The following is a 55229-nucleotide window of genomic DNA, read 5'->3' as shown; positions in this document are numbered from 1 at the left end:
CTCCGGGGTGCTGGACCGGCACCCGGAGCTGAAGGTCATCGCCGCGCACGGGGGCGGCTATCTGCCCACCCACATCGGCCGCTCCGACCACGCCTGGTCGACCCGCTCCGACGCGGGCACGGGCTGCGCCCACCTGCCCAGCAGCTACCTCAAGCGCTTGTACTTCGACTCGCTGGTCCACGACCCGCAGGTACTGCGGGCGCTGATCGGCGCGGTCGGCCCGGACCGTGTGCTGCTCGGCTCCGACTTCCCCTTCGACATGGGCACCGAGGACCCCGTCGGCGCACTGCGCGCCGCACGCCTGCCCGACGACGACTTCCACGCCGTGCGCGGTGGCAACGCGACAACCCTGCTGCGCCTCGCCTGACCCCCACACCGGAGGAAACCCACCATGAGCGCACGCCTGCTCACCCATCTGCGGCATGTCGACCTCGCCGTGCCCGACTACGACAAGCAGCTCGACTTCTACGCCGGCGTCTGGGGCCTGACCCAGGTCGCCGAGGACTCCGGCATCTCCTTCCTCGCCGCCGAGGGCAGCCCCGAGCAGTACGTGGTGCGGCTGCGCAAGGCCGAGGAGAAGCGCCTCGACCTCGTCTCGTACGGCGCCGGCTCCACCGAGGACGTGGACACCCTCGCCGAGCAACTCCTCGCGGGCGGCGCGCAGTTGATCTCCCAGCCGGGCAAGATCGACACACCCGGCGGCGGCTACGGCTTCCGCTTCTTCGACGTCGACGGCCGCACCATCGAGGTCTCCGCCGACGTCGAGGCCCGGCAGCACCGCAGGATCGAGGAGAAGGAGGCGATCCCGGTCCGCCTGTCGCACGTGGTGCTCAACTCCCCCGACCTGAACAGGACCCGTGAGTGGTACGAGACCCACCTCGGCTTCCGGCTCTCCGACACCCTCGGCACGCCGCACATGGGCGAGGTCATGCACTTCATGCGGATCTCCAACCAGCACCACTCCATGGCTATCGCCAAGGGCCCGCACACCTCCCTGCACCACGTCTCCTTCGAGATGCGCGGCCTGGACGAGTACATGCGCGGCTCCGGCCGCGTGATCCGCGCCGGCTTCAAGAAGGTCTGGGGGCCGGGCCGGCACTTGGCGGGCGACAACACGTTCACGTACTTCCTGGACCCGCACGGCAACACCGCCGAGTACACGACGGAACTGGAGCTGCTGGACGAGGACACCTGGCACCCCCACGTCTACGACTTCTCCCAGCCCGAGGTCACCGACCAGTGGGGCACCGCCAATCCCATGAACGAACTGGTCGCCAAGGAGTCCTTCAACGACGTCGACCGCGGCTGTTTCGTCGCCCCGCCGGTCTGACCCCCTCGAACCCTGGGGACGCGGTGGCCCTGTCAACCGCCCTGACGCCCTTGCCGCGTCCCCGGTTTCCACCGCTGTTCGAAGACCGCCGGAGCCTGGAGCCGTGCATGCGTTTCGCCACCTATGAACATCGACATCAGCGCCGGGTCGCCGTCGTGGAGGAGGACGGCACCCTCCACCCGGTGCCCGGGGCGCGCTCGCTCACGGAGCTGATCCGCTGCGGCGACGGACTCGACGCACTCCTTCGTGCCGGCGCCGCCACGCTCGACGTCCCGCCGGGCCCTCACGTGTCCGAGGTGCGGCTGCTGCCACCGCTTCAACCGCCCACCGTGCGGGACTTCGTCACCTTCGAGGAGCACGTCGAAGGGGTACGGCGGTCCGTGGACGGCGTCGGCGGGGTGCCCGAAGCCTGGTACGACGCCCCGACGTTCTACTTCACCAACCCGTACGCCGTCGTCGGCGCCCACGACGACGTCCCGGTGCCGCCGGGCAGCGAAGTCCTCGACTTCGAGTTGGAGGTCGCCGCCGTCATCGGCCGGGAAGGGCGGGACCTGACGCCAGAACAGGCACGGGACCACATCATCGGCTACACCGTCTTCAACGACTGGTCGGCCCGCGACCTGCAGTCCCGCGAGATGCAGGTCCGCCTCGGCCCGTGCAAGGGCAAGGACACGGCCGCCACCCTCGGCCCGTACCTGGTCACCGCCGACGATCTGGAGCCCTACCGCGACACCGACGGCTTTCTGCGCCTGGCGCTGACCGCCTCGGTGAACGGCGAGGTCGTCGGCAAGGACCTGCTGTCCAACATGAGCTGGACCTTCGAGGAGATGGCCGCCTACGCCTCACGCGGCACCGTCGTCCGCCCCGGCGACGTGCTCGGCTCCGGCACCTGCGGCAACGGCGGCTGCCTCGCCGAGCTGTGGGGCGTCCGGGGCGAGCAGTCCCCGCCCCCACTGAAGCCGGGAGACACCGTCACCCTCACCGTGGAGGGCATCGGCACGGTCTCCAACACCGTGGTCGCGGGCAGGGAGCCCGAGCCGCTGCCGACCGCCCGCCGCCGCACTCGGGAGCGGCCGTGAACGACCTGCACCCCAAAAGACTCCTCGGCAAGGTCGTCGTCGTGACCGGCGCCGCGCGCGGCCAGGGCGCCGCCGAGGCCGAGGTCCTGACCCGCGAGGGCGCCCGGGTCATCGCCACCGACGTGACCGAGGCCCCCGGCTGCCGCCGCCTCGACGTCACCGACGAGGAGCACTGGGCGGAGCTGGCCGCCGAACTGCGGGAGTCGTACGGCCAGGTGCACGGCCTGGTCAACAACGCGGGCATCACATGGCGCGCCCGCCTCGACGAAGTGACCCCCGACGACTTCGCCCGCGTCCACGCCGTCAACGTCACCGGCCCGCTCCTTGCCATCCAGCACCTGACGCCGCTGATGCCGCCCGGCTCGTCCATCGTCAACGTCGGTTCCACCGCCGCGCTCAGCGGCCACTACCCGGTCGCCTACACGACCAGCAAATGGGCACTGCGCGGCCTGTCGAAGACCGCGGCCACGGAGCTCGGCCCGCGCGGCATCCGCGTCAACACGATCCACCCCGGCTTCATCGAGACCGAGATGACCGCCTCCGCCGCCCCTGCCTTCCGCGAGGCGAACATCCGCGAGACCCCTCTCGGCCGCACCGGCACGGTGGACGAGGTCGCCCCGCTCGTGGTCTTCCTCCTGTCCGACGAGTCCTCCTTCATCACCGGCGCCGAGATCCCGGTCGACGGCGGACTCACCGCGCACGGCGGCGTCAAGTCCATCTCGGACGCTCTGGGTTCGGCTGCTGTGGATTCGGCTGCTTCGAGTCCGGAGGGGAATTGAAACGCTGGAAGGGGAGGATGGCCCTGATGTCGGGCACGACCCGCGGCCAGGGACGCGCGGCCACGCTGTGGTTCGCGGCCGAGGGCGCGATCGTCGTCGGCGGCGACCTGCGGCACGAGTCCGGGCTCAAGACCCAGCGTCTCGTCACGAAGGCGGGCGGCACGGCCCTCACCTCCGGCCCGCTCGACGCCACCGACGAGGACTCCGTCCGCGCCTGGGTCGAGGAGGTCGCGGACGCCTTCGGGGGCATCGACATCCTCTACGCCAACGCCAACGCCTTCCGTTTCGGTGCCGTCGACACCCAGCCGTACGAGTACTTCGGCTGCACGATGCGCGCCGAGCCGGACTCGGTATGGCCGGCCGCGCAGGTCGCCCGGCCCCACCTGGTGCGCAGTCGCGGCTGCATCGTCACCGTGGGGTCCACAGCGGACCTGATCGGTTCGCTCACCAACAAGCGGACCGCCTCCACCAGCTCTCGGCTTCGCTCGAGCCGGGAGGTGCCGTCTTCCTCACCTCCGACGAGGCGTCCTGCATCACCGGCGCCAACCTTGTCGTCCGACAGCGGCTGCTCGTCCGTAGTCCTGGGCTGAAAGGACCACTTCCGTGAACAAGGTAAGAGCGAATGCCGACGAGGCGGTCGCCGACATTCCCGACTGCGTATCTCTGGCTGTTGGCGGCTTCGGCCTCAGCGGCATCCCCGAAGTGGTGATCCGGGCCCTGCACGAGCAGGGCGCCACCGGCTTGCAGGTCGTGTCGAACAACTGCGGCGTGGACGGCCGTGGGCTGGGCGTGCTGCTCGCCGCCGGCCGGATCGCCCGCGTGACGGGCAGTTACGTGGGCGAGAACAAGGAGTTCGCCCGCCAGTACCTGTCGGGCGAGCTGGAGGTGGAGCTGGTGCCGCAGGGCACACTGGCCGAACGGCTGCGCGCCGGCGGCGCGGGCATCCCCGCCTTCTACACCCCGGCCGGTGTGGGCACCCAGGTCGCGAACGGCGGTCTGCCGTGGAGGTACGCGGCGGACGGCTCGGTCGCCGTGGCCTCCCCACCCAAGGAGACCCGCGACTTCCACGGCCGACCGCACATCCTGGAGCACGCCATCACCACCGACTTCGCCCTCGTCCGGGCCTGGCGGGGGGACCGGCACGGCAACCTGGTCTTCCGCCGCGCCGCGGCCAACTTCAACCCGCTCGCGGCGATGGCCGGCCGGATCACGATCGCCGAGGTCGAAGAGCTCGTGGAACCGGGCGAGCTGAGCCCCGACACCGTCCACCTCCCCGGCGTCTTCGTCCAGCGGATCGTGGAGCTCACCCCCGCTCAGGCCGCTGACAAACAGATCGAGAAGAGGACAGTACGAGCATGAGCACGACGATAGACACGCCCCGCGGCTGGACCCGCGACCAGATGGCCGCCCGCGCCGCCGCCGAACTCACCGACGGCTCCTACGTCAACCTCGGCATCGGCCTGCCCACACTCATCCCCGGCCACCTCCCGCCGGGCGTGCATGTGGTGCTGCACTCCGAGAACGGCATCCTCGGCACCGGCCGTTATCCGACCGCCGACGAGGTCGACCCGGATCTCATCAACGCGGGCAAGGAGACCGTCACCGTCCTGCCGGGGGCCTCCTTCTTCGACTCGGCCCTGTCCTTCGGCATGATCCGCGGCGGTCACATAGACACCGCGGTGCTGGGCGCCATGCAGGTGTCGGAACGCGGTGACCTGGCCAACTGGATGATCCCCGGAAAGATGGTCAAGGGCATGGGCGGGGCGATGGACCTGGTCCACGGCGCCCGCCGGGTCATCGTCCTGATGGAGCACACCGCCAAGGACGGCAGCCCGAAGATCCTGACCGAGTGCACCCTGCCGCTCACCGGCGAACGGTGCGTCCACCGCGTCATCACCGACCTCGGCGTCCTCGACATCACGCCCGACGGCCTCACCATCGTCGAGACCGCACCCGGCATCACCCTCGACGAGATCACCGCGAAGACGGCCGCGCCCCTGCGGGCCGACGCCGTCACCGCTGCCTGCTGAACGCGGTCGTCCACGACCCCGCTCGCAGGTTCGGGCAGCGGCCCGTCACCACGGCCCGAACGCGGCCAAGCCGGGAGGTCCTCCAGCCCGGGTGCCCCCTCTCCGGGCCGACGACGCTATTGCCGACAGTGTGCTCGTCCGCCTCGCCCTCCCCCGTGGCGCGCCAAGATACGCCCCTCGGCCGCAGGTCAGAATTTCCCACACGCGTGAGCGATGCGTGAGCGGACGGCGTGGGACGAGCCGTCACACGCTGGTTCTTCTCTCCGTACGCACCAGCGCTGATCAGGCAGAACAGCACTACGCGTGTCGCAGGTTCGAATCCTGCCGGGGGCACAGAGAAGCAGCAGGTCAGAGGCTCTGCCGTCCGAGTGGGCAGCAGGGCCTCTTGATCTCGCAGCACACACGAGGCGTGCGCCTCGGGACTCTGATGAGAGCCATCGGTCCTGTGAACATCACCCTCCACGTCGGCGGCCACCCACGAGCCCGGTCTCGTAGGCGACGATCACGAGTTGGGCTCGGTCGCGCGCACGCAGCTTGGCGAGTAGGCGCCCGATGTGGGTTTTGACCGTGGCCAAGCTCAGGTGGAGGTGCTGTGCGATCTCCGTGTTGGACAGACCTCGCGCGATCAGGCCAAGGACCTCCAGCTCCCGGTCGGTGACCCCGTCCAGCGAGCGGCTGGGCGGGCGGGCAGGTTCTGGGCGGCGGGCGAACTCCGCGATCAGGCGGCGGGTCACCGAGGGGGCGAGCAGCGCCTCCCCCGAGGCGACGACACCGATGGCGGTGAGGACCTCGGCCGGCGGGGTGTCCTTGAGGAGGAAGCCCGCGGCGCCGGCGCGCAGGGCGGCGTAGACGTACTCGTCCAGGTCGAAGGTGGTGAGGATGAGGACGCGGACGCCGGACAGGGCCGGATCCGAGCAGATCTGCCGGGTCGCCTCGATGCCGTCGCAGTCCGGCATGCGTACGTCCATCAGCACGACGTCCGGCCGTCCGCTGCGGGCGAGTTCGACGGCCTGCGCTCCGTTCGCAGCCTCGCCCACGGCCGTCATGCCGGGCGTGTGGTCGACGAGGACCCGGAAGCTGCCGCGCACCATCGCCTGGTCGTCGACGATCAGTACCCGGACGGGAGTCACGTCGGTCATGTTGTTTGGTTCCCTTCGACGGGCAGGCGGACGGATACCGCGAAGCCGCCCTCGGGCCGTGGCCCCGCCTCGAAGCTGCCGCCGTACATCATCGCCCGCTCCCTCATCCCCAAGAGGCCATGACCGCCCGGTAGTTCGCGGACGGTCCTGCCGGGTATGGACGGTGGTCCCTCGTCCGCGACATCGATGCGGACCTCTCGCGCATCCGCCTCTACGATGACCTGGCAGCGGGTCGGGGCAGCGTGCCGGACCACGTTGGTGAGGGACTCCTGGACGATCCGGTAGATGGTCAGCTGTGTCCCCTCGGCCAAGCCCTCCGTGGCGTGCACCGTCAAGTCGACGTCCACGCCCGCCCTGTGTGCCTCGGCGGCGAGCGAGCCGATCCGGTCGAGATCCGGTACGGGTCCCAAGGGCGCGCTCTCGGTACGCAGCACGCCGAGCGTACGGCGCATCTCGGCCAGCGCAGAACGGCTCGTCTCCTCGATGACCTTGAGGGCGGCCCGCGCCTCCTGCGGGTCGGCCTCCGCCACATGCCCGGCAACGCCTGCCTTGACGGCGATCAGGCTGAGGTTGTGCGAGACGATGTCGTGCAGCTCACGAGCGATCCGCAGACGCTCCTCGTCCAGTGCGCGTTCCGCCCGGCGCCGCTGTTCCCGGGCGCCCTCGGCCCGGCGGCCGCGCACGGTGAACCCCGCGCCCCAGGACCCGCCGATCACCAGGAGCACGAGCCCGGCCACCCCGACGGCGCCCTGCCAGTCTTCGGCGGGAGTGACCACCGCCTCGCCGAGGTAGACGGCACCGCACGCCACCGGCAGAGACACCGCGAGGGCGGGCACGGACCGGCGGGCGGGCTCGGCCAGTCCGACGAGGTAGGCCGCAAGCCCGGCGGCGGCGTATGGCTCACGGGGGATGTCGAGAAGCGATGCCGTAGCCAGGGTGGTCAGTACGGCCACGAGGACCGGGAGCGGCCAACGGCGGCGTACGGCGATCGGCAGGCCGACCGCGGCGGCGATCAGACAGCCGAGCCAAGGAGGCCCTGTGTAGGCGGGCTGGCCGTCGTCGGAAGTCATCCTGGCGAAGCCGACGTACACGGCGGTCAGGGCCAGGGCCGCGATGAGATCGAGGGCGTAGAGATGGCGCTGCCCCTTGGGCTTCATGGCCCGACCGTACCTGTACGCGTGCACTCAACCGGCCTGTCCCAGCAGCACCATCAGCCCGAGCGTCAGCAGGATCAGCGGCACCCAGCGCAGCACCGCCGACCGGCTGGGGCGGGGCGCTTCGCGCAGCAGCGCCAGGCCCAGCGGCACGAGTGCGGCGCACAGTCCGGCAAGGGCCACCAGCGACAGGGGGGCGGTCCCCTTGAGTACTCCGAGGGGCAGTGCCGCGGCGAGACCGAGTGCGGCAGCGCGGACCGGGCCGAGCACCCGGGTGCGCCAGGCGCCGAGGGCAAGGACCACCCACCCGGCGAGAATGGCGAAATTCAGCGTGGCGAAGACATGGAAGGCGCCGTAGCCGGCGGAGACCGCTTCGGTCGCGGCCCCGACTCCCTGGGAACGCACCAGCTGAAAGGCCAGATGGTCCACCCCCGCGTGGAAGGCGCGGGCGAACAGCCCGAACATCGCCAGGACCCCGCCCCACAGGCCCCAGCCGGCGCTCCGCGCCCCGATCCGTGCGGCCAGCACCGCCACAGCGGGCCAGAGCAGCAGGCTGCCTGCGGCAAAGAGGCCATATGCGGTGGCCATCAGGGTGGGGTGCCGGTCGTACGCCGCGAGTTGGTCGGGGAAGAAGAAGTGGAAGCGGGCTCGCAGCAGCGCGCCGGTCAGCATCAGGAGTGGGCCGAGCACCATGGCGGTGCCGCCCACCCAACGTCCGGGGAAGCCGGTGGCCTCCCAACGCTCCACAGGCAGCGCGCCACGCAGTCGGACACCGATCGTTGTGACCGGGGTGGTCATGGATGTCGTCGGGTTCGTCATGCGGACGACGATGCCCTCGCCGTCCCTGCGGGGCGTCGAACCAGGAGCTGAACTGCGGGGTCAGACCTGGGTATGACCCGTCGGGCCACCTGTACAGGCAGCGACTTTCGCTCAATGCATGAGCAGTTGACGCCTTGCCAGGAAGGCATCCCTACGGAACGCATTCAGCACACATGAGGCCGGGAAAGCCCGCGAACACTTGAGAACTACGGAGGGGTATTTCCCAAGGCCAGACACCCCGCAGCCAACGTTTCCGCAGGTCACAGCCCTACGCAAGGAAAACTCCTAAAGCGGGTGTCGCAGGTTCGAATCCTGCCGGGGGCACAACGCGTCACCACTCTGGCCTGGGGTTTCTTCCCCGGGGAGGGGCTTTATTCGGCCTCGGACTCCTCGTCCGGGGCCGTTTGCGTGAGCGGACGGGGAGTTGATCTCCGAAACTCCTCCCCGCGGTCTCGGTGTCGGGGTGCGTGATGGCGTTGGCCGCTCTCAGGACCACGCCGACGAACCCGTCCCCCAGCTGCAGGACGACGGCCCGCAGGAACCGCTCGTGGCGAAAGAACACGCCGACCGTTTCGGCCACTGCCGCGCGGACGAGTTCGTCGCGGGCAGGTCTGCCCATCGGCTGGTGTCGGCGAATACCCGCTGCTCCGCGCGCAGGTTCTGGTGCCGTCGCAGTTGACACCAGCGCCGAATGTGCAGGGCATCTGTCACCAGGACGTCGAGGAGCCGCACCCGTCGGCTGCGGTCGGGCGCGGCTCCTCGACGTGAAACGTTGCCGCCGCATGTGTCAGCGGCAACTGGTCTCGGTGTTCAGGCGGTGAAGGAGGTCTCGGCGGGGACCTGGGCCGCCGTTTCCGCGGAGGCTCCGCGCGGGGGCAGGCCGTAGCGCTTGCGGAAGTACGTGGAGAAGTCCTCGTCGAGACGGCGGATACCGTCGGACCGGTCGCGGCGTTCCTGCCGTGTCTGCGCCTCCATCGCCTCCTGGTAGTTGGTCGTGGGATCCGGCAGTAGGGTCTGCTGGATGCGCAGGCCCAGTCCCGTGGTCTTCAGGAGCAGGGCCCGGACCGGCGCGGGGGGCGGGGTCATGCCGTGGACCCGCCAGGTGGTCGGGTGCATCGTCGACGTGACCAGAGCGCGGGCCAGGCCGTGCAGTGGCCTGGGGAAGTTCCGGTAGGCGAACTGGTCGAGGATGGCGAGCGTGACCCAGCGGCCCTCCTCGTTCTCAGGCCAGGGCCGGTTCTCGAACTCGTCGACGAAGGCCGTCAGGGAGTCCCAGTCCTCAGGCATGTCCATGATCGTGTTGCCGTGCTCGTCGGTGAAGAGCTTGGACATCTCGAACCAGAAGCGGTGCGCGGCGATCTTCTGCTTCTCGGTGTACCCGGGCAGCCCCAGTTTGAGGTTGAAGCGATGCAGGGCTGCGGCGCTGAAGCAGAGGGTGTAGACGTAGTCGTCCATGTGGGCGAAGTTGCCCGGATAACGCTTGGCGTGGAAGGCGTGCAGCTTGTTGATGCCCTCCACCGACTTCTGCGTTTTGGGGTGGTGCGGGCCGTAGTGCCACCAGAGGAGATTGTTGCGGACAGTGTCCTCCACGCGCTGCGTGGCCCGCTCGAGCACCTTGCCGTCCCCCTTGTTCCACAGCGGCTGGGCCCCGTGCCGAGGGACGTAGAAGTGCGGGAACAGGTGGGTGTAGACCAGGTTCAGTGCGAAGTCCGTCAGGCCGTAGGTGCTCGTCAGGCGCCAGATCTCCACGTAGTCGGTCTCCGGGTCCAGCTGTTCGATCCGCTGGGCGATCCACCTGCGCGGCTGCTTCATGATCGTGTCCTTTCCGGGTCTTTCATTCCCGTGCACGCCACCCTTCCGGCAGCCAGTGCCGCGGGCATCGGTTGCCGGGGCCAAGGTCTGGGTGGGCCCCTGTACGCGGCGTACAGGAGCGCGCGAAGGGGCTGCGTGCGAGGCGCCCCGCTGGGCCTCGCACGGCGTTCGCCCCGGGTCGGTCAGAGGTAGACGGACTGGAGTTGCAGGTATCCGGCAAGCCCTTCGGGGCCGAACTCGCGGCCCATGCCGCTGGCCTTGATGCCGCCGAACGGTGCGGCGGGGTCGGGGAGGTAGTGGTTGACGCCGATGGTGCCGGTGTGGACGCGGCGGGCGACGGCCGCGCCACGCTCGGGGTCGGAGGTCCAGACGGTGCCACCGAGGCCGTAGTCGGAGTCGTTGGCGATGCTGACGGCGTGATCGACGTCGTCGTAGGCGATGACGGAGAGGACCGGGCCGAAGATCTCCTCGCGGGCGATGGTGGCGTTGTTGTCGACGTCGGCGAAGACGGTCGGCTGGACGAACCAGCCCTTGTCCCGGTCCGCGGGACGTCCGCCGCCGGTCGTGACGCGGCCGCCCTCGGCCTGGCCCTTGGCGATGTAGGACTCCACGCGGTCGCGGTGAAGCGCCGTGGCCATCGGGCCGATGCGGGTGGCCTCCGAGAGCGCGTCGCCGATCGTGAGGGACTCGACGAGCGCGGTGAAGGTGTCCACGACCTCGCTGTAACGGCTGCGCGGGGCGAGGACGCGGGTGCCGAGGAAGCAGGTCTGGCCGTTGTTGAGGAGGGTGGCGGAGAACAGGTCCTGGCCGATCTTCGCCAGGTCCAGGTCCGCGTCGTCCAGGACGATCGCCGCGGACTTGCCGCCGAGTTCCAGGGTGACCGGCCGCAGCAAACGTCCGCAGGTCTCGGCGATGGCGCGGCCGGCGGCAGTGGAGCCGGTGAAGGCCACCTTGTCCACACCGGGGTGGGCTACCAAGTAGGCGCCGACCTCCCGGCCCGCGGGGACGATGTTGAGGACGCCGGCCGGTACCCCGGCCTCCTCCGCGGCCTCGGCCAGCAGGAAGGCGTCGAGCACGGTCTCCGGGGACGGTTTGAGGACGAGTGTGCAGCCGGCCGCCATCGTGGGCGCGATCTTGAGCATGGACAGTGTCTGCGGGAAGTTCCACGGGGCGATGGCCGCCACCACCCCGATCGGGTTCTTGCGGACTTCCACGGATCCGCCGAGCAACGCCGTGCGCGTCTCGCTCGTCTCCAGGCCGCGCGCCAGCTGTGCGTAGTAGCGCAGGATCGCGACCGGGAAGTCGGCCTCCAACTGCCGTGAGACCACGACCGGCATGCCGTTCTGGCTGCTGACGCGCTCCACGAAGCCGTCTGCGCGCTGCTCCATCGCATGGGCCAGCCGCTCCATGGCCTCGGCACGCCGGGCCGGCTCCCAACTGGCCCAGCCGCCGGGCTCGTCGAACGCATGGCGTGCGGCGGCCACGGCCGCGTCGATGTCCGCCTCGGCGCCCTCGGGCACGTGGCCCAGCGGTTCCTCGGTGCTGGCGTTGACCGGCACGATCGTACGGTCCGTGCTGGGCGCGGCCCACGTCCCGCCGATGTAGAGAGTGTCGTAACGCAGGTCCATGATCTGTCTCTTCCGGTGTGAAGGGGTCCGCCCGTGCGGCCACAGTGCGGTGCGCAAAGACGCGGAGCCGTGGACCCATCGGGGAGGAGAAGCGCCAGGTGTACGGGGCGTGGAAGCGATGTTTCCGGCGCACACCTGGAGAACCTCACGATGAGGCGGTGCGACAGCGAGGGAATTGGGCCCGTCGTCCAAAGATGGGACGACTCGTTGTACGCCCGGTACAGAATTCCGCCGATCCTTCCCTCGCTTTGTTTCCAGGGGTTGACGCGCCTGTCGTATCGACGACCAATAGCCGTAACGGCACGTACTTTCGTGTCACGGACTCGCGGCCGTGTCCCGCCGACGACTCACGGCAAGGAGAAGCGCCATGTTCCTTACCGCACCCTCACCGCCTCAGGCGAAGGCGGGCGGCGAGCGGATGTGCGTATGCGTGTCGCGGGTCATGGGCGCCGCCGTCACCATCGACACCGGTATGCGGCCCGACCCTGAACGCCGTACGGAACGGGCGACGGCACTGTGACGCGGCAGGGCACCCGGCCTTCCCCGCAGCCGGCCCGCTACTCTGCCGCGGGCCGGGGCGTCGCGGGCGGCGAACACCGATGGGAGCGGTGCGAGGTGGTGCGGGGGTCGGCAGGCACGCTTCCGGACGAGGCGGTCTTCGCCGCGGGCAGCCTGCTGCGCACAGTCCAGCAGGTCCACGACAGGCTCTGGCAGGAGTTGGTGCCCGACGGGTTCACCTCGCCGCAGTTCGCCGTACTGCACCGGCTGCGGATGCGTCCGGGCATCGACCAGCGCACCCTGGGCGAGGCGCTGAGCCTGGACAAGGCCACCGTCGCGGAGCTGGTGGCCCGGATGGAACAGGCGGGCCTGGTCGCCCGCGAGCGCACTGTCGCCGATGCCCGCCGCAATGCCTTGCGGCTCACCGGCGAAGGACAAACCGCGTTCATGTATCTGGCCCCCTGGGTCGCCCAGGTACAGCTGCGGTTGACCGCGGACCTGAGGCCCGAGGAGACCGGCCGGCTGCTGCATCTGCTGCGAACGGTCGCCGGTGTCGCTCCCGCCGCCTGGACCTCCACAGCGTCCGGCGCGGTGCTGGTCGGTCTGCCCGCCGACCCCGCGCACATCCCCGGCCACCTGATCCGGGCCGCTCAGCAGCGGCACACCCGCTACTGGGCAGATGCCGTGGGGACTCGGCTGACCTCGCCTCAGTACGGCGTGCTCTACCGGCTCGCCCGCGAACCGGGCATCGACCAGACGACCCTCGCCGAACAAGTGGCCCTGGCCAAAGCGCCGGCTGGCGAGATCGTCAAGCGTCTGATCGCCCGCGGTGAGGTACGGCGCGAGCCGGACGCGCATGACGGCCGTCGCAAGCTGCTCACCTTGACGGACGACGGACTGCGAGTGCTGTACGAAGTGATGCCCGCCGTCCTGGACGTCCAGCGCAGGCTGACACAGGACCTCACAGACGACGAGCGCGCCGAACTGCTCGCACTGCTCCACCGGATGGGCGCAGCCTAGAGCGCTCCGCGCGAGGAGCATGCGGCCACTCCAAGCATTTAGTAACTGCACGAACTAGCACGAACTAAGAACCGCCAAGAATGGAGATGCAGACATGGCAACACGTCGGTTCGAAGCGCCCAATGACGCTGCTCTGGATGCCCTGTACGAGGACATCGCCCACAAGGATCTCCAGCCCTTGTGGGAATTGAGCGGGCTGCTCACCCCGACCCCGAAGGTGAAGGCCGTGCCCCACCGCTGGCGCGGCAGGGAACTGCGTGAGCTCGGCGAGCGGGCCGGAGAGCTGGTGCCGGTCGACCGGGGTGGCGACCGCCGGGTGCTGTCGCTGAGCAACCCGGGCCTGGGCGGTGTCCCCTACGCCACCTCCACGTTGTGGGGCGCCGTGCAGTACCTCGGCCCCGGCGAGACCGCTCCCGCACACCGCCACACACCGGCCGCGCTGCGGTTCGTACTGGAGGGCGAGGGTGTGTGGACCCTCGTGGACGGCGACCCACTGCACATGTCCGCCGGGGACCTGGTCCTCACGCCGAGTTGGACCTGGCACGAGCACCACAACCCCGGTGACACGTCGATGACGTGGTTCGACGCGCTGGACCTGCCGCTCGTCGAGGTGCTGGACGCGGTGTTCTTCGAGCCGGGCGAGGGGCGTACGGTCCCGTCCGCGACCGCCGCGCGCTCCGCCTCCGAGCGCCGGTTCGGCGGCGGTCCGGGCCTGCTTCCCGGCGGTTCCACCGCGCCGACCCCCGCACACTCCCCGCTGTTGCGCTACCAGTGGGCGGACACCGACCGTGCCCTCACCGACCAGCTGGCCGAAGCGGGTTCGAAGGCCGAGCGGACAGGTCACGCTTACGTCCGCTTCGCCGACCCCACCAACGGTCGGGACGTGATGCCCACCATGCGCTGCGAGATGCACCGCTACCTGCCCGGGCACACCGTCCCGGCCGAGCGGCGCACCGGCTCGGCGCTGGTCGCGGTCTTCCGCGGCGCGGGCGCCGTCGAGCTGGACGGCGTCCCGCACGCCCTCGCCCCGGGCGACCTCATCGCCATCCCGTCCTGGACCTCCGTACGCGTCCTCACCGACGAGCCCATGGACCTGTTCTCGGTCAGCGACGCCCCCGTTCTGGAGGCCCTGTCCCTGTTTCGAGCCGAGACCGACGCCGGCTGAGCCCACCCCTGTCCCGACCTGTCACCGACGTCTCACCAACCCAGCCAGGAGATTCTCATGCGCATCGCCCGCTTCGACGACGACCGTATCGGCATCGTCGTCCACGACCGCGTCCTCGACGTCACCGACCAGATCACCGCTCAGCTCGACGCGTCCCCGTACCGGGCCCCCTACAGCCTCACCCGCCGGCTGATCACCCACTTCACCACCGTACGGCCGCTTTTGGAGCAGCTGGTAGCCGAGCTCGGCCCGGACGCGGGCCGCCCGTTGGAGGACGTGCGGCTGCTGGCCCCGGTGGCCGACCCGACGAAGATCGTCGCGGCGCCGGTCAACTACCGCGACCACCAGTCCGAGATGAACGAGGCCTTCCACATCAGCTCCCTCGGCTTCTTCCTCAAGTCGCCGTCCTCGATCCTCGACCCCGGCGGCACGGTCCGCCTGCCCTACACCGACCGGCGTTTCGACCACGAGGCCGAGTTCGCGCTCATTGTCGGCCGCCGCGCCAGCCACATCACCCCGGAGCAGGCTCTGGACCATGTCTTTGGCTACACCGGCCTGATGGACATCACTATGCGCGGCGGCGAGGACCGCTCCACCCGTAAGTCCTTCGATACCTTCACCCCCATGGGGCCCTGGATCGTCACCCCGGACGAGCTCGGCTCGCCCGAGGACGTGGACCTGGAGCTGACCGTCAACGGTGAGCTCCGGCAGAAGGCCAACACCCAGGACCTGATCTGGTCCGCGGCGCGCTTCCTCGCCTACGCCTCCACCGTCACCGTGCTGGAACCCGGTGACGTGGTCACGACGGGCACCCCCGCCGGCGTCGCCCCGATCGAGGACTGCGACAGCGTCGAGCTGACCGTGGACCGCACCGGGCGCCTGTCCGTGGAGGTGTCCGCCGAGGGTGCGGTGCCCTGCCCGACCGGAGGAGCCGGTCGTGGTCCTGTGCCGCCGCCCGCCCCCGAGCGCAGCAAGTGACCTGCGCCTTCTGAGACCTACGGCCTGTGCCGTCAGAGACGTACGGCCCATGCCGTCCAAGACCTGCGGAGACACCATGACCACCCACACCGAGCGCACCGGGCTGCTCGTCATCGGCGGCGGCATCGGCGGAATGGCCACCGCGCTCGCCGCCGCCCGCGCCGGGCGGCCGGTCCGGCTGCTGGAACGCGCGCCTGCCTTCACCGAGATCGGCGCCGGCCTCCAGGTCGGCCCCAACGCCATCCGGGTCCTGATGAACCTGGGCCTGTACGAGCGCATCGAGGAGGTCGCAGTCTTCCCCAGCCGCGGCGTCTTCATGGACGCCCTCACCCGGAAGTACCTGACCTCGCTCGATTTCGGTCCCGCCTTCCGGGAGCGCTACCAGGCGCCGTATGCGGTGATGCACCGCAGCGATCTGCTCGACATCCTGCTCGACGCCTGCCGGTCCAGCGACCAGATCGTCCTGGAGAACGGCAAGGAGGTCGTCGACGTACGGCAACTCGACGGCGACATCGTGCGCGTCGAGTGCGCCGACGGAAGCGCCTACGAAGCGGATGCCGTCATTGGCGCCGATGGCCTCAACTCCCGTGTGCGGGGGCTGATCGCCGACGACGAGCCTGTGTGTTCCGGGTACGCCGCCTACCGCGGCACCATGCCCGTGGGCGACCTCGGCGCGGGGATCGACGGTGACAGCGTGGTGTTGTGGATCGGGCCCGGCATGCACATGATCCAGTACCCGATCCGGCGCGGCGAGCTGTACAACACAGTCGCCGTCTTCCACAGCGACTCCTTCCAGCAGGGCAAGGACGGCTGGGGCGGCCCCGAGGAACTGGACGCCCGCTTCGCCACCGCGTGCGACGAAGTGCGCCGCGGCGTGGCGCTTGTCGACCGCAGCCGGCACTGGAAGACCTACGACCGCGAACCCCTCGACCGCTGGACCACCGGCCGGGTGGCCCTCCTCGGCGACGCGGCCCACCCCATGCTCCAGTACCTCGGGCAGGGCGCTTGCCAGGCCCTGGAGGACGCCGAAGCCCTCGGCCGCGGGCTCGCCGAGCATGGTGACGACTTCACCAAGGTCTTCGCCGCGTACGAGCACGGGCGGATACCTCGGGCCACCCGATGCCAGACCACGGCCCGCACCTGGGGCGAGATCTGGCACACCGACGGCGTCGGCAGGACGTTGCGCAATCACATCCTCACCAGCCGCGCCGCCGACGACTACACCCACACGGACTGGCTCTACCTCCCGGCCTCCGTCTGATCCCCCTACGATGACCACACCAGGGCAGCAGCACGTTTGACCTGGGAAGAAGCGAGGAAATGCCGTGCGGAAGCCAGCTGCCGGTGACATCGCCGCCGCGATCGCGGCACTCAGTCCCGGGCCGCGCCCCAGGGCCGCATCGGCTCGTACGGCCCTGGGCACGGACGCCCTGGAGGAGGCCACTCGTGTCCTGGGCCCGGGGCCCGTGGCCTGGGCCGTCGAATGGGGCGCCCGCGCTCTGAAGACGGTCGTCCTGAAGGAGTCGGAGCGTACCGACCTGCCAGTCCAGGCAATCCACCGCAGCTGCGAGGCACTGCTGCTGGAGATCCTGGCCAGACTCGCCGGCCACGACTTCCAGCCCGATGTCACCGACACCTACCGGCAGATCGCGGCCTCCGCCGCCGAGCAGGCGGTTCCCTTCGACACGGTCGTCCGCAGCATGCGCGAATGCCAGCGGCTCTGGCTGGAGCAGCTGCTGGCCCGCATGGGGCCCACCCTGCCCGCCGAGGCTCTGGCCGCCGTACCACTGACGGTCGCCGAGGTCATGGACAGCACAACCACCTTGGTGGTCGGGGACTACCTGGCCGAACGCGAGCGCCTCGCCGAGGGTAGGGCGGCCTGGCAGCGGACCACGGTCCAGGCCATCCTCGACCGTCGCCCCCTCGACATCGACCGCGCCGAGCGGGACCTCGGCCTCACCCTCGGCCACCACCACACGGGCATCGTGCTGTGGCGGCCCGGTGGAGCCACCGGCCCACGGCTGAACCGCGTGGCCGCTCAGTTCGCCGACCGGCTGCCCGGCGCCACCCTGCTCACGGTCACCGCTGAGGGAGACCGGCTCTGGGCCTGGCTGAGTCGCGCCCTGCGCCCCGGAGACCGGGAGCGGGAGGCTCTGGCCTCCGTACGGCCCGCGCTCGCAGGCACCCGCGCGGTCATCGGGCCGTCAGCACGCGGTGCCGACGGATTTCGGCGCACCCACCTGCAGGCGCTCGACACCGCACGCGTCGTCGAAGCCACGCCCACACCCGACGACGTCACCGACTGGCACACCGTCAGCCTGCCGGCCACGGTCTCCGCAGATCTGGAACGCGTCCGGTGGTACGTCCAGGAGACGCTCGGCCCCCTCGCCAAGGACGACCCGACCGCCGCCGAGCACCGGGCCACCCTCCTCAGCTATCTGGAAACCGGCCAGAGCCTGATCCGCACCGCCGAGGAGCAGCACGTGCACCGCAACACGATCGTCTACCGGATGCACCGCATCGAGGAGCTGCTGCCCGCTCCCCTCAGCGAACAGCGCCTGCAGATCCACCTCGCGCTCCGCCTCGCCGTCCAGTACGGCGCCCGGGTGCTGCACCGCCCCTAGGCCGGCTGACGTCGAACAGCCCCTGCACCACACCGGGAACGACGAGGTGCCTGGCTGGCTGGGGCACACGCCGTGGATGTCGTCACTTCCGCTCTGAGGCGCAACTCCCCCGGCGCAGCGGGCCACCAGCGTCCTGGACCTGCACGACGCCACCGACATCGAGCAACTCGGCCCCGACCGCCCCCGTGGCCTGGCCTTCCTGCACCACCTCGTCGACACCGTCCGCCGCAACACCGAACGCGAAGGCATCGTCCGCCTGTACGCCGTACTCTCGGCGGAGAGCGTCACCGAGGGCCACCCCGCCCAGGACTACTTCCAGACCTCACCGGAAATCCCACCTGACGCACCGGCCGACGCGCTGAGCTGCCTACGTGCGTGCGCGATGCGTGAGCGGACTATCCAGTACGAGGCATCATGAGCCGGACGGAGTGCGAAGCTACGCGGTGTTGACCAGGTGAAATAGCGCCACCCGGCAGCGTCGGGCACCCCCCGGCAGGGATTCGATCCCACTCCTGAAGCGGGTGTCGCAGGTTCGAATCCTGCCGGGGGCACAGCGTCTGACCAGGCACGGAGCGTCAAACAGCCCCCTCGGAGTGATCTCCGAGGGGGCTGTTTTCGCGTATGCGGGGACGTAACGCTCGGCGACGTCCTGGTTACGGGGTTTTCTGTCCCCGCTTGTGTCCCCGCTGGCCTCCGTGCTCGCGTCGGGCTTGACCAGGTACAGGGCCTTCGACTCGGGCTCCAAAGGCTCCTCTGGCGCAGGGGAGTTGTCGGCCGTGTCCCCGCTCTTGCGGGGCACCAGCGCGACGGGGGCGTCGGCGGCCTCCTGCTCGAACTGGGGCAACAGCGAGGTGTAGGTGTCCGTGTGGCTCGCGATCACCCCAGCCGGAGAAGTGACCGCTCGCCTCTCGGCGGGAAGTACCGCCAAGGTCACCTGGATCAGCCTGGATGGCGCCGCCTGCCGTCTGGACGCACCCGACGAGGTTGACTGAGTCGGGCCCGTCAGCGCCCGACCGCAGTCTGGCTGGCCCTCCATTCAGGAGCCTCGGGCGTGTCCTGGAACTCCAGGAGGTGCTGTCCGGCGAGCCGCTGCAGGGCGTCGCGTACCTCTGCCGGTGTGACGTAGAAGAACTCCCGGCGGAGGTTGACCCGGTTGACGCGGCGGGACTCGAACTCCTGGTGCAGGCGGCGTTCCAGGCCGACGGCGTCCTCACTGAAGATCAGGGCGTGTACGTCGAAGCGGAAGGGGACGGACGCGTCCCCGAGTTCGATGACGCGATCCATGGGATCGAGGCGCCGGGTCATACCGATCTTGACCATACCTTCGCCGAACGCTCCGACGTTGGAGATGACGTAGACGTATCCGGCCCGGATGTTGGCTTCGCGGGCCTCGACCGCCTCCAGTTCGGCGCCCAACTCGGCGAGCTTTCCTTCGAGTTCCGCGATAGCGGCCGCATCGCCGGTGCCGGAGCGCAGACGGCGCAGGGCGCTCTCGTAGTGACTGCGTTCCTTCTCCAGCCGCTGACGCTCGCGCTCGATCTCACGCTGCAGGCGCTCCTCCTCACGCTGCTGGGCCCGTAGCTCCCGCTGCTCCTCCCGCTCGGCCTCCTTCCTCACCAGGTAGTCGGCCGTCAGCTCCAACTCCTGCACCCGCAGCCGGTGGTAATCATCGCCGATGCTGATCTGCATGGTGGCGCCGAGCCGGGCGATCGACTCCCGTGTCTTGCCGAGCCGGTCGATCAGCGAGTCGAGCCGGTGCGGCTTCATGCCGCGTACCGCGTTGTCCGCTTCGGCGTTGTACGCGCGCAGCATCAGCTTGGAGAAGTCACGGACCATCTTGCGGCCCTTGGCCGCTGAGCCGTCCACCATCCAGTACTGGTTCCCGAGCACGGCCCGGTCGTCCTTCGCCAACTGCTTGTAGCGCGCTTTGAGACCGTCGAGCCGGTCCTTGTAGGCGAGCGCGTCGGCGAGCGGATGACGGTACTCGTAGATGCCGGCTTCCTGCAGCATCCGCATCTCATCGGTGAGCACCAGATCCCGGCGCGCGGCCGTGAGACGCTGTTCGGCCTCCGCCGTCTGGCGAGCCATGTCGTCGGCTTGGCGGCGCACGTCGACCAGGGACTGCGCGGCGCTCTCGGCGGCGTGCTCTATCTTCTCGTCGAGGAGAGCGTCGATCCGTCCGATCTCCTGGAGCTTCTCCTCATGCGCGCGGCGCAGCCGCTGCTGCTCGGCGGCTATCTGCGCGCTGTCGGCTCCGATGAGACGACTCAATTGCTCCGTCAGGTGACGGTTGTCCTCCTGTAGTCCGCGTACCTGTGTTTCCATCAGCGCCAGCTCGCCCGCCAGACGCGCCGCCTCGGACTCCGCTTGCTTACGGCGTCGGCCGAACAGGCCCCCACCTGTGGCCGGGACCGTCGCCTGAGGACCGTAGGGGGACTGCTGGGGAACGGGTGCGCTCGGCTGCGGCGCGGACTCCTCCGGGATCCAGATCTGCCAGCCTGGGGGCGTGGGCCATGCGGGATCCGGTTCCCAGCCCGGTGGCGGGCTCCACCCCTCCGGCGGGGCGGGCCAGGTGGGCGGCGGGTTGAACCGGTAGGTCATGGGGCAACGACTCCTGTCGCGAGGGCGAGAGACGGCCGGCGTATCCCCGATGCCGTCCGGCAGCCAGCGGGCCGAGTCGAACGTACTCGGCCTTGTGGACCTTCGTCCTGCCATCTCCTGTTTTCGGCCCTCCTGGCAGCAGATCTGACGAGGTGGGTAAGCCGCAGGGAGCCGTTGGACTCCGGCCGCTGTCAGGGCGACCCTCCGCCGGCAGCGAAGTGCCCTTCGCCCTCGGGGGACCGGTCCGGCGCCCCCGGGCACGGCCGACCGCCCCTGACGCACCGGGTGAAGGTGAAGCGAGGATGGCCACCCCTCTGTCCGCGGACAAGTTCCTGTCCGTTCTCAAGAACGCACGACTTGGCGTTGTCGAACACGGATCCTGGCGCACCCACAACCGCGACCGGCACGGCAACTGGGGCCCCGTGAACGGGGTGATGATCCACCACACCGGCTCGTACTCCTCGGAGGACGACATGGTCGAGCGGATCTGCGCGGGCGAGCGCGAAGGGCTCAAGCCCCGCGGTCGTAAGAGGAGCGAGACGCCCAAGCCGGCGCCCTCGGCGCTTCGCCCGACTAGTTCCTACAAGCCGGGCCAGGCCAGTCTCGAGGACATCACCGCGTTCATCGAGCAGATCTGGGCGGCGGGATTGATGGTGTCGGTGCGCGCCAAGCGGTAGCCGACAGCGGCCAGGTCCGCTGTGGCCCGGGATGTTCCCTGCAGCCGTGTCCTGTGATGGTCGCTGCAGCTGTGGCCTGCAGAGGGGACTGCTGCACGGTTGGGTGACACCTGACCTGGCTTGCTGAGAGGCGGCCTGGAAGGCTGCGTAAACCCCGCTGTCACCCGATCCTGCAGCAGTCCCCTCATCCTCAAGGCATCTTCGACGCGCACTGACTCAGGTCGACGACGTCCTCGACGTACCGAGCGGGCTCGGTTTCAGGCGGCGTGCGGGGTGAAGGTGACGCGGGAGTCACCCTCGTCGATGGCCAGGTTCAAGGTACCGTCCAGGGCCTTGGCCAGGCGTCGCAGCAGCGGGAGAGTAGGCACGGTGTCGCCGCCCTCCATACGGGACACCTGAGGCTGCGTCATCCCGGCCCGCTCGGCCAGTTCGGCCTGGGACAGGCCGAGCTCGATCCGACGGTCGTAGACCGCCTGCCCGAGATCGCCGGCCAGCCGCGCGTCGACGTACTCCTGGTCGTACTCCACCGCCTCACCCGCAAGCTGCCGGGCCCGGCGCGTCCTCCACGTGCTGTGATTCATCAACTCTCCTTGCGCCGATCGTAGGTGTGCTCGGCCCGGCCGTGCTCGGCCTCGCAGACCTTCTGGGCCTGATGCGCACGCTCGACTTCCGCCGCCTCACGCATCCTCGTCTTACGGAACACCGTCAACAGAACGATCCGCTGCCCGGCGGCGAGCCAGTACGGGATGCGCACGGCCTCGCCGTCCAGCTCGAAGCGCAGCTCACGCAGCTTGCCGCCCAGGTGACGCGAGTACGGCTCACCAAGCGTCGTCGGCTCGTCCAAGAGACGGTCCGTCTTGTCCTCCACCCGCCGGTAGAGGCGGAACGGAAGCAATTCCAGCCAGTCCCGCACCTCGGGTTCGATCTCGATCTCCCACCGCTCCGCCATGCAATCAACGGTATATACCTCCAATTACATAGTGCAAGCCTCCACGAGCCTCCGCGTCTTATGCCTCCCCTGTCCACGCCGCGCGCGCCCGCGACCTGTGGCACGAGGTCGCCCCCCTGCAGTCGGCCCGGAACGGATTCAGCACACATGAGGCCGGGAAACCCTGGGAACATGCAAGAACCACCGAGACCTGCTTCTCCAGGTCAAACGCGGTCATGGCGGAGTTTCCCCAGGTCACGACCTTGATCAGAGAAAACTCCTAAAGCGGGTGTCGCAGGTTCGAATCCTGCCGGGGGCACAACGCATTACCACTCTGACCTGGTGTTTCTTCCTCAGAGAGGGCTCCCACTCGGCCTCGGACTCCTTGTCCGAGGCCGTTTGCGTGAGCGGACGGAGTTTGATCCCCCGAGGACTTCCTCGTCGGCCGTTCCGTGGTCTTCTCCACCGAGGCCTGCGCGGCCGGGGCGACAGCCTGCACGGCCGTCTCAGTCCCGCGCCGCTCCGGCCAGGGACAGGTCCCAGTACGCGGCGTACCGGCCGGCGTGCCTCAGCAACTCCTCGTGGCTGCCCTGTTCGACCACCCGCCCGGCGTCCAGGAATGCGACGCGGTCGGCCCGGCGCACGGTCGCCATGCGGTGCGCCACCAGCACCACGGTCCGGCCCGCCATCAGCTCCTCGATGCCGGCGTGCACGGCCGCCTCGTTCACCGGGTCCAGGGCCGAAGTGACCTCGTCGAGCAGCACGATCGGCGCGTCCTTCAGCAGCGCGCGGGCGATGGAGACGCGCTGCCGCTCGCCGCCCGACAGCAGCGCCCCGCCCTCGCCCACGTCCGTCGACCAGCCGCCGGGCAGCCGCTCGATCACCTCGTCGAGACGGGCCGCGGCGGCCGCGGCCCGTACCTCGGCGTCGGTGGCGTCCGGGCGGCCGAGGCGCACGTTCTCCTCGATCGTGCCGTCGAAGAGGTAGACGTCCTGGAACACGATGGCGATCCGCGCCATCAGCGCCGCGGTGTCCATCTCCCGTACGTCCACGCCGCCGATCCGCACCGAGCCCGCGTCGACGTCGTAGAAGCGGGCGAGCAGCTGCAGCAGCGTCGTCTTGCCCGCGCCCGACGGCCCGACGACGGCGAGCCGCCGGCCCTCGGGTACGGACAGCGTCACCCCGTCGGCGACCGGGCGGTCACCGTGCCGGAAGGTGACCGCGTCGAACACGATGTCGTGACCAGCCGGTTCGCGCGGCACGCGAGGCTCCGGCAGCGGCTTGGCGTTGAGGACATCGTCGAGGCGGGTGAGCTCGGCGCGGGCGGCACGGATGCCACCACTCATCTCGGCGAGGGACAGCAGCGGGTCGGCGCAACGGGCGGCGAGCACCAGGACTGCGAGCAGCTCGGCCGCGCCGATGTCCCCGCCGAGGGCGAGGTACGCGCCGAGTGCGAGCAGCGCGGTGAACACCGCCTGCACGGTGACCGCAAGACCCAGCACACCCGGCAGCGCCGAAAGGGTGGAGCGACGCGAGGCGCGGCGCAGTTCCTTCAGGGAGTCGTCCAGCAAATCGAATCGCTCGCCGGTGCGGCCGCCGGCGCGCAGCACCGGCTGGGCCTGGAGGTACTCGATGACGCGGCCGGTGGCCGCGCGCTCGCGTTCCACGCGCTTCGCGTCGGTCGCCGTCGTCGCGCGGGCCGAACGCACCTGGACCGCAGCCACCAACGGCACAGCAGCCAGACCGGCAAGCCCCAGCTGCCAGTTGAAGGCAAGCATCACGGCGACGATCGTCAGCGGCGTCACACAGGCGGAGACGAACGGCGCCAGCAGGTGCGCGATCACGCCCATCGCCTGCAACACGCCCTGGCTGGCGAGGACGGACACCTCGCCGGTGCGGCCGGGTTGATACCAGCCGATGGGCAACCGGGCGAGGTGTTCGCCGAGGCGCTCGTACATGCCGTGCAGCATCGTCGTGCCCACGCGGAAACCGGAGCGGTCGCTGACGTACCGCAGCACCGCATAGACCGCGACCGCCGCGCCGAAGGCGGCCAGCCAGGGCCGGGCGTCCTCGGGTGTGCTGCCGAAGAGCGCGCGCAGCACGGGCACCAGCAGGGCGTACGACAGTCCCTCGGCGAGGGCCGTCGCCGTCATCAGGGCGACGGTGCGGCGCACCGGCCCGGCGTACTCGTGGCCGAGCACACGCAGCAGTGTGCTGATCATCGGGCCTCTTCCCCTTCCGTGGCACCGGCTTCCATGGCACCGGCTTCCGTGGCACCGGCTTCCGTGGCACCGGCGTGGATCTTCCAGAATTCGGCGAATGCGCCGTTTAGCGCGAGGAGTTCCGCGGTCGTGCCCCGCTCCACGATCTCGCCGTCGCGCAGCATCACGACGGTGTCGGCGTCGGCGATCGTCTCCAGGCGGTGGGCGATGACCAGCGTCGTCCGCTTCTCCCGGGTCTGCGCCAGCGCCTCGCGCACCGCCAGCTCGGTCTGCGGATCGGCGAAGGCGGTGGCCTCATCGAGGACCAGGACGGGGGCGTTCGCGAGCAGGGCGCGGGCGATCGAGACGCGCTGCGCCTCGCCGCCGGAGAGGCGGGCGTCCTCGCCGATAACCGAGTCGTAGCCGCGGGGCAGTTCGACTACGCGGTCGTGAATGCTCGCCCGGCGGGCGGCGCGGACGACGGCGTCGCGGTCGGCGTGCGGGACGGCGAGGGCGATGTTGTCCGCGACCGAGGCGCGCAGCAGCCGGACGTCCTGGAAGACGAAGGACACCCGCCGGTACAGCTCCTGGCTGCCCACCTCACGCAGGTCGACGCCGCCGAGGAGTACGGAGCCGTGCGTCGGGTCGTAGAACCGCGGCAGCAGCTGCACCAGCGTGGACTTGCCGCTGCCGGACGGCCCGACCACGGCTGTGATCGTCCCCGGCTCCAGCACCAGGTCGATCCCGCGAAGCACCTCGCGCCCGGCCTCGGCACCCTCGTACCCGAAGCGGACGTCCCGCAGCTCCACCCGGTGTCCCTCGGGCGCCACCGGCCGTACGGGCTCGGGCAGCGACGGCTCAGCAAGTACGTCCTGGATGCGGCCGACGGCGCGCCGCGCGGCCTGCAGGTCGTCGAAGCCGTGCCCGAGCGCGGCCACGGGCGCGGTCAGCCCGAGGCCGAGGAGCAGGAAAGGCAGCAGGTCCGCCGGGGCGAGCCCGCCCCCGGTGATCCGGTACGCGCCGCCGACCAGCACCGCCAGCAGCACGAACGGCGGCGACAGCGCCACCTGCATCCCGGCGGCGACCCCGGAAAGACCGCGCACCATCCGGTAGAAGCTCCGGGTGAAGTCGTCCACCGCGGTACGGAACGTGCCGTGCGCCCGCTCCGACCCGCCGAACGCCTTCACCACCGCGATGCCCTGCACGAACTCGACCACCGACGCCGAGATCCGCCCCATCGCGGCATCGAACTCCTTCTGCTCGCGCAGTCGCGTGGGGGTCATCATCAGCGGCACCAGCGCGACCGCCAGCAGCACGGGGATCAGCGTGATCAGCGTCAGCCGCCAGTCCACGGTGAGGAGGTAGCCGAGCGAGACCAGCGGCACCACGAAGGCGGAGACCAGCTCGCCCGGCGTGTGGGCGATGAGCGGGTGCACGGCGCTGACGTCCTCACCCACCAGCTTCGCCAGCTCCCCGTTGCGCCGCCGCGCCAGCCAGCCGATCGGCACCCGCCCGAGCCGCGCGGCGAGTTGCCGGCGCAGCGACAGCTGCACCCGGGTGTCGAGGAGGTGTCCCACGCCGGACGAGGCGGCCGTGAACAGCAGCCGTACGAGCAGCCCTGCCGCGCCCGCGATCACGACGTCGCGCACGTGCCCGTCGTCGGCCGGCCCCGGCGCCAGCAGCGTACGGCCGAGCTCGACGACCGCGAGGAGCGGCGCCAGGCCGGCGACGGCGCCGATGACCTGCAGGACGACGACGACGGCGAAGCCGCCCGCGTACGGGCGCAACAGACGGGCCACGCCCGGTGGTGGCGGCGCGGTGGTTCCGGTGGAAGTCATGCGCTTACCTTCGCCGCGGCTGCGGCCCGCTGGATTGAAGAAATGTTCCGTACGGGCGGGCCCGTAGCATGGACACATGTCAACTGCCGTGCGCCAGCGCGTCGCTGCCCCCGTGTGGCAGGTCACGCGCCCGGCCCGGCCCAGCCGCGTACCCGGCGTCGTCCTGGCGGGGCTGCGCGACCGCGGCCCGGCTCCGGTCGACCACCGGCTCGACCCGCACCCCGTGCTGACGCTGGCGCTGGCCTGCGGCGAGGCGGCGCTCGGCATCGACGAGTCGACGGGGCGGCAGCACCGCGGCAGCCTTGTCACCGGGCTCGGGTTCGGCGTCGGCGGTGCGGCGCGGGTGCGGGCGGCGAACGTCGAGTGGATGCAGGTGCGCCTGTCCCCCGCCATCGCGCGCGCCGTGCTGGGCGTGGGCCCTGCTGAGCTGGAGAGCTCCGTGGTGGCCCTGGACGACCTGTGGGGAGAGCGGCGGGCGGCCCGGCTGCGCGAGCGGCTGGCCCAGGCCGCCTCGTGGGAGGAACGCTTCGCGCTCGTCGAAGCGTCCCTCGCCCGGCTGTCCGCCGCGGGGCCCGCCATTGACCCGGAGCTCGCCTGGGCCTGGGACCGTGTCGTTGCCGGGCACGGCCAGGTGCGGGTCGAGGGGCTGGCCGACGAGCTGGGCTGGAGCCGCAAGCGCCTGTGGTCCCGCTTCCACGCGCAGCTCGGCCTGCCGCCCAAGCGAGCCGTGAAGCTCGTCCGCTTCGACTGGGCCGCCACCCGCCTGGCCGGGGGCGAAGCGGCGGCCAGGGTCGCGGCCGACTGCGGCTACGCCGACCAGTCGCATCTGCACCGGGACGTCGTGGCGTTCACCGGTGTGACCCCCGCAACCGTGGCCGGCCAGTCGCTCATCGCGACGGCCGACATGGCGTGGGTGGACCACGTGCCGCGCCTCTCGGCACGAGGGGGCAATGCCCCAGCCGCCCGTGTCGACGGGCCGCACCGGCCACCGCCGCCGACCGGCGGAGATGCCCGAGGTGGACGAGTTCCGGGGACGGTGGAGCACGAGCCACCAGAAGCAGGACCAGCGATCACACCGGGTAGTGCTGCCCTGCAAGGACAGCACCACCCGGCATGACCCCACACCTTTGATCATGAATTGCGTCCCACTCCTATAGCGGGTGTCGCAGGTTCGAATCCTGCCGGGGGCACAGAGAAACACCACCTGGTCAGAGGTCCTTCTGTCCGACGGACGGGACGGCTTTCGTCCTAGCAGCACACATATGGGATGGGCGAGCTAAAGGACGTCCGTTGTGCTGCACGCGAGGCGGGCCGCCGTCTCGGCTGGCACCGCACCCGAAGACCCACGTCGTCGATCCAAGGCTCTTCGGGTTCGACGACCGCGAGGTCCCCAAGGAAATCAGCGAGCCGGCCGCCGGTGATGCTGCTGACGCCATCGACGCAGCACTCCGCAGCCGCGAGTAGAAGCAAGTACGGTCAGCCGTCGGCGCCCCACCTTTGCTGAAGAGCCTGTGCAGCATGCCGGAAATCCGTCGAGACCGACCCTGTGGTGGCTCTACCCTTCCCGCATGGCGCATGGAAAGACCTCGTACGTTTGCCTGCCCTGCCGGGCCTCGTACAAGCAGCCCTATCCCGGCTACCACGACCACGACCGGGTCTGTCCACGCTGTGCCGAACCACTGATCCATGTCGGCTCCGCCTTCGCGGCACCCAAGAGGCGGGACACCGCCTCCTGGCGCATCCTCTCCGTGCTGCTGCACGCCGGTGTGCGCTTCCACAAGAGCTGCTGCGGCGGCCCCGGCTACCGCCCCCGCACCCTCAGCGAGGTGCGGGAGCGGATGACCTACGCCCGGGCCACCGGAGAACCGTTCGCTCAGGCGTTGGTCCGCCGCGACCTGCCCTAGCCCGACAGAGACCACACCAGTCCTTGCGCCTCCTGCGCCAAGCTGTCGACGGCGGCGTGACGGAGGCCGCAGCCGTACTCGGCGACCGACTCGCCGCCATCGACGAGGACGCCGAAGCCCTGAGCTGGTACCTACATGCCGCCCGGCAAGGCCATACCGGTTCCATGGTCGCCGCCGGGTGCTGGTACCGCGACGACCTGGGAACAGCGCCGGACCCGGTCCAGGCCGTGCGATGGTTCCTGGCCATGGTCGACAGCGGCAACGGAGACGGGATCCATGAGGCGATCCAGCTGGTGAAGCAGAGCATGACCGGAGAACAGATCCGCACCGCTGGTCAGCTGGCCAGCCGCTCCTCCGAAGCCGAAACGCTGATCCACATGGCCCGCGAGCACGGCTGTTGATCGCTCGCCAAGCCGCCTTCAGGGTCGCGGCCCGTCTCAGTTTCCGTCTCATACAGCGCCGTTCACGTGCAACGACCCGCGAAGGACGGCGATGCATGATCAGCTTGAGATGTGGAGACCATCATCGCCAGCGGCATAGCTGTCTTGGGGACGCTGCTTGGTTCGGGGCTCAGCTTGGCGTTCCAGCAGCGCACCGCCGACAGGAGCCACGAGTTCACCCGTCGCGAGAAGCTGCGACAGGAACGACTCGACGCCTACTCCGCCTACGCCGGCGCGTTGATCAACTACCGCCGCTGCCTCGTTCACCTCTGGTTCTGCGAGCATGAACAACCACCGCCGGAGGACCCCGACACAGTGCGAATCCGTGCCTACGACCTACGCTCCAGCGCCCAGGAGGCGCTGTTCCGAGTGCAGATGCTGACCGACGACGAGACGCTGAGCCGGACCGCGGAGGACGTGCTCGCAGACGTTACGGCGCTGTCCAAGACTGGGAGCAGAACCGAACTCGACGATGCCAGGGTACGGACCCGTGACGACATCAGCCGACTCGTCAGAGCAGCCAAGCAACACCTCTGAGGCGCTCGCAGACGTGCCAGTTCGTAGAGCTCCACACCCCGGTGAAAGTGGCTGAGCCCGCAAAGGCCCCGAACCGGCCGTCATCGACATCAAGCCCTGACCTCGAACAGCGCGAGTGTCTACGATCGCGCGGTGAGCTACGACATCTACTTCTTGAAATCGGCGCGACGGTCAGTCCTGGGATGAGGCCCTGGAGGCGATGGGGGACGCAGCCGAAGACAGCGGGCCGATCCCTGCCCAGTTCCTCGAAGCCTGGGACCGAATAGTTCCGCAGGCCCGGATCCTGCTGGGTGAAGTGGACATCACGGAGTACGAGCAGGAGTCGCGGGACCTGAGCCACTCGGACACCGGCATCGGCCTGTCCGTCTTCGGTGACGAGGTGAGCCTCACGGTGCCCTACTGGCATGCCGGGGACAGGGCTGCGGTCGTGCTCGGCAAGGTCTTCGCCCTTTCGGCCATCGTCGAGAAGGAGACCGGGCTGACTGCCTACGATCCCCAGGTGGAGCGTCCGCTGGCGGAGGCGTCGCCGCAAAGCGTGATCGGGCTGATGTCTCGAACCACTGAGGACTTGCGCAGCCGCTACGGTGGTTGATCACCCAGCTACGGAGGGGCCGGCCAAGTTCCGAGCCACCTGCGCGTGCCACAGCCGTGCCAGATACATGGGGTCGGCTGCGGTCAACAACGGTGGCTGGCGGACGTATCCGCACCTGCTGGCTCGGCCAGTGAATCCGCAGGTCATCGGCACGGAATCCCCGCCTCTCTCCTGAAGTGGTCGTCCACCCCTGTCACTGAGTCCACACCCGCTGGAACTCTTCGGCCGGGATGACTTCCAGCGGGTCGTCTTCAGGTCGATCGCCTGGTCCGTCAGGAAGCCGTGCTCGTCTTCCAGGTGCTCCCAGTTGTACCGGTGGGGTCGGCCGGCCGGGGTCAGCTCAGCTTGCTTGATGGCGATCAACTTGCCGTGGTCGGGTACGGCCTCGAAGTACCACAAGCCGCCCTCCTCGTCGGCGTGGCGAAAGTGGTGCCGCAGGTTGGCCCCCTCATCAAGAGATCGGAAGTACGCCGCGCTCCGCTTTGATGCGCTCCAGGTCAACCACAGGGTCATCGTGCCAGCGAGCGCGTGCGGTTGCACCGTTCTGACATCCACGGGTGACATCAACGCCCCCGGACACCAGCACCCCTAGACGGTCCTGCACGGCTGGCGTGGCTGGGTCAGGAGCCCTTCCGTCCAGCGGACGGGAGGGCTCCTACGCGTGCTGCACACATACAGGCTCAGCGATGTTCCTCGACGCCGCGCTCCTCGTCCTCGCCTCCGCCCCCCGTCATGATCTGCTCCGCGGGCTCGGGGGATCACCCGCGGGTCAGGCCCATCTCGCCCGCGCGCAGTCCGGCCTGGAAACGGGAGCCCGCGTTGAGGGCGAGGAGCAGTTCGGCGACCCGGCGGCGGTAGGTGCGCAGCGACATGCCGAGTTCCCGTGCGGCTGTCTCGTCGGTGGCGCCGGAGGCCAGGGCGCGCAGAACCCTTGCGCTTTGGGCGTCGATCCGGGGCCCTTCCGCGCTCAGGAAGGCCGCGAGGTCGGTGGCGCTCTCCCAGGCGGCTTCGAACAGCGCGTAGGCCCCGTCGACCAGCGCCGGTGTGGCGCTCATGGTGTAGGTGCGGTGTCCGTGGGTGGGCGGTGCGGATGTCATCGGGCTGGTGAGGATCATGGTTCGCCGGTCGATGAAGAAGGTTCCCCGGGACAGCGGGGTGGCGGTGATCCGGATCTGCATGCCGTGGGCGGCCATCTCGCGCAGGGCTTCCCGGTCGCGCTCGTCGGCGAGCACGGCGGGGCTGTACAGCTTGCGGGCCCGAACCGCCCCGTCACGACGCATCGTCAGGCGGGCGGCCTCACGGGCGCCGGGCCAGGTGTCGAGGTCGCGGGCGACGTTGACCCACTCCATGTCGTCCGACTCCGCCAAGGGCCTGATGCGCGCCCAGAGCTCAAGATCACTGCGGAGCGTCATGACCTGTGGCATGCGTCCATTGTGCCGGGTGGCAGCAACATGCCACGGGCTCGTCGGCTGTCGCCGGGCCTTGCAGGCTGGAGGTCATGAGCAACAGATTCCTCTTGGGCGGCGACCGTGACGTCAACAGGCTCGGCTTCGGCGCCATGCGCCTGCCCTCCAAGGACGGTATGGGCGGTCCCGCCCGCGACCCGGAGGCCGGCCGTGCCGTGCTGCGGCGTGCCGTCGAACTCGGGGTCGACCACATCGACACCGCCGACTTCTACGTCAGCCACGGCGGTACCGTGCGTGCGAACACCCTGATCCGCGAGGCCCTGTACCCCTACCCGTCCAACCTTGTCATCGCCACCAAGGTCGGGCCCGTCATCCGCCCCGATGGCCTCCACCACGGGACCTCGGACGACATGCGTGGGCTTGTCGAAGCAAACCTCGATGGCCTGGGCGTGGACCGGCTCGATCTCGTGTACCTGCGCATCGGGGCGATGACACCCCCGCACGGCGAGTCGCTCGCCGAACGCTTCGAGGCGCTCGCCGCGCTGCGCGAGGAGGGCCTGATCCGGCACCTCGGCCTCAGCAACGTCGACACCGGCCATCTCGCGGAGGCTCGCGCCATCGCGCCCGTCGCCGCCGTACAGAACCATGCCGCCCAGCGTGACGAAGCGGACCTCCTCGCCGCCTGCCAGGAGTCCGCCATCGCTTTCGTGCCCTTCTTCCCTGTGGGCGGCGGTCGGGAACTCGACGACGAGCGTCTTGCCAAGGTGGCGGCCCGGCACCGCGCCACCGTCGCCCAGATCGGCCTCGCCCGGCTGCTGGCCTCCTCCCCGGTGGCCCTGGCCATCCCGGGCACGGGGTCCCTCTGCCACCTGGAGGACAACATGGCCGCCGCCGCGATCACCCTCACCGACGACGACCTCGCCGACCTCTCCTGACGTCGCACACGAAAGAAGCCCCTGCCATGAAGCTGCTGATCCTCGGTGCGACCGGTCCCACCGGTCGTCATGTGGTCGATCTGGCCCTGCGATCCGGCGACTCGGTCACGGCCTTCGTCCGTAACCCGGCGGCCCTGGGTAACCTGGCCGAGCGGGTCACGCCGGTCACCGGGGACGCCACCTCACACCGCGACCTCGCCACCGCGGCGGCCGGGCACGACGCGATCGTCTCCGCGCTCGGAAGGGGAAATTCGGTGCGTGCCGACGGCCTCTTCACGCGCGCCTCGGCGGCCGTGATCGGCGCGGCCGAGGAAGCGGGTGTCTCCCGCCTGGTGTGGCTGTCGTCGTTCGGTGTCGGCCAGACCTTCGACTGGTCGAGCACCACGCAGAAGCTGATCTACAGCACGCTGCTGCGGTCGATCTACGCCGACAAGGAGATCGCGGACGAGAACATCCGCTCCAGCGGGCTGGACTGGACCGTGGTCTACCCGACCAAGCTGACCCACAGCCCCGCCAAGGGCACCTACAGCGCGGACGACCGGCTGCCGATGAAGGGCAACCCGACGATCAGCCGCGCGGACGTCGCCGCCTTCCTGCACCAGGCAGCACACGGCAGAGAGTGGATCAACCGCGCCGCCGTCATCTCGGACTGAGTGTCCACACTCCGTGTATGACAGTCGTTATAGGCGGGTGTAGCCTCACGCCTCATGCTCTATAACGACTGTCATAGGAGGATGCCGTGACGATCATTACCGTGAACACCCCCAAGGGGCGCCTCGACCTCGAGCAGCGCCGCGAGCTGGCCGAGACGCTGACGGACGCGGTGCTGGTGCCCGAGGTGGGACAGTCCGCTCCGGCCGCCCGCGTCGGGTTCCAGGTGCACTTCGTCGAGCGCGAGCCGGACATGATGGCCATCGGTGGGCGGCTGCTTTCGGACGCCGGTCCGGAACTCGACGTGATGGTGATCGACATCGCGGTCATGGACGCCGCCTGGCAGCCGGACGTACGAGGCCAGGTCATCGAGCGCGTCCTGGCCGCACTGGCGGAGTCCTGCGGACTGGAGAAGCCGTCACCGACATGGTGGGTCAACTTCCGCGTGATCGACGAGGGCAGCTGGGGCTCGTCCGGGGGCGTGCTGTCCGTCCTCCCGCTCCTTGAGAGCGGAGTGTTCACCGAGGAGAGAGCCAAAGCCGTCCGTGCCGCGCTGGGCGTCTGAAGTCGACAGCGCCGGGCTTCCAGGCATGCGCGGGGCCCTGTCCCCGCCCGGTCAGCCCTTGATCGCGGCGAGGACGAGTGCCTGCAACTGCTCCGCGGTGCGGTCCAGGGGCTGAGTGCTGCGCTTGGCGCGGCACATGGCCACGGTCCCCTCGACGGCCGCGACGACGAGGGTGGCGAGCTGGGCCGCCTGCTCACGCTCGGCACCGTGCTCGCGCAGCGAGTCGGCCAGCAGGCTTTCCCAGGCACCGAAGACGTCAGCCGCGGCTACCAGGGCGGCCGGTGTCGAGTCAGTGGGTGGCTCCTCGATGGAGACGGCGAGAACCGGGCAGCCCGCTCGGAAGTCACTCTCGACGACGATCTTGCGCCACAGTGCGAGGAAGGCGCGCAGGCCGGCGACCGGCCCCGCCTCCAGCTCCCTGCGCAGCCTGCGCGCGACCCACTCGCCCGTATGGCGGACGGCCTCGGTGGCCAACTGCTGCTTGCCTTCGGGGAAGTAGTGGTATGTCGAGCCGAGCGGCGCCCTGGCGTGCTTGGCCATCTCGCGGATGCTCGTCGCGTTCAGACCGCGTCGACTGATCATGTCGGCCGCACCGGCCACGATCCGCTCGCGCGCCGCCGGACTTGACTTGGCCACGTACCCGATCCCTTCGACTCCACTGGCTATAACAGCCGTCATAGTCTAGCGTGACCGTCGCTTATAACGACCGTCATAAGCCTTGTCGTCGAACGAGACGAAGACGAACGCAACGAAGAGAGGTGTGCCCATGCCGATGATCCGGCCCACAGTCCCCGCCGCCGCCCTGACCGAACAGAGCCGCCAGAGCATCCAGCGCGACCTCGCCGCCGTACTGCTGCGCTGGGAGGGCGCACCCGACACGGCGTTCTTCCGCGCCCAGGCATGGAGCTACCTCGTAGAACTGCCGGAAGGCGCCCAGATCAGCGCCGAGGACGACGCGCCGCGCTTCCTGGTGGAGGTCACGGTCCCGCAAGGGGCGTTGTCCGAGCGCCGCAAGGCGGGCCTGGTCGAAGAGGCGACGAAGACCGTCCTGGCCGCCGCCGGTCTCGGCCAGGACGACGCCCTGCGGGTGTGGGTGCTCGTCCACGAACAGCCCGACGGCACCTGGGGCGCGGGCGGCTCCGTCATCCGCTACGCCGACCTGGTGGCCCTGGCGAAGGGACAGCAGGCCGATGCGTGAACTGACCTACGTCGCACGGCGCACCGTCGAGTGGCACGAGGCACCCGACCCGGAACTCCGGTCCGACAAGGAGGCGATCGTCGCACCGGTGGCCGCCACCCCCTGTGACGTGGACTCCTCGATCCTGGCCGGGCATGGCTTCATAGACCCGCCCTTCGCCCTCGGCCACGAGTGCGTCGCCCGGGTCGTGGAGACGGGCGACGCCGTCACCGCCGTAGCCCCCGGCGACCTCGTCGTCGTCCCCTGGTCAATCAACTGCGGTGCCTGCGACCACTGCCGGGCCGGACTGACCGCGCACTGCACCGCCGTCCCCTACATGGCCATGTACGGCGCACCGATCGGCGGCAATTGGGGCGGGCTCTTCTCCGACCTGGTCCGCGTGCCCTACGCCGACGCCATGCTCGTCCCGCTACCGGCCGGCCTCGACCCGGTCGCCATGGCCTCAGCCAGCGACAACTGGTCCCTGGCCTGGCGCCTGGTCGCCCCCCACCTCAAGGGCCGCCCCAGAGCACGCGTCCTGGTCGTCGCCCGCGGCAGCATCGGCCTGTACGTGTGCGACATCGCCCGCGCGCTCGGTGCCTCCGAAGTGCTCTACGTCGACCCGGACCCCGAACACCGCATCCTGGCTCGCGCTTTCGGGGCCGCCACCGCCGAAACCCTGGAACCGATCCCCCAGGGCTACGACATCGCCGTCGAGGCCACCGGCCGCGTCGACCAGCTCGCCCTGGCCGTCAAGTCCCTGAGTCCGGAAGGGATCTGCGAGTCGGCGGGCAACCATTTCCGCCCCGGCGAGCTGCCCCTGCTCGACATGTACCTCACCGGCGTCACCCTGCGCATCGCCCGCGACAACGTACGCGCCCACCTCCCCGACGCCCTCGAACTCGCCGCCTCCGGCAAGGTCGCCCCCGAGAAGGTGGTCTCCCACGTCATCGACTGGGAGGACCTGCCGACCGCGCTGCCGGAAAGGCACCTCAAGCCCGTCTTCGTCCGGGCAGATGACTGACGATCGCACTTGGCCCGCACCTCACCAGCCCACCACACCGAGAAACCCGATGCACACCTCCCTCACCGACCCGCCGTCCACCGGCAATGCCACCGAACCCACGCACGCGACAGCCGAGGAACTGGAACACCAGAAGGCGGCCATCACCCGACTCGGCCACGAACTGCGTGCCTTGGTGGAAGCCACCGTCCGCACCGCCGCCTCCCCCGACACCCTGCACCGCGTGGCAGACGGCGTCCGCCACGTCACCGGCCACCTGACGGGGCGACGACGGTCGCGAGGAGAGATCCCCGAGGCGGACGAGTTCCCCGCGGGAGCACGGATGTACAGCCCTGTCACCGGGGCCGGGAGCCCGCTGGCCCCGCCCGTGCAGGTGACGCCTACCGCCGACGGCCTGGTGGGCCACTGCTCGCTCGGCATCGCCCACGAAGGGCCGCCCGGCTACGGCCACGGCGGCATGAGCGCCATGCTGTTGGACGAACTCATGGGGCACGCCTGCGCGGCAGCCGGGACGCCCGGCCTGACGGTCTCTCTCCAGATGCGCTACCACCGCCCGGTCCCACTGGAAACGCCCCTGCGGATCTTCGCCCGCGTCACCGGCACGGACGACCGCAAGATCTTCGTGAGCGGGTCGATCGCCACCCAGACAGACCCTGACGCGAACCTCGTCACTTCCGACGGGGTCTTCATCGCTCCCGACCCTCACCGCGCTCGCACCCTGTTCCCGGGAATGCAAGCAGATCCGTGACCGGCCGCGAGCAGAGGGCGCATCCCCCGACCGTGTTTCGGCCCGGCCTTCGAGGCAAGGGGCCACCCCGCAGAAGCACTTGCATGAGCAGCTGGTCCCCCGCCAGAAGCTGTTTTCCCACTCCAGACACTCTACAGTCGACGTTTCCGCAGGTCACAGCCCCGCCCAGGGAAAACTCCCAAAGCGGGTGTCGCAGGTTCGAATCCGCCGGGGGCACAACGCACTACCGCTCCGACCTGGGATTCCTCCCCCAGGGAGGGGTTCTACTCGGCCTCGGGCTTCTCGTCCGGTGCGAAGTGGCCGCCGGTAAGGGTGTTGAAGAGCATCGGGGAGCCGTCGGCTCCATGCGCTGGACACCGCGGGCGAGGTCCAAGGACATGGCAGGCTGCCTCCGGGCGGTGGACGGCGGCCTCGTCCATCAAGCTGTCGGAGATCATTGCCCGCGGTACGCGGCGCGTGACGTCGTCGAGATGCGCCGTCGTGAGACGAACTCGGCGACGTCGCACGGGAGTTTCGTCGGCGCCCTGGGGCAGGGGCGAAGGGCCTGGGCCGCCTCGTGCTCATGGCGCGGCCACACGGGTGGTTCTGCGCGGAGCGCCCTCGCTGGTCAGACAATCCGGCGTGCCGACGAACAGATACCGGACATTTGCGCATTAACCTCTCGTCATCTTATGACGTGGCGGATCGCGTACGCGTCCGCTTCAACGCTCGGAGAAGACATGCGCAAGCCTCGCAAGACCGCTGTCGTGGTCGTCCTCGTCAGCGCCATCGGCTTCCTCGGCACCGGCACCGCCTACGCCGACGGACACGCACACGGACACAAGCACGGACACAAGCACGGACACAAGCAAGCCGGTAAAGAGACCAAGACGCTCGTCATCAACCAGAGCACCACATGCAGCACGACCGAAGAGAACGTCGACGTACAGGGCCAGTCCGGGTTCCAGAACGGCCTGGAGGGCAACCGGTCCAACGGCGCCGGCTCGCCTGGCACGCAGAAGACCAACCTCGGCTCAAGTCAGGGCTGCAACAACACCGTCGTCCTCGGCAAGTAGCTCACACACCAGGTCACAGGCCCTTCCGTTCGGTGAACGGGAGGGCCTCTGACCTGGTGGTACGCCTGCGTACGGCCCCCGAACAAGATCTTTTCAGGGAGACGTCAGCGGATCGAGACCGAAGACGTCGTGGAGCCGTACTTCGAGCGCCTTGAGGTCCTTGATGCCTTCGGCGAGTTCTTTCCAGCCCCGGGCCTCCTCCTTGGCCTGCTCGGCGCTCTGGCTCTCGACGGTGCCGAGCCGCGTCGAGTCGAGAATGTCGTCGCCGCCGTTGTTGACGTGCTTGAGGGCGGCCGACCAGGCGGCCTGGGTCTTGCGGTCGGGGATGGGAGGGTACTTCTGGGCCTCATGGACCCGGTCGAAGTACCAGGTGAAGTCAATGACCCAGTCGCCCTCGGCGTGCTGGGCGTAGACCTCCTCGGCCTCCCTGCGCACGCCGGTGATCTGCTCCTCACCTCCGGATTCGTACCAGTGGACGACACTGTTGGCGATCTGCGCGGGGTCGGTGAAGGACGCGTAGGCGGTCGGCGGGGCGGTCTCTGTCGGGGGCTGCAGTGGGTCGACGATCGACGAGGTGCTGTCCGTCGGCGTCGCCCGGTGGCCGGCGTCGCTTCGGGATCACCGGAGCAGGCGACCAGCGTCACTGCGGTGACCACGGAGAACACGGAGAACACCAAGGTGTGGACGCGTATGACGTGAGGCGTCGGCCGCTTCATCGCACGGTCCTGGTGATCAGCTCAGCAAGCAGACGGGCGCGGGGGATCATCTGCGTGATCTCGACGTACTCGGTGTCCGCATGGGCGCCACTGCCCACGGCGCCCAGGCCGTCCAGGGTCGGGCAGCCCGTCGCCGCGGTGTAGTTGCCGTCCGAGGCACCTCCGACGGCGGTTCCGCGCGGGGGCGCCTGGCCGAGTTCCACGGCGACACGGGAGGCGAGGGCGAACAGGTCGGCGCAGGACTCCGGTTCCATGGGCGGACGTTGAGCGCCGCCCAGGATCTCCAGCCGGGCTCCGGCCGTTCGGGGGGTGAGCTCTCGTACCAGCTCGTCGATCCGGTCCTGTGCCGCTGCGGTCGGCACGCGTACGTCCACCGACACCCTCGCCAGCGCCGGCACCGTGTTGCGTGCGCTGCCGGCCGAGAGCAGGGTGGGCGTGACGGTCGCGACGCCCAGGACGGGGTGGGCGGCGGCGTCCATCGCGGCCTCGACACCGGCGACGGCCAGCACTTGGTGAGCGGCCTCGACTGCGGCGTTGACACCCGTGTGCGGTTCCTGACCGGCGTGCGCGGCCCTGCCGTGCACCACGACCTCGTACCGTGAGGTGCCCTTGCGGGCGATCTTGAGCGCGCCCCTCTCGTCCGCGGCCGCCTCCAGCACGAAGGCGGCCGCGCACCCCCGTGCGGTCTCCTCGATCAGTTGCCGGGAGGTCGGGGAGCCGACCTCCTCGTCCCCGTTGACCAGCACGCACACTCCGTCCGGGGAGGGCAGCGAGGCCAGCGCGTGGATCATCTGCACCAGGCCCGCCTTCATGTCCAGGACCCCCGGGCCGCGGGCGATGCCGTCGGCCACCGACCACGGACGGGACCGGAGCGAACCGATGGGCCACACCGTGTCGTGATGTCCTGCCAGCAGCACGCGCGGCGTGCCGAAGATCCATCGCAGATGGGTCACCCCGTCGATCACGATCGTCTCCGGCTCCGCCCCCAGCAGCCTCGCGCCCAGGGTGCCGACCACCTCGGCACTGCGCGCCACCGCGGCGTGATCAGCCGAGAAGGACTCACACAGGACGAGTTCCTCCAGATCGGCGAGCATCACCGGCAGTTCGAGCGGGGCTTCCCTGGTCACCGGCCCCACCCCTTCGCAACTCTCCCTCGCCACAACACACTTCTCCCTCGGATCTCGTGAGTCGGTGGAGCGGCGGCGCGTTCCCCTCCGTCGCGCCGCCGCACGAACGACGCTAGGGCGGAGCGAGACATGACACCAGCGACTGGATTGCATGGGATCTATGCTCTGGAGGAATGTGTTGAGGGTTGAGAGGCGATGCTCAAGCCGGATGAAGGTTCTGGCGGCGGGAGGAACGTGTTCGAGACCGACGCGCTGCGGCTGCTCGTGACCGTGGCGGAGACCGGGTCGTTCACGCACGCGGCGATCCGGCTCAACTACACGCAGTCCGCGGTGTCCCGGCGGATTGCCACGCTGGAACAGCAGGCGGGTGGGCCGTTGTTCGAGCGGCTCCCGCGCGGTGTACGGCTCAATCCCGCCGGGCGCGCTCTGCACCGGCACGCTGTGGAGGTGCTCGACCGGCTGGCGCGGGCGGAGCGGGAACTGGCCGTGCTGCACGCGGGGTACGGCGGGCTGCTGCACGTGGGCGCGTTCGCCACTGCCAACATCTCACTGCTGCCCGCCGCCCTGCGGGCGCTCCAGGACGCCACGCCGGATGTCGACGTCATCGCCGTCGAAGGCCCGACCGGCACGCTGATGCGGCGGCTCGCGGACGGGGCACTGGACCTCGCCGTCGTCAGCGACTATCCGTACGGGCTTCCGTCGGCCGACGGGGTCACGACGACCGTGCTGTGCGAGGACGAGCTGTTCGTCGCCCTCCCGCGCGGGCACCGTCTGGCCACCGGCAAGGCGGTGGACCTGCGCGAGCTGCGCGACGAAGCATGGCTCCAGAGCGCGTACGGCGACCGCCCCACGATGCTCGCCGACGCCTGTGCCCGGGCGGGCTTCACTCCCAGGAAAATCATCCGTATCGCGGAGTGGGCCGGGAAGTTCGGCTACGCGGCCGCCGGCCTGGGAGTGGCGCTGGTCCCCTCACTGGCCTCTTGGGCAGTCCCCGACGAACTCGTCCTGTGCCGCCTCACCGACCCCGCCCTGCGCCGCACCCTGCACATCGCGCTGCCTGCCGCCCCGCTGCCGGCGGCACTGCAACTGCGAGACCTTCTGCGCGACGCCGCAGACTGAATCCTTGATACGAAAATACGAACTTACGCAGGTTGGCAATACGAACTTACCCAGGTCGGCCTGAGGCAAGTTCACTGGTCGGACCTCTGGTATTCACTCGTGGGTTCAATCGTTGCTCGAGAACTGGCCTTCGTTACATGGAAGTTGCGTTTGCCACGCGTGAACGCGCATCTCGTCCGCGACCTAGGAGTGCCTGTGGCCCTCGCACGCCGTTCGTTCCGAGTTGCCGTGAAGGCGTCGGTGATTGCCGTTGCCACGGCGGGACTTGTCACCCCCGGTGCTGTAGTCGACCCGTACGACAACACCGCGGCCGCCGCTTCGGCGACCGCCGTTCCTCGGCCCATCGCCGGCTGGCAGCACGATCGGCTCGCCTCCGGAGTGGATCTGTATCAAGGGAGGATCTCGGGCCGTCCCGGTGCGGACCACTGGACGGTCACGGTGCGCGCCGACGGCGCTCACCTCGCCACCGAGCAGGGCGCGGAGGCCCTGGCGGAGCGGCTGCGTGGCGCCGGGTTCAGTGCTCGTAGTGAGCGGGTCGAATGGCCGCGGGGTTCGGACCGCAGGGGGCTGGTCGGTGTGCGCGTCCGGGTCGGGGAGTACGCCGCCCGGGCCGAGGCCGACGCGCAGCGTCAAGCCCTCGCGGACGCCGGGTTCGACGCGGTCAGCGAGTGGACCGGCGCGGACGGTGTGCCCGGCACCGGTCTGGCCCAGGTCAAGGTGGTGATCATCGACCCGAAGCGCTACGGCGGTGCGCTGGACGCCACGTACGGCATGGGTGTCGCCGGCCGGGAGAAGGTGAGCGACATGGCCGTCCGCGACGACGCCCTGCTCGGCGTCAACGCGGGCTTCTTCGTCATGGAGGGCAAGGACGGCGTGCCGGGCGCCTCGGCCGGTATCGCCGCGTACGACGGGGAGTTGCAGAGCGCGGCGACCAACGGGCGGATCGCGGCAGTGCTGCGCGGCGACGGTCTGCGCCCGGAGTTCAAGAAGCTCCGCACGGAGATCGGCGTCCGCGCGGGTGGGGCGTCCGCGGTCGTCGATGGCGTCAATCGCGTGCCTGGCCTGGTGCGCAACTGCGGCGGGGTCGGAGGCGACTCCCCGACCGAGCGGCCTCAGCACGATGTGACCTGCACCGATCCCGACGAGATCGTCGAATTCACCGACGAGTTGGGCGCGAGCACCCCGGCCGGTGACGGCGTCGAGGCGGTACTCGACGCGAGCGGCCGGGTGCGGGAGGTGCGTCCGCGCGGCGGTGCCGTGCCGGACGGCGGCAGCGTCCTGGCCGGCGTCGGCGAAGGAGCCTCCTGGCTGCGTGCGCATGCGACGCCGGGCAGCCAACTGAAGGTACGGCAGCGGATCCTGGACGAGCGCAGCCGCGAACTCGAACTCGGCCCGCAGGACGACATCGTCAACGGCGGCCCCGAGCTGGTGCGCGACGGAAAGGTCGCGGTGAACTACGCAGCCGACGGCATCGAGCGGATCGGTGACCCGTCCTTCGCGTACACCTGGGGCATCAAGCGCAACCCGCGCATGCTCCTGGGCGTCGACCGGCAGGGCCGTGTGCTCCTGGTCACCGCGGACGGCCGCCAGCCCGGCTACAGCGACGGATTCGGCCTCAACGAAGGGGCGGAGCTGATGAAGTCGCTCGGTGCGGTGCGCGCCATGGCCCTCGACGGCGGTGGTTCCGTCACCACGGTGGTGAACGGCAAGGTGATCAACTCGCCGTCCGACGGCACCGAGCGGGCAGTGGGCGACGCGTTGCTGCTCACCCGCTGACGGCCGCGTCACCCAGGCTGTCAGGGCTTGTGTCGGACGGTGCAGGCGCAGGGCTGTGCTCGGGTAGGACGCCGGCCTTTCACGGGCGGTCGGCGCGTGATGCGGTAGGTACGCCTCGAGGCCCATCTCGCCCGCGGGCGACGCCTCTCGCGCCGGAGGCGGCACGCCTCAGGGGCCTGATCCGGGAAGTGGATCAGGCCCCTGGGGTTTCGCGTGCCCCGTACTCACCGAAGAGGCGCGTCCTAGAAGGCGCTGTTGTCGCAGCCCATGGTCGAGCCCACGTGGGTGTGCTGACCGCCCGAGTTGCCCTCGCCGTTGAGCGCGTTGCCCAGGACGCCGTTGAGGATGCCGACCTGGCCGAGGACGTCGACGTTCAGGTCGTGCGACTTGCAGTGCGAGCTCTGCATGACGCTCTTGCCGCCGTGCCCGTCCTTCCCGTTGGCGGTGGCGGTGCCGGCGCTCAGGATTCCGACGCTGCCGAGAGCGACGACCACGACGGCAGCCTTGTGAAGCTTGTGCATGTCATCTCCGGAAGTGAGGAGTGGTGTGTGCGATCCGCGACAGATCGACTTCCTACAGTTACGGGAGATTAGTATGAAAAATGACCATAGAAACCAGCGACGCGCCGTGATCTGCGATCCAGCGAGGAAGCACCCGGACAGCCCCAAGCCGGGCGCACACTGGAGGCACAGGACACATAGGACCGTGCGTCATGAGCCGAACCCGGAGGTGGGCCATGAGCACCCTCGAAGAGCACATCGATGTCGGAGTCCCGGTGGACAGGGCCTGGGACAGACTGCACCGGGTGGAGGACTATCCGCGCTTCGTCGCGGGAGTGCGGGGCGCCCGTCCGGAGGCGGAGGGGCGGGCGCATCTGGACGTCGAAGCCGGCGGACGGGCCCGGGAGTTCGCGGCCGAGGTCGCCGACCACGGCGACGAACGTGTGATGGAGTGGCACACCACGGGTGCCGCGGAGCTGACGGGTTCCTTCTCGCTGCAGCCGATCGACCAGAACCACACCAGGGTCCAGGCGCGACTGGAGTACGACCCCGGCACCATCAGGGAGACCTTCGGCGGGCCGAAGGGATTCGCGCAGGCGAATGCGATCGAGCGGCTCGTCCGCAGTGACCTGGAGTCCTTCAAGGAGTACGTGGAAAGGGAGCAGTGAGCGACAGAACAGCGGTGGACGCGGTGGGCGGTGATGGTGCCGTATGCCGTACGTCGCCGTGAGTGCGCTGAGTCATCCGGGACTGCTCAGGGACCGCAACGAGGACAGTCTCGTCGTCGGCCCGTGGACCCTGTGCGCCACGGTCACCGAGAATCCGCAGACCCTGGCCTTCCCCCTGGGCACCCCGCTCGTCGTCGCCGTCGCCGACGGACTCGGCGGGCATCCCGGCGGTGAAGTGGCCAGCGCCCTGGTGGCACGTCAGCTCGCGGCGGTCGGTGCGGCACTGAGCGACGAGGACGCCGTACGCAGCGCCCTGAGCGCCTGCAACCGCGCCGTGTACGAGGCGGCCGGCGGCGACGAGGGCGGCGAACTCGCCACCATGGGAACGACCGTGGCCGGCGCCGTCGTACAACCCGATGCGCTGCTCGTGTTCAACGTGGGCGACAGCCGCGTCTTCGCCGCCTCCCCCGACGGCCTGCGTCAGGTGAGCGTCGACGACAGCGGCCCACTCGAACCCGGGCAGCGCACCACCTCCCTCGTCACCCAGTGCCTGGGCGGCAGCCCGACCTACCGCGCCATCCGCCCCCACGTGACGTCCCTGCCCCTGTCCCCCGGCGATCGCTACCTCATCTGCACGGACGGCCTGACCGACCCGGTCCCGACCGACGTCCTCGACAAGGTGATGCGGGAACACGACGACGGACGGGCCGCGTTCGAACTGTGGAAGACCGCGATCGAGGCCGGCGGCCCCGACAACATCACGCTGGCGGTCGTGCGGGTCGGGGAGGACGAGTAGACAGTTCACGCGCTTGCGCAGACCGCCCCATTGAGCCTGAAGGACGTCGGCGCGGAATTCGTGGCCCCCTTGCTCCCCGTGAACCCGACCGTCACCGAACCCGCCGCCGGGATGGTGGACGTGTATGACGCGGGCGACACCGTCACCGTGCCCGCGTTCTGGGTAGCCGTCCCGCCCCACATGTTGGTGACGGTCTGCCCGTCGGCGAAGGTGAAGGCCAGGTTCCACCCGCTCAGGGGCGTCGTGCCGGTGTTGCGGATCACGATCTCGCCCTGGAAGCCGCCCGGCCACTCGTTCACCGCCCGGTAGCCCACCGAGCAGCCCACTCCCGCCGCCTCGTCCGTCGTGACGCTCACCGTCGCCGAGCGTGCCGAGCGGTTGCCGGCGGCGTCGCGGGCGTGGACGGCGAAGATGTACGTCGTGTCGGGGGTGAGGCCGGTGAGGGTGGCGGTGTTCGTGGTGGAGGCGGCGGCCGTCTCCACAGAGGTCCCCGCGACCCGGACCACGTCGTACGCGGTGACGGCGACGTTGTCCGTGGCGGCGGGCCAGGTGAGGGTGGCCGATGTGGCGGTCACGGAGGACGCCGTCGGGGTGCCGGGGGCCGTCGGGGCCTGGGTGTCGGGCGCCGTGCCGCCGAAGATCGTGGCCTCCTTCGACGTCTGGACGATGCCGTTGGCGCCGTGGAAGATGCGCTGGCCCCAGGAGCTGAGCCGGGCCGGGTCGAAGTCGATCGCCAGGTCGAGGATCGGGTCGGTGTTGCCGCTCCAGGACCATGCCAGGTAGCCGAGGTCGAGTTGTTCGGCCGCCGCCATCATCGTGTCCTCGTCGGGGTCGCCGTACTGGTCGGGAGGACCGCCGAACTCGCCTATCAGGATGGGCAGTCGGGCCGTCACGAAGGCGTTCAGGTAGTCGGTGATCTCCTGTGCCGTGTCGAAGACGCTGTACATGTGGATGGAGAAGATCAGGTTGCCGGTGGGGTCGGCGTCGTACACGGTCTGGGCATTCGCCCGCATCACGCCCTGCCAGTCCTGGCCCCAGTTGGGCGCGTCCACCATGATCGTGTGCTCGAATCCGGCCGACCGCAGCTTCTGTACGGCGGCGACGGTCGGGGCGGTCCAGCCGGCGGGGTTCGTGTTGCCCCAGGGCTCGTTGCCGATGTTGATGATGACGTAGTTCTCCTGGCCGGCCAGGACGCCCTTCAGGCCGATCCAGTAGTCGGCCGCCGAGTCGAGCGTGGCGGCCGCGGCCTCCTCGCCGTAGCCGGTGGTGTCGTGCACCTCCAGGACGCAGATCAGCCGGTTGGCCTTGCAGTCGGCGACGACCGCGGCCACGTCCTCGGCGCTGTTGCGCGTCCAGCGGTGGCCGTTGGAGAGGACGACCCGGACGGTGTTGGCGCCGAACGCCTTGATGTCCGCCAGGGACTGCGTCTCGCCGGGGTACCAGGTGTGGGCGTGGTTCACCCCGCGCATGACGAAGTCGTTGCCGTTACCTTCGAGCAGACGGCCGTCGCTGATGTGGAGGCCGGTGGCCCGGGCGCCGGGCGGCTCCGCGTGGGCGGGGACCGTGCCGAGGGCCAACAGGCCCACGAGAAGGGCCAATAACACGGTGACGGGACTCTTTGCGCTCTTCGTGCTGCTTCTCGTAGTTCTCACTGCGACTCCAGAGGCTCCAGAGGAATGAATGAGCGTGAGCAACGTGAGCATCGACAGAAACGTGGGGCAGTGGGAGCGCTCCCATGAACCCACTAGGGCAGGGACACGTCAAGACATCGCGCAAGCGCTTTCTCGAACGCCCCCGCATTCAGGCCCAGCTGACCTAAGTTGGTGACCTGATCACCGCACCGATCACCCGCACTCCTGAGAAGGAGGGTCTGCCGTGTCGTCGGACCCCACGACCAAGCCGCACTCGGCCCGCTTCTGGAACTACTTCGTCGGCGGCAAGGACCACTACCCGGTCGACCGGGAGATCGGCGACCACATCAAGGAGATCTTCCCCGGCCTCGTCGACGTGGCCGTCACGAGCCGGCACTTCCTGGGGCGTGCCGTCCGCCACCTCGCCGGTGAGCAGGGCATACGGCAGTTCCTGGACATCGGCACCGGGCTGCCGACCGCCGACAACACGCACGAGGTGGCCCAGCGCGTGGCACCGGACGCCCGGATCGTGTACGTCGACAACGACCCGATCGTGCTGACCCACGCCAACGCCCTGCTCACGAGCACACCCGAGGGCAGGACCGCGTATCTGGACGCCGACCTGTACGCCCCGAAGGCCGTCCTGGGGGCTGCCGCCGGCACGCTCGACTTCTCTCAGCCGGTCGCCCTGATGATCCTCAACACCCTCGGCCACGTCGCCGAGTACGAGCACGCGCGCGGGCTGGTGCGTGAGCTCATGGCGGGCCTGCCGACGGGCAGCTACCTGGTGATCAGCGACAGCACCTCCACCAGCGAGGGCATGATCGCCGCGTCGGAGGCGTACAACGCGAGCGGCGCGGTGCCGTACCACGTACGCAGCGTCGAGGAGATCGCCGGCTACTTCGACGGCCTCGAACTCGTGGAGCCCGGCATCATCCAGGTCACCGAGTGGCGCCCGGAGTACGGCGACCCGGTCACCGTCGACGCCTACTGCGGGGTGGGGCGCAAGCCGTAGCGCTCACGCGTCTGCCGCAACCCGGGCGCCAGCGCCGCCGTCACCCCGAGCGACACCAGCGCCATGACCGTCATCGCGGTTGCCGGAGAGGTCAGTTGGGCCACGGACCCCGCCAGCGCCGCGCTCACGCCCTGCATCGTGAGCATCCCGGCGGAGTGCAACCCCAGGGCGTGGCCTGCCAGTTCGTCCGGGGTGAGGGACATCAGCCGCTCCTGCTGCACCAAGCTCGCGCCGAAGCCAACCGACGCCACGGCCACCGCGACCGCCGCGAGCGGAACCGCCGGACGCAGCGCGAAGAAGGTGTACGGCAACGCCAGCAGCAACAGCAGCGGCACTCCGAGCCGCCCCCGCACTCTCCGCGGCAGCAGCCGGCCGACCGTTACGTCCCCGACGAACATCCCCAGCGCCGCACAGGCGAACAGGATGCCCGCGTCGGAGGGGGCGTAGGAGACGAACAGCGACTCGCAGCCGACGACCAGGCCGTTGGGGATCCAGAGGGCGAGAAAGACGTACCGGCGTGGGCGGGAGGACCACAGCAGGGCGTTCGTGCGCCAGGTCGCCGTCACCGAAGGGCGGCCCGACGAGCGGGGCGCCCTGGCCGTCAGGCCCAGCCGGACGCCGACCGCGGTCAGGGCGTACAGCGCCGCCGAGAGCAGCAGCGCCGCCCGTGGGGACAGCACCGTCAGCAGGACGCCGCCCGCCGCATAGCCGGTGATCTGCATGAGCCCGTTCATCATGTTGAAGACCGAACGCCCCAGCAGATAGCCGTCCTTGGCCAGGATCTCGTTCAGCAGCCCCCAACGGACTCCCCCGCCCAGCGACGCGATCAGCCCCTGCACGAGCACGACGACGAAGACCGCCCAGATCGGCAGCCCCGGCGCCGCCAGCACCGCCGTACCCACCGCGAAGGCGACCGAGATCCCCGCCAGCGTCGCCCGCGGCGGCAGCCGGTCCGCGCCCGACAGCAGCAGCGTCGCGCCGAGCACCTGCGCCAGCGACGGGCCGAACATGCTCACCGCCGACAGCAGCGGCGACTCGGTCGCCCGGTAGACGAGCGTGCCGAGCGCCAGCCCACCCACCGTCTTGGCGGCGGCATTCGCCGCGGAGGTGAGGAAGAGCGGAGTGAACTCCGGTGTCCGGAAAAGGGACTTGTAGCCGTTGGTCACGCCGTTGGTCACGCTGTTGGTCATGCGCGGAGTCTCCGGGGGCCTGAGCCGCGGGAGTTATTGTTTCGCGCAGACGCGAAAGGTGGCGTACATCCATGGGCTGGTGGCAGATCAACGCCGACACCCTCGCCCGCAGCCGCTTCGTCCTCTCACCGCTCGCCGAGACCTTCGCCAGCCTGAAGCTGCTGCACGCGGGCACGGCCGCGCACCCCGGCGAGCGGGCCTGGCTGCACGCCCATCTCCCCGCCTACCAGCAGCACTTGGACCCCGTCACCGCCCTCCTCGTCCGCTCGGGGCTCGGCCGCAGCTGGATCGCCGACTTCCTCACCCCCACCCCGCGCGACGGCGAGACCTTCGAGGAGGGCCTCGCCCGCGTCCGCGCGGCCCGCCCGGAGGACGCCCGCGCGCACTTGAAGGTCTCCCTCGCCGGTCCCCTCCCCACCGCCCTCGACCGCGACGACCTCCCCGACCGCGCGGCCGACCTCTTGTCCTACGTCTGGACCGAGACCGTACGGCCGTACTGGCCCCGGCGCCGGCGCATCCTGGAGGCCGACGTGATCGCCCGGCTCGCGCAGGTGAGCCGGGGCGGCTGGGCAGCCGTACTGGACGGACTGCGGCCCGGGACCCGCTGGCTCGGCGACAGCCGGTTCCAGGTCAACCTGCACGAATATCCGCCCCGCGAGATCTCCGGCGCGGAGCTGGTGTTCGTGCCGGTGACTCCGAAGGCGGGCTGGGTGTCCTGGGCGGAACCCGAGCGCCGATACGCGGTGATCTACCCGTGCACGGGCGCCCTGGCCGACGTATCGGACAGGCCCCCGCCCGCGAGCCTCGGCGCGCTGCTCGGCACCGCGCGAGCCGCGCTGCTCGTCCTGCTGGACTCCCCGCTGAGCACGACCCAGCTCGTCGCCCTGACCGGCCAGGGACTCGGCTCGGTCGGCCGCCATGTGAAGATCCTGCTGGACGCGGGGCTGGTGGAACGGCGCAGGGCGGGCCGATCGGTGCTGTACTCGCGGACGGCGGCGGGGCAGGTTCTCGTCGAGGCCCAGAACGGTGCCGACACCTGTCGCGGTTAGCATCCGCTCATGACTACTGACACCACCGGCAACTCCGTACTCGACATCGACATCGATGCGCTCCAGGGCGGTGCGGCGGACCTCGGCCAGTACAAGGGCAAGGCCGTCCTCATCGTGAACGTGGCCTCCAAGTGCGGGCTGACCCCGCAGTACGCGGGCCTGGAGCGGCTCCAGGAGCGTTACGCCGCGCAGGGCTTCACCGTGCTCGGCGTGCCCTGCAACCAGTTCATGGGCCAGGAGCCCGGCAGCTCCGAGGAGATCGCCGAGTTCTGCTCCGCGACGTACGGCGTGACCTTCCCGCTGACCGAGAAGGTCGAGGTCAACGGGGACGGCCGGCATGCGCTGTACGAGCGTCTGACCGGCTTCGCCGACGCCGAGGGGCACACCGGCGACATCCGCTGGAACTTCGAGAAGTTCCTGATCGGCCGGGACGGCGAGGTCGTCGCCCGCTTCTCACCGCAGACCGAGCCGGAGTCGGCGGAGGTCGTGGCGGCGGTGGAGACCCAGCTGGGCTAGCGGCTCCTTGACCTTGCCTATGGGGCAAGGGTGAGCGTCCTTGTCACCGGGCGGACGGCGCCCGGTGAGGAGGACGAGGACGAGGCAAGCAAATCCCGGGCCGCCCCGGTCAGATGACGTTGACGACGTCGAGGAAGCGGGTGGCGAGTTCGGTGTCGCCGGTGAGTGTCACGTCGCTGTCGCGCCAGGACGAGCGCTGGGTGCCCCAGTCGGGGAAGGTCAGTGCGGGGGCGGAGATGTACGCGGCGACCTTGCCGTCGGAGGGTGCCAGGCCGCCTGCCTCGTCGAACCACCAGGTCCCGCCACCGGGGCCGGTGAGGGTCAGGACGACGCGGGCATCGAGCCCGGCGACCGGCGCCTGCGCGACCTGATTGCTCAGCACGGCGATCATCCAGGTCAGGACCGCGCGCATCCTGTCCGCGTCGGTGGGCGGCGCGGGCCGGCCGAGCGCCGGGGCCATGTCGTGGCGCAGGTGAGTGTGATGGTCGAAGACGAGTGCGCAGGCCATCAGCAGACCCAGGGGGTAGCGACCGAGTTCAGCCAGCGGTACGCGCAGTCGGGCGGCGGGTGTCCGTCTGACCACGTCGAGGATCGTGGTGGCTCGCCGGCTGGCGCCCTCGTACTCGGCCATGACCTTGGCGCGGCTCCAGTTCCGCCGTCGGTCGACGGGGTCCTCGTTGGCCTGTTCCAGGCTGGCGGCGAAGGTCGTGCGCAGCCCGGAGGGTACGTAGAAGCTCCGTGCCGTCGCACCTATGTGGGCGACGACGTCGGCGATGCGCCATCCGGCCGCGGCGCTGGGCGCGGTCCATTCGTCGTCCGTGAGGCCGCTGGTGAAGTTCAGCATCTCGGCGCGTTCGGCGCGCAGGGCGGCCGCCATGCTCGGCAGGTCCGCCGGGGGCAGGCGATGGGTCATGTCGTCTTCTTCTCTGGTTGTGAGGCCGGGCGGCGGATGGCCTGCACTGCCGCGTCGTAGAGGTCGAACTCGTCGACCTGTCCGTCCAGGCGCATCCACTCTTCCATTGCTGCCTGGAGGCAGGTGATCGCCGCGGCCGCGATCGCGCGGGCTTGCAAGGCGCGGTGGTCGGAGTCGGGCAGTCGCGGCTCGATCAGCGGTGCGAACAGGTCCTGCCAGCGGGCCTGCTTCTCGGCGTGGCCGGCGCGCAGGGATTCGTTGCCGAACAGCAGGGTGACCAGCTCGAGCCGCCGTTCGGCGGTGGTCTCCATCTCCTCGAGCACCTGGAACGCCGCCCGCAGCGACGTCCACGGGTCCTCGTCGGCCGGGCGCTCGGCGAGCCGCGCGGCGATCAATTCGCCCTGCTCGGCAAGGCCGTTGAGGGCGAGGTCTTCCTTGCTGCGGAAGTAGTTGAACAGGGTCCGTTTGGAGACACCGGCCGCGGCGGCGATCTCGTCGAGTGTCGTGTCGTCGTACCCCTTGGCGGCGAACAGTTCGAGGGCGGTTTTGGCGAGGAGCGCGCGAACCATCGAGCGGGTCTGCTCACGAAGAGGTGCCGGTTTCTGAGCCATGCACCGATGGTACATCTCTTCGCGAGATGTAACAGCTTACACTCAGTGCAAAAGCATGCGTAGAGTGAAGCCATGAGCAAAATCGACTATCGCCGCCAGACCGTCATCGTCACCGGAGCCAGCTCCGGCCTCGGCGCGGAATTCGCACGGCAACTAGCCGCCCGCGGCGCGAACCTCGTCCTCGTCGCCCGCCGCGCGGACCGGCTCAAGGACCTGGCCGACGACCTCACCCGCACCCACGGCGTCACGGTGACCGTCATCGCCCGCGACCTCGGCCGGCCCGACGCCGGCCGCACCCTGCGCGCCGAACTCGAATCCCGCGGCATCCACGCCACCGGCCTCGTCAACAACGCCGGCTTCGCCACCCACAACGCCCTCACCGACGAGGACCCGGACCGCCTGCAGAGCATGATCGCGCTGAACGTCAGCGCGCTGGTCGACCTCAGCCGCGCCTACATCGGCCCGCTGACCTCCGCCGACACCGGAATCCTGATCAACGTCGCCAGCCTGCTGGGCTTCCAGCCGACCCCGTACCTGAGCGTCTACGGCGGCACCAAGGCCTTCGTCCTCAGCTTCACCGAATCGCTGTGGGAGGAGAGCCACGGCAGCGGCCTACGCGTCCTCGCCGTGTGCCCCGGCGCCACGAAGACCGAGTTCTACGACGTCGCCGGCAGCCAGTCGGCCGACTACGGCACGAAGCGAGCCACCCCGGACCACGTCGTCAGGACCGCCCTGGACACGCTCGACCGCCGCTCCGCGCCCCCGTCGGTGATCACCAACGGCCGCCGGCTCGCCCTCGCGAGCAAGGTCCTGCCGCGCCGCCTGATCGTCCGGTTCATGGGCCGGATGGCCCGCCGCTAGCCGGCACCGCTCCTCCGTCGCCCTCACCGGCCAGCCACAGTAAGGAAACAAGATCATGACCATCACGGAAGCCATCTCACAGCCCACGGACGCGGAGCGCTTCGGTCGTATCCTCGCTGTTCAGCGCGCTGCCTATCTCCGCGACGGAACTCCCTCGCTGGCGGCGCGGCGCAGCGATCTGCGCAGGTTCAAGGCGGCACTGATCGCCCGCCGCAGCGCCATCGAGGAGGCGATCAACACCGACTTCGGAAACCGCTCGCGACACGAGACCGCGATGATGGAGCTCGGGGGCGTCGTCCAGGGCATCGACTACCTGCAGCACAACCTCCGCCGCTTCATGCGCCCCACCGGCCGCCACACCGCCTGGCCCATGCGTTTCGGCACCAACCGCATCGAATACCAGCCGCTCGGCGTGGTCGGCGTCATCTCACCCTGGAACTATCCCGTCAACCTCTCCCTGATGCCGGTCATCACCGCGATCGCCGCCGGCAACCGCGTCATGCTCAAACCGTCGAAGTTCACCCCGGCGACGAACACCGTGCTCGCATCGATGCTGAGCGAGCTCTTCCCGCAGGAGCAGGTCACGATCGTCAGCGGCGACGGTTCCGCCTTCTCCTCCCTGCCCTTCGACCATCTCGTCTTCACCGGAAGCACCGAGGTCGGACGAGCCGTGATGAAGGCGGCGAGCGAGAACCTCGTCCCCGTCACGCTGGAGTTGGGCGGCAAGTCCCCAACCATCGTCGCCAAGGGACACGTAACCGACCGGACCGTGTCCGACATCGTCTTCGGCAAACTCCTCAGCGGCGGACAGACCTGCATAGCGCCCGACTACGCCCTGGTGCACGAATCCGAGATCGACACCTTCATCGACAGCTACGACCGACTCGTGAAGGCCGCCTACCCCGACGGCCCGAACAGCAGGGACTACACCTCGATCGTCAACGACAAGCAGTACGCGATCCTCACCGACCTGATCGAAGACGCCCGTAACCGCGGGGCACGGATCATCGAGGTCGGTCACCGGCCGGGCGAGGCCGCCCACCGCCCGCACACCCTCGCACCGACCGTCGTGCTCGGCGTCACCGACGAGATGCGGATCGCCCACGAGGAGATCTTCGGGCCCGTCCTCCCGGTCTTCCCGTACCGCGACATCGACGACGCCATCGACTACGTCAACGCACGCCCACGACCGCTCGCGCTGTACTACTTCGGCAGCAACGACACGGACCGACGCAAGGTCCTCGACCGCACGACCTCCGGCAACGTCACCGTCAACGGCACCATCATGCACGTCGGGCAGGACGACCTCCCCTTCGGCGGCGTCGGCGCCAGCGGCATGGGCCAGTACCACGGCATCGAGGGTTTCCGGACACTCAGCCACCCCAAGGGCATCTACGTCCAAGGCCGTTGGAACGCCGCCCGCCTCCTGTATGCCCCCTTCAGTAAGCGCACGGACGCTCTTCTCAACTTCTTCCTTCGGTAGCCGGCGGCTCCTGCCACCAAAGCCTGACCCGCCCAGCAGCTCCTTGACCTTGCCCTTGGGGCAAGGGTGAGCGTCCATGTCACCGGGCGGAAGGCGCCTGGTGACGGAGGATGACGTGGTGGACGACGAACTGCTCACCATCGGGGCGTTCGCCGCCAAGGCCCGCCTCTCGGCGAAGGCCCTGCGGCTGTACGACCGGCTCGGACTGCTGACCCCGGCCCATGTGGACGAGGCCAGTGGCTACCGCTACTACCGCGCCGACCAGGCCGAACGCGCCCGGCTCGTGGCCCTGTTGCGGCAGCTGGACATGCCGCTCGTCCGGATCGCCGAGATCGTCGAGGCGGCCGACGGGGACGAGGCCGCGCGACGGCTCGCCGCGTACTGGGCGGACGTAGAGGCGCGGGTCGCGGGGCAGCGGACGCTCGCCGAGTACCTCCGTGGACGACTGTCGGGGAGGAGCTCCGAGATGTACGGGAAGTTCGAGGTCGAGACGGTGGACGTACCGGCGCAGGTGGTGATCACCGAGACCAGGCACACGCTGGCGGACGAACTGCCGGCGTGGATCGGCGCCTCGCTGGGGCGCCTGGAGGCGGCCTCACGGGAGTGCGGGGGCATCACGGCGCCGCCGTTCGTCGTGTACCACTCCGAGGTGTCGATGGAGAGCGACGGGCCCGCCGAGTCCTGCGTCCCCGTCGCCGACGAGGCCGCGGCCCGGGCGTGGGCCGAGGCACAGGGGCGGACCTGGGAGACCAAGGTCCGGGTGGATCCCGCACAGCGGTTCGCCTACACCCGGATCACCAAGGCGCAGGTGGCCTACCCGCAGATCATCGCCGCGTTCGAGGCGGTGGAGGAGTGGATCGCGAACGAAGGGCTGGAACACGCGGGCCCCTGCCGTGAGGTGTACTTCGCCGACTGGGACGCGGCGGGTGCGGAGGATCCGGTGTGCGACATCGCATTTCCGGTCAAGGTGGACGCGAAGGATCGCTGAGGGCTCAGCGCCTCGCAGGGCCGAGCGGCCGGCCGGTGAACGCGTCCAGCAGGACTCGGTCGCCCACCGGCCGGTCCAGCTCCACCGTCTTCTCCTGGGCGTGCAGGCTGTCCTGGCACAGACCGTCGTCCGTCCCGACCATGTACCCCGACAGCACCACACTGCCGTCCGTCTCGAGTACGTCCACGGCGGGCCCGTCGTCGCAGGCTCCATGGAAGGCCACGACGGTCACCGACCGGCCGTCCCCGGCCACCTCGACCACCCCGCCGAGATCCCACAGATCACTGGAGACCCCCTCCGCGGCCGGACCGATGGGCGGCTTCGGGACCTTCGACGGGCCGACGGCGACCCGTTTGAGCGGGGTGTCGTAGCCCTCCAGCGTGAACAGCCACGCCGGGACGGTCGCCGGACCACGGCTGGTGGCCTGCGTCATCTCGCCCAGCTCCACCCGGGTCACGGTGAGGTGCGGTCCGTCGCCGCTGTTACCCTCCAGGGTCTCGTACGCCTCCCGCGCGCCTATCAGGTCCCGCGCGAGCGTCTCTCCGCTCTCCCACTTCACGTTGCCGCCCTTGTGAGTCTTGGGCAGTTCGGCGCTCAGGTCGAGGTTCTGGGTGGCGTAGGCCTCTTTGTCCTCCGCGTCGTGCCAGCCGCCCTCGGGCGGCTGGACCGGGCCTTGCATCGGGTAGTAGCCCTTGCCGTACGCCTCGGCGGCGGCGGACCCGTCCCAGGCCTCGGCGACCCGCCCGGCGCGCTCCTTCGTGTCCGGTGCCGGGTCCGCTGCCGGGCTGTGGCCACCGGCCCCACCGGCCGCCTCACTGCCGCAACCGACGACGGCGAACAGGACGAGCGCGATGGTCCGTGTCAGGTGTGTCCGCATGGGTCCCCCAGGGCATGACGAGCGATACACACCTGTGACGCCCGGCCCCCGGCCCGCGT

General features: G+C 69.8%; 57 protein-coding genes and 1 pseudogene (1 of these 58 only partly in view). 37 read left to right on the top strand and 21 right to left on the bottom strand.

The genetic code is table 11. The features are described from left to right. From AB0I98_RS08905 to AB0I98_RS08875, 7 genes are all read left to right on the top strand, one after another. A protein-coding gene (locus AB0I98_RS08905; RefSeq protein ID WP_362937443.1) for an amidohydrolase family protein crosses the window boundary here: on the top strand, nt 1–367 show its 3' end. It extends 710 nt beyond the left edge of the window; the window shows 367 of its 1077 coding nt (coding positions 711–1077); the start codon falls outside the window, past its left edge; it ends in the stop codon at nt 365–367. A gap of 24 nt (nt 368–391) precedes the next feature. Next, nucleotides 392–1330, top strand: coding sequence for a VOC family protein (locus tag AB0I98_RS08900; RefSeq protein ID WP_362937440.1), 939 nt, complete (start codon nt 392–394; stop codon nt 1328–1330). Nucleotides 1331–1437: 107 nt separating this feature from the next. After that, complete coding sequence (locus AB0I98_RS08895; RefSeq protein ID WP_362937437.1) at nt 1438–2409, top strand: fumarylacetoacetate hydrolase family protein; 972 nt, start codon at nt 1438–1440, stop codon at nt 2407–2409. Beyond that, entirely contained in the window at nt 2406–3188 is a 783-nt protein-coding gene (locus AB0I98_RS08890) for an SDR family oxidoreductase (protein ID WP_362937434.1), read from the top strand. The genes AB0I98_RS08895 and AB0I98_RS08890 overlap by 4 nt, the downstream gene beginning before the upstream one ends. A 26-nt stretch (nt 3189–3214) precedes the next feature. Next, nucleotides 3215–3778, top strand: coding sequence for an SDR family oxidoreductase (locus tag AB0I98_RS08885; protein WP_362937432.1), 564 nt, complete (start codon nt 3215–3217; stop codon nt 3776–3778). A 13-nt stretch (nt 3779–3791) separates the two neighbouring features. Then, complete coding sequence (locus AB0I98_RS08880) at nt 3792–4547, top strand: CoA transferase subunit A (RefSeq protein ID WP_362937429.1); 756 nt, start codon at nt 3792–3794, stop codon at nt 4545–4547. Further along, nucleotides 4544–5218, top strand: a complete 675-nt coding sequence (locus AB0I98_RS08875) for a CoA transferase subunit B (RefSeq protein ID WP_362937427.1) — start codon at nt 4544–4546, stop codon at nt 5216–5218. Before AB0I98_RS08880 ends, AB0I98_RS08875 begins: the two co-directional genes overlap by 4 nt. A gap of 452 nt (nt 5219–5670) precedes the next feature. Here AB0I98_RS08875 and AB0I98_RS08870 read toward each other — a convergent pair whose 3' ends face one another. The 5 genes from AB0I98_RS08870 to AB0I98_RS08850 all read right to left on the bottom strand — a co-directional run bounded on the left by AB0I98_RS08870 (nt 5671) and on the right by AB0I98_RS08850 (nt 11770). Next, nucleotides 5671–6357, bottom strand: a complete 687-nt coding sequence (locus tag AB0I98_RS08870; RefSeq protein WP_362937424.1) for a response regulator transcription factor — start codon at nt 6355–6357, stop codon at nt 5671–5673. Further along, complete coding sequence (locus tag AB0I98_RS08865; RefSeq protein WP_362937421.1) at nt 6354–7514, bottom strand: sensor histidine kinase; 1161 nt, start codon at nt 7512–7514, stop codon at nt 6354–6356. The genes AB0I98_RS08870 and AB0I98_RS08865 overlap by 4 nt, the downstream gene beginning before the upstream one ends. Before the next feature lie 27 nt (nt 7515–7541). Continuing rightward, nucleotides 7542–8330, bottom strand: a complete 789-nt coding sequence (locus tag AB0I98_RS08860) for a hypothetical protein (protein ID WP_362937418.1) — start codon at nt 8328–8330, stop codon at nt 7542–7544. An 810-nt stretch (nt 8331–9140) separates the two neighbouring features. After that, nucleotides 9141–10142: a hypothetical protein gene (locus AB0I98_RS08855; protein WP_362937415.1), complete on the bottom strand. Its 1002-nt coding sequence runs from the start codon at nt 10140–10142 to the stop codon at nt 9141–9143. A 182-nt stretch (nt 10143–10324) separates the two neighbouring features. After that, nucleotides 10325–11770, bottom strand: coding sequence for an aldehyde dehydrogenase (locus AB0I98_RS08850; RefSeq protein ID WP_362937412.1), 1446 nt, complete (start codon nt 11768–11770; stop codon nt 10325–10327). A 367-nt stretch (nt 11771–12137) separates the two neighbouring features. Here AB0I98_RS08850 and AB0I98_RS08845 point away from each other — a divergent pair, with 367 nt between their 5' ends. The 7 genes and pseudogenes from AB0I98_RS08845 to AB0I98_RS08815 form a co-directional block, all read left to right on the top strand. Continuing rightward, nucleotides 12138–12290: a hypothetical protein gene (locus AB0I98_RS08845; protein ID WP_362937410.1), complete on the top strand. Its 153-nt coding sequence runs from the start codon at nt 12138–12140 to the stop codon at nt 12288–12290. Between the two features lie 98 nt (nt 12291–12388). Further along, entirely contained in the window at nt 12389–13288 is a 900-nt protein-coding gene (locus AB0I98_RS08840; protein WP_362937407.1) for a MarR family winged helix-turn-helix transcriptional regulator, read from the top strand. Nucleotides 13289–13382: 94 nt separating this feature from the next. Then, nucleotides 13383–14453 (top strand): cupin domain-containing protein, encoded by a 1071-nt coding sequence (locus tag AB0I98_RS08835; RefSeq protein ID WP_362937405.1) that lies wholly within the window; start codon nt 13383–13385, stop codon nt 14451–14453. A 57-nt stretch (nt 14454–14510) separates the two neighbouring features. Beyond that, entirely contained in the window at nt 14511–15431 is a 921-nt protein-coding gene (locus AB0I98_RS08830) for a fumarylacetoacetate hydrolase family protein (RefSeq protein ID WP_362937402.1), read from the top strand. A gap of 76 nt (nt 15432–15507) precedes the next feature. Continuing rightward, nucleotides 15508–16692 carry an FAD-dependent monooxygenase gene (locus AB0I98_RS08825; RefSeq protein ID WP_362937400.1) on the top strand — a complete coding sequence of 395 codons (1185 nt, stop codon included), beginning with the start codon at nt 15508–15510 and terminating at the stop codon, nt 16690–16692. A 64-nt stretch (nt 16693–16756) separates the two neighbouring features. Further along, nucleotides 16757–18055 (top strand): helix-turn-helix domain-containing protein, encoded by a 1299-nt coding sequence (locus AB0I98_RS08820; RefSeq protein WP_362937397.1) that lies wholly within the window; start codon nt 16757–16759, stop codon nt 18053–18055. Nucleotides 18056–18179: 124 nt separating this feature from the next. Further along, nucleotides 18180–18374 (top strand): annotated as a pseudogene (locus AB0I98_RS08815) (TetR family transcriptional regulator); the annotation flags it as partial. Nucleotides 18375–18491: 117 nt separating this feature from the next. Here the strand turns inward: AB0I98_RS08815 and AB0I98_RS08810 are convergent. Together AB0I98_RS08810 and AB0I98_RS08805 are read right to left on the bottom strand one after the other, a co-directional pair. Next, complete coding sequence (locus AB0I98_RS08810) at nt 18492–18989, bottom strand: hypothetical protein (protein ID WP_362937394.1); 498 nt, start codon at nt 18987–18989, stop codon at nt 18492–18494. A 68-nt stretch (nt 18990–19057) separates the two neighbouring features. Beyond that, complete coding sequence (locus AB0I98_RS08805; RefSeq protein WP_362937391.1) at nt 19058–20656, bottom strand: DUF4041 domain-containing protein; 1599 nt, start codon at nt 20654–20656, stop codon at nt 19058–19060. Between the two features lie 302 nt (nt 20657–20958). On the opposite strand from AB0I98_RS08805, the gene AB0I98_RS08800 reads away from it, so the two are divergent. Further along, nucleotides 20959–21333 (top strand): hypothetical protein, encoded by a 375-nt coding sequence (locus tag AB0I98_RS08800; protein ID WP_362937388.1) that lies wholly within the window; start codon nt 20959–20961, stop codon nt 21331–21333. 257 nt (nt 21334–21590) lie between these two features. Here AB0I98_RS08800 and AB0I98_RS08795 read toward each other — a convergent pair whose 3' ends face one another. The 4 genes from AB0I98_RS08795 to AB0I98_RS08780 all read right to left on the bottom strand — a co-directional run bounded on the left by AB0I98_RS08795 (nt 21591) and on the right by AB0I98_RS08780 (nt 26261). After that, on the bottom strand, nt 21591–21914 hold the full coding sequence (locus AB0I98_RS08795) for a helix-turn-helix transcriptional regulator (protein ID WP_055593799.1): 324 nt from the start codon (nt 21912–21914) through the stop codon (nt 21591–21593). After that, nucleotides 21914–22282, bottom strand: coding sequence for a type II toxin-antitoxin system RelE/ParE family toxin (locus AB0I98_RS08790; RefSeq protein ID WP_362937385.1), 369 nt, complete (start codon nt 22280–22282; stop codon nt 21914–21916). Before AB0I98_RS08790 ends, AB0I98_RS08795 begins: the two co-directional genes overlap by 1 nt. A gap of 485 nt (nt 22283–22767) precedes the next feature. Continuing rightward, nucleotides 22768–24483, bottom strand: a complete 1716-nt coding sequence (locus AB0I98_RS08785; RefSeq protein ID WP_362937382.1) for an ABC transporter ATP-binding protein — start codon at nt 24481–24483, stop codon at nt 22768–22770. Continuing rightward, nucleotides 24480–26261: an ABC transporter ATP-binding protein gene (locus AB0I98_RS08780; protein WP_362937751.1), complete on the bottom strand. Its 1782-nt coding sequence runs from the start codon at nt 26259–26261 to the stop codon at nt 24480–24482. The genes AB0I98_RS08785 and AB0I98_RS08780 overlap by 4 nt, the downstream gene beginning before the upstream one ends. A 115-nt stretch (nt 26262–26376) precedes the next feature. Between AB0I98_RS08780 and AB0I98_RS08775 the strand changes: the two genes are divergently transcribed. The 5 genes from AB0I98_RS08775 (at nt 26377) to AB0I98_RS08755 (ending at nt 29773) form a co-directional block, all read left to right on the top strand. Then, entirely contained in the window at nt 26377–27417 is a 1041-nt protein-coding gene (locus AB0I98_RS08775) for a helix-turn-helix domain-containing protein (protein ID WP_362937380.1), read from the top strand. A 451-nt stretch (nt 27418–27868) separates the two neighbouring features. Next, nucleotides 27869–28204: a deoxyxylulose-5-phosphate synthase gene (locus AB0I98_RS08770; RefSeq protein WP_362937377.1), complete on the top strand. Its 336-nt coding sequence runs from the start codon at nt 27869–27871 to the stop codon at nt 28202–28204. A 56-nt stretch (nt 28205–28260) separates the two neighbouring features. Continuing rightward, on the top strand, nt 28261–28605 hold the full coding sequence (locus tag AB0I98_RS08765; protein ID WP_362937374.1) for a hypothetical protein: 345 nt from the start codon (nt 28261–28263) through the stop codon (nt 28603–28605). Nucleotides 28606–28716: 111 nt separating this feature from the next. Further along, on the top strand, nt 28717–29181 hold the full coding sequence (locus AB0I98_RS08760; RefSeq protein WP_362937371.1) for a hypothetical protein: 465 nt from the start codon (nt 28717–28719) through the stop codon (nt 29179–29181). 199 nt (nt 29182–29380) lie between these two features. Continuing rightward, entirely contained in the window at nt 29381–29773 is a 393-nt protein-coding gene (locus AB0I98_RS08755) for a hypothetical protein (RefSeq protein ID WP_362937368.1), read from the top strand. 758 nt (nt 29774–30531) lie between these two features. On the opposite strand, the gene AB0I98_RS08750 is transcribed toward AB0I98_RS08755, so the two are convergent. Next, complete coding sequence (locus AB0I98_RS08750; protein WP_362937365.1) at nt 30532–31197, bottom strand: DNA-binding response regulator; 666 nt, start codon at nt 31195–31197, stop codon at nt 30532–30534. 74 nt (nt 31198–31271) lie between these two features. Here AB0I98_RS08750 and AB0I98_RS08745 point away from each other — a divergent pair, with 74 nt between their 5' ends. The 3 genes from AB0I98_RS08745 to AB0I98_RS08735 all read left to right on the top strand — a co-directional run bounded on the left by AB0I98_RS08745 (nt 31272) and on the right by AB0I98_RS08735 (nt 33330). Beyond that, nucleotides 31272–32114: an aldo/keto reductase gene (locus AB0I98_RS08745; RefSeq protein ID WP_362937362.1), complete on the top strand. Its 843-nt coding sequence runs from the start codon at nt 31272–31274 to the stop codon at nt 32112–32114. 26 nt (nt 32115–32140) lie between these two features. Next, a complete protein-coding gene (locus AB0I98_RS08740; RefSeq protein ID WP_362937359.1) occupies nt 32141–32767 on the top strand; it encodes an NAD(P)-binding oxidoreductase in 627 nt (208 codons plus the stop codon). Nucleotides 32768–32853: 86 nt separating this feature from the next. Then, nucleotides 32854–33330 carry a tautomerase family protein gene (locus tag AB0I98_RS08735; RefSeq protein WP_362937356.1) on the top strand — a complete coding sequence of 159 codons (477 nt, stop codon included), beginning with the start codon at nt 32854–32856 and terminating at the stop codon, nt 33328–33330. Between the two features lie 51 nt (nt 33331–33381). Here AB0I98_RS08735 and AB0I98_RS08730 read toward each other — a convergent pair whose 3' ends face one another. Continuing rightward, on the bottom strand, nt 33382–33966 hold the full coding sequence (locus AB0I98_RS08730; protein WP_362937353.1) for a TetR/AcrR family transcriptional regulator: 585 nt from the start codon (nt 33964–33966) through the stop codon (nt 33382–33384). A 130-nt stretch (nt 33967–34096) separates the two neighbouring features. Here AB0I98_RS08730 and AB0I98_RS08725 point away from each other — a divergent pair, with 130 nt between their 5' ends. From AB0I98_RS08725 to AB0I98_RS08710, 4 genes are all read left to right on the top strand, one after another. Further along, a complete protein-coding gene (locus AB0I98_RS08725; RefSeq protein ID WP_362937350.1) occupies nt 34097–34528 on the top strand; it encodes a tautomerase family protein in 432 nt (143 codons plus the stop codon). Beyond that, the gene (locus tag AB0I98_RS08720; RefSeq protein ID WP_362937347.1) at nt 34521–35531 is read left to right on the top strand and encodes an alcohol dehydrogenase catalytic domain-containing protein; all 1011 of its coding nucleotides are present in this window, start codon (nt 34521–34523) and stop codon (nt 35529–35531) included. The genes AB0I98_RS08725 and AB0I98_RS08720 overlap by 8 nt, the downstream gene beginning before the upstream one ends. Nucleotides 35532–35580: 49 nt before the next feature. Continuing rightward, complete coding sequence (locus AB0I98_RS08715; protein ID WP_362937344.1) at nt 35581–36279, top strand: PaaI family thioesterase; 699 nt, start codon at nt 35581–35583, stop codon at nt 36277–36279. 719 nt (nt 36280–36998) lie between these two features. After that, nucleotides 36999–37334 carry a hypothetical protein gene (locus AB0I98_RS08710; RefSeq protein WP_362937341.1) on the top strand — a complete coding sequence of 112 codons (336 nt, stop codon included), beginning with the start codon at nt 36999–37001 and terminating at the stop codon, nt 37332–37334. A 93-nt stretch (nt 37335–37427) separates the two neighbouring features. Here the strand turns inward: AB0I98_RS08710 and AB0I98_RS08705 are convergent, their stop codons facing one another. Continuing rightward, on the bottom strand, nt 37428–37769 hold the full coding sequence (locus AB0I98_RS08705) for a hypothetical protein (RefSeq protein ID WP_362937338.1): 342 nt from the start codon (nt 37767–37769) through the stop codon (nt 37428–37430). Nucleotides 37770–38046: 277 nt separating this feature from the next. Next, nucleotides 38047–39144, bottom strand: coding sequence for a M20/M25/M40 family metallo-hydrolase (locus AB0I98_RS08700; RefSeq protein WP_362937748.1), 1098 nt, complete (start codon nt 39142–39144; stop codon nt 38047–38049). Between the two features lie 267 nt (nt 39145–39411). Here AB0I98_RS08700 and AB0I98_RS08695 point away from each other — a divergent pair, with 267 nt between their 5' ends. Both AB0I98_RS08695 and AB0I98_RS08690 read left to right on the top strand, forming a co-directional pair. Then, a complete protein-coding gene (locus AB0I98_RS08695; protein WP_362937336.1) occupies nt 39412–40296 on the top strand; it encodes a LysR family transcriptional regulator in 885 nt (294 codons plus the stop codon). A 195-nt stretch (nt 40297–40491) separates the two neighbouring features. Continuing rightward, nucleotides 40492–42072 (top strand): phosphodiester glycosidase family protein, encoded by a 1581-nt coding sequence (locus AB0I98_RS08690; protein WP_362937333.1) that lies wholly within the window; start codon nt 40492–40494, stop codon nt 42070–42072. A 242-nt stretch (nt 42073–42314) separates the two neighbouring features. Here the strand turns inward: AB0I98_RS08690 and AB0I98_RS08685 are convergent, their stop codons facing one another. Then, nucleotides 42315–42593 carry a hypothetical protein gene (locus tag AB0I98_RS08685; RefSeq protein WP_301981754.1) on the bottom strand — a complete coding sequence of 93 codons (279 nt, stop codon included), beginning with the start codon at nt 42591–42593 and terminating at the stop codon, nt 42315–42317. Nucleotides 42594–42808: 215 nt separating this feature from the next. Between AB0I98_RS08685 and AB0I98_RS08680 the strand changes: the two genes are divergently transcribed. Together AB0I98_RS08680 and AB0I98_RS08675 are read left to right on the top strand one after the other, a co-directional pair. Then, on the top strand, nt 42809–43240 hold the full coding sequence (locus AB0I98_RS08680) for an SRPBCC family protein (protein WP_362937330.1): 432 nt from the start codon (nt 42809–42811) through the stop codon (nt 43238–43240). Nucleotides 43241–43283: 43 nt separating this feature from the next. After that, nucleotides 43284–44036: a protein phosphatase 2C domain-containing protein gene (locus AB0I98_RS08675; RefSeq protein ID WP_362937327.1), complete on the top strand. Its 753-nt coding sequence runs from the start codon at nt 43284–43286 to the stop codon at nt 44034–44036. A 5-nt stretch (nt 44037–44041) separates the two neighbouring features. On the opposite strand, the gene AB0I98_RS08670 is transcribed toward AB0I98_RS08675, so the two are convergent. After that, on the bottom strand, nt 44042–45688 hold the full coding sequence (locus AB0I98_RS08670) for a cellulase family glycosylhydrolase (RefSeq protein ID WP_362937324.1): 1647 nt from the start codon (nt 45686–45688) through the stop codon (nt 44042–44044). A gap of 223 nt (nt 45689–45911) precedes the next feature. Here AB0I98_RS08670 and AB0I98_RS08665 point away from each other — a divergent pair, with 223 nt between their 5' ends. Next, nucleotides 45912–46682: an SAM-dependent methyltransferase gene (locus tag AB0I98_RS08665; RefSeq protein ID WP_362937321.1), complete on the top strand. Its 771-nt coding sequence runs from the start codon at nt 45912–45914 to the stop codon at nt 46680–46682. On the opposite strand, the gene AB0I98_RS08660 is transcribed toward AB0I98_RS08665, so the two are convergent. Beyond that, nucleotides 46655–47872 (bottom strand): MFS transporter, encoded by a 1218-nt coding sequence (locus tag AB0I98_RS08660; protein WP_362937318.1) that lies wholly within the window; start codon nt 47870–47872, stop codon nt 46655–46657. The two genes, AB0I98_RS08665 and AB0I98_RS08660, sit on opposite strands and share 28 nt — an antisense overlap. Before the next feature lie 71 nt (nt 47873–47943). On the opposite strand from AB0I98_RS08660, the gene AB0I98_RS08655 reads away from it, so the two are divergent. Together AB0I98_RS08655 and AB0I98_RS08650 are read left to right on the top strand one after the other, a co-directional pair. Continuing rightward, nucleotides 47944–48921 carry a winged helix-turn-helix domain-containing protein gene (locus AB0I98_RS08655; protein WP_362937315.1) on the top strand — a complete coding sequence of 326 codons (978 nt, stop codon included), beginning with the start codon at nt 47944–47946 and terminating at the stop codon, nt 48919–48921. 9 nt (nt 48922–48930) lie between these two features. Beyond that, nucleotides 48931–49437, top strand: a complete 507-nt coding sequence (locus AB0I98_RS08650; protein WP_362937312.1) for a glutathione peroxidase — start codon at nt 48931–48933, stop codon at nt 49435–49437. 109 nt (nt 49438–49546) lie between these two features. Here AB0I98_RS08650 and AB0I98_RS08645 read toward each other — a convergent pair whose 3' ends face one another. Both AB0I98_RS08645 and AB0I98_RS08640 read right to left on the bottom strand, forming a co-directional pair. Beyond that, the gene (locus AB0I98_RS08645) at nt 49547–50350 is read right to left on the bottom strand and encodes a maleylpyruvate isomerase family mycothiol-dependent enzyme (protein WP_362937309.1); all 804 of its coding nucleotides are present in this window, start codon (nt 50348–50350) and stop codon (nt 49547–49549) included. Next, nucleotides 50347–50961: a helix-turn-helix domain-containing protein gene (locus tag AB0I98_RS08640; RefSeq protein ID WP_362937307.1), complete on the bottom strand. Its 615-nt coding sequence runs from the start codon at nt 50959–50961 to the stop codon at nt 50347–50349. Before AB0I98_RS08640 ends, AB0I98_RS08645 begins: the two co-directional genes overlap by 4 nt. A 72-nt stretch (nt 50962–51033) precedes the next feature. On the opposite strand from AB0I98_RS08640, the gene AB0I98_RS08635 reads away from it, so the two are divergent. The 3 genes from AB0I98_RS08635 (at nt 51034) to AB0I98_RS08625 (ending at nt 54293) form a co-directional block, all read left to right on the top strand. Then, nucleotides 51034–51822, top strand: coding sequence for an SDR family oxidoreductase (locus tag AB0I98_RS08635; protein WP_362937305.1), 789 nt, complete (start codon nt 51034–51036; stop codon nt 51820–51822). A 55-nt stretch (nt 51823–51877) separates the two neighbouring features. Beyond that, entirely contained in the window at nt 51878–53305 is a 1428-nt protein-coding gene (locus AB0I98_RS08630; RefSeq protein ID WP_362937302.1) for a coniferyl aldehyde dehydrogenase, read from the top strand. A gap of 100 nt (nt 53306–53405) precedes the next feature. Continuing rightward, nucleotides 53406–54293 carry a MerR family transcriptional regulator gene (locus AB0I98_RS08625; protein WP_362937299.1) on the top strand — a complete coding sequence of 296 codons (888 nt, stop codon included), beginning with the start codon at nt 53406–53408 and terminating at the stop codon, nt 54291–54293. A gap of 4 nt (nt 54294–54297) precedes the next feature. Here AB0I98_RS08625 and AB0I98_RS08620 read toward each other — a convergent pair whose 3' ends face one another. Continuing rightward, the gene (locus AB0I98_RS08620) at nt 54298–55170 is read right to left on the bottom strand and encodes a hypothetical protein (RefSeq protein WP_362937296.1); all 873 of its coding nucleotides are present in this window, start codon (nt 55168–55170) and stop codon (nt 54298–54300) included. Between the last annotated feature and the right edge of the window lie 59 nt (nt 55171–55229).

Source organism: Streptomyces sp. NPDC050211 (genome assembly GCF_040656035.1).
GTDB lineage: Bacteria > Actinomycetota > Actinomycetes > Streptomycetales > Streptomycetaceae > Streptomyces.
The sequence above is the reverse complement of the archived record's forward strand: the minus strand, read 5'-3'. Positions and strand labels throughout refer to the sequence as shown.

What these genes read in the sequence shown, in the direction of transcription:
- AB0I98_RS08900 (WP_362937440.1), top strand. Translation starts at nt 392, where the DNA reads ATGAGCGCACGCCTGCTCACCCATCTGCGGCATGTCGACCTCGCCGTG.
- AB0I98_RS08895 (WP_362937437.1), top strand. Translation starts at nt 1,438, where the DNA reads ATGCGTTTCGCCACCTATGAACATCGACATCAGCGCCGGGTCGCCGTC.
- AB0I98_RS08885 (WP_362937432.1), top strand. Translation starts at nt 3,215, where the DNA reads ATGTCGGGCACGACCCGCGGCCAGGGACGCGCGGCCACGCTGTGGTTC.
- AB0I98_RS08875 (WP_362937427.1), top strand. Translation starts at nt 4,544, where the DNA reads ATGAGCACGACGATAGACACGCCCCGCGGCTGGACCCGCGACCAGATG.
- AB0I98_RS08870 (WP_362937424.1), bottom strand. Translation starts at nt 6,357, where the DNA reads ATGACCGACGTGACTCCCGTCCGGGTACTGATCGTCGACGACCAGGCG.
- AB0I98_RS08865 (WP_362937421.1), bottom strand. Translation starts at nt 7,514, where the DNA reads ATGAAGCCCAAGGGGCAGCGCCATCTCTACGCCCTCGATCTCATCGCG.
- AB0I98_RS08860 (WP_362937418.1), bottom strand. Translation starts at nt 8,330, where the DNA reads ATGACGAACCCGACGACATCCATGACCACCCCGGTCACAACGATCGGT.
- AB0I98_RS08855 (WP_362937415.1), bottom strand. Translation starts at nt 10,142, where the DNA reads ATGAAGCAGCCGCGCAGGTGGATCGCCCAGCGGATCGAACAGCTGGAC.
- AB0I98_RS08850 (WP_362937412.1), bottom strand. Translation starts at nt 11,770, where the DNA reads ATGGACCTGCGTTACGACACTCTCTACATCGGCGGGACGTGGGCCGCG.
- AB0I98_RS08845 (WP_362937410.1), top strand. Translation starts at nt 12,138, where the DNA reads ATGTTCCTTACCGCACCCTCACCGCCTCAGGCGAAGGCGGGCGGCGAG.
- AB0I98_RS08835 (WP_362937405.1), top strand. Translation starts at nt 13,383, where the DNA reads ATGGCAACACGTCGGTTCGAAGCGCCCAATGACGCTGCTCTGGATGCC.
- AB0I98_RS08830 (WP_362937402.1), top strand. Translation starts at nt 14,511, where the DNA reads ATGCGCATCGCCCGCTTCGACGACGACCGTATCGGCATCGTCGTCCAC.
- AB0I98_RS08825 (WP_362937400.1), top strand. Translation starts at nt 15,508, where the DNA reads ATGACCACCCACACCGAGCGCACCGGGCTGCTCGTCATCGGCGGCGGC.
- AB0I98_RS08805 (WP_362937391.1), bottom strand. Translation starts at nt 20,656, where the DNA reads ATGACCTACCGGTTCAACCCGCCGCCCACCTGGCCCGCCCCGCCGGAG.
- AB0I98_RS08800 (WP_362937388.1), top strand. Translation starts at nt 20,959, where the DNA reads ATGGCCACCCCTCTGTCCGCGGACAAGTTCCTGTCCGTTCTCAAGAAC.
- AB0I98_RS08795 (WP_055593799.1), bottom strand. Translation starts at nt 21,914, where the DNA reads ATGAATCACAGCACGTGGAGGACGCGCCGGGCCCGGCAGCTTGCGGGT.
- AB0I98_RS08790 (WP_362937385.1), bottom strand. Translation starts at nt 22,282, where the DNA reads ATGGCGGAGCGGTGGGAGATCGAGATCGAACCCGAGGTGCGGGACTGG.
- AB0I98_RS08785 (WP_362937382.1), bottom strand. Translation starts at nt 24,483, where the DNA reads ATGATCAGCACACTGCTGCGTGTGCTCGGCCACGAGTACGCCGGGCCG.
- AB0I98_RS08775 (WP_362937380.1), top strand. Translation starts at nt 26,377, where the DNA reads ATGTCAACTGCCGTGCGCCAGCGCGTCGCTGCCCCCGTGTGGCAGGTC.
- AB0I98_RS08770 (WP_362937377.1), top strand. Translation starts at nt 27,869, where the DNA reads ATGGCGCATGGAAAGACCTCGTACGTTTGCCTGCCCTGCCGGGCCTCG.
- AB0I98_RS08755 (WP_362937368.1), top strand. Translation starts at nt 29,381, where the DNA reads ATGGGGGACGCAGCCGAAGACAGCGGGCCGATCCCTGCCCAGTTCCTC.
- AB0I98_RS08750 (WP_362937365.1), bottom strand. Translation starts at nt 31,197, where the DNA reads ATGCCACAGGTCATGACGCTCCGCAGTGATCTTGAGCTCTGGGCGCGC.
- AB0I98_RS08745 (WP_362937362.1), top strand. Translation starts at nt 31,272, where the DNA reads ATGAGCAACAGATTCCTCTTGGGCGGCGACCGTGACGTCAACAGGCTC.
- AB0I98_RS08740 (WP_362937359.1), top strand. Translation starts at nt 32,141, where the DNA reads ATGAAGCTGCTGATCCTCGGTGCGACCGGTCCCACCGGTCGTCATGTG.
- AB0I98_RS08725 (WP_362937350.1), top strand. Translation starts at nt 34,097, where the DNA reads ATGCCGATGATCCGGCCCACAGTCCCCGCCGCCGCCCTGACCGAACAG.
- AB0I98_RS08720 (WP_362937347.1), top strand. Translation starts at nt 34,521, where the DNA reads ATGCGTGAACTGACCTACGTCGCACGGCGCACCGTCGAGTGGCACGAG.
- AB0I98_RS08715 (WP_362937344.1), top strand. Translation starts at nt 35,581, where the DNA reads ATGCACACCTCCCTCACCGACCCGCCGTCCACCGGCAATGCCACCGAA.
- AB0I98_RS08710 (WP_362937341.1), top strand. Translation starts at nt 36,999, where the DNA reads ATGCGCAAGCCTCGCAAGACCGCTGTCGTGGTCGTCCTCGTCAGCGCC.
- AB0I98_RS08700 (WP_362937748.1), bottom strand. Translation starts at nt 39,144, where the DNA reads ATGCTCGCCGATCTGGAGGAACTCGTCCTGTGTGAGTCCTTCTCGGCT.
- AB0I98_RS08685 (WP_301981754.1), bottom strand. Translation starts at nt 42,593, where the DNA reads ATGCACAAGCTTCACAAGGCTGCCGTCGTGGTCGTCGCTCTCGGCAGC.
- AB0I98_RS08680 (WP_362937330.1), top strand. Translation starts at nt 42,809, where the DNA reads ATGAGCACCCTCGAAGAGCACATCGATGTCGGAGTCCCGGTGGACAGG.
- AB0I98_RS08675 (WP_362937327.1), top strand. Translation starts at nt 43,284, where the DNA reads ATGCCGTACGTCGCCGTGAGTGCGCTGAGTCATCCGGGACTGCTCAGG.
- AB0I98_RS08660 (WP_362937318.1), bottom strand. Translation starts at nt 47,872, where the DNA reads ATGACCAACAGCGTGACCAACGGCGTGACCAACGGCTACAAGTCCCTT.
- AB0I98_RS08655 (WP_362937315.1), top strand. Translation starts at nt 47,944, where the DNA reads ATGGGCTGGTGGCAGATCAACGCCGACACCCTCGCCCGCAGCCGCTTC.
- AB0I98_RS08650 (WP_362937312.1), top strand. Translation starts at nt 48,931, where the DNA reads ATGACTACTGACACCACCGGCAACTCCGTACTCGACATCGACATCGAT.
- AB0I98_RS08645 (WP_362937309.1), bottom strand. Translation starts at nt 50,350, where the DNA reads ATGACCCATCGCCTGCCCCCGGCGGACCTGCCGAGCATGGCGGCCGCC.
- AB0I98_RS08640 (WP_362937307.1), bottom strand. Translation starts at nt 50,961, where the DNA reads ATGGCTCAGAAACCGGCACCTCTTCGTGAGCAGACCCGCTCGATGGTT.
- AB0I98_RS08635 (WP_362937305.1), top strand. Translation starts at nt 51,034, where the DNA reads ATGAGCAAAATCGACTATCGCCGCCAGACCGTCATCGTCACCGGAGCC.
- AB0I98_RS08630 (WP_362937302.1), top strand. Translation starts at nt 51,878, where the DNA reads ATGACCATCACGGAAGCCATCTCACAGCCCACGGACGCGGAGCGCTTC.
- AB0I98_RS08620 (WP_362937296.1), bottom strand. Translation starts at nt 55,170, where the DNA reads ATGCGGACACACCTGACACGGACCATCGCGCTCGTCCTGTTCGCCGTC.